We start from the raw sequence: 57,671 nt of genomic DNA on the forward strand, positions 1-57,671 counted from the left end.
CCGTCGCTTCCCGGATACGAAGCCGTCGTATCGCAGCGAGTTCCAGCGCGACCGCGACCGGATCGTGCATTCGACGGCTTTTCGGCGTCTCGAATACAAGACGCAGGTCTTCGTCAATCACGAAGGCGATCTCTTCCGTACCCGCCTGACGCACAGTCTTGAAGTGGCCCAGATCGCGCGTGCCATTGCGCGTGCGCTAGAGCTCAACGAGGATCTCGCCGAAGCCATTTCGCTGGCCCACGACCTTGGCCATACGCCCTTTGGTCACGCCGGGCAGGAGGCGCTCAACGAGTGCATGCACAAACATGGCGGCTTCGAGCACAATCTGCAAAGCCTGCGCATCGTCGATCTGCTCGAGGAGCGCTACGCGGCCTTTGCCGGGCTCAATCTCTGTTTCGAGACGCGCGAGGGTATCGTCAAACACTGTTCGCCGGAAAAAGCTCGCCAGTTGGGTGAGCTCGGCGAGCGCTTCCTGAGTCGCACGCAACCGTCGCTGGAAGCCCAGATCTGCAATCTGGCCGATGAAATCGCCTACAACAACCACGATGTCGATGACGGCTTGCGTTCAGGGCTGATCACGCTCGATCAGCTCGAAGAGCTGAGCCTGTTTGCGAGCCACGTCGCCGATGTTCGGCGACTTCATCCGGTCGTCGGTGGGCGGCGCTTGATCCACGAGACGATCCGGCAGATGATCAACGCTCAGGTTTGCGATCTGATCGAAACAACCGCCGCCAACATCCGCCAATTTCAGCCCCGGGATCTCGCCGCAGCCAAGTCCGGTTCGGCCCTGGTGGCATTCTCTGCGGAGTCTTTTCAGGCGCAGCGGCAAATGAAGCGCTTTCTGCGCACGCAGCTCTATCAGCACTATCGGGTTTTGCGAATGGCCAGCAAGGCGCAGCGGATCGTCGGCGACCTCTTTGCTGCCTTCACCAGTGAGCCGCGCCTCTTGCCGCCGCAGTATCAACTGCCAGGCGATGGCGATCAGGCGCGTCGGGTGGCCGACTATATTGCCGGGATGACCGACCGCTATGCGATCAAGGAGCACCGGCGTTTGTTCGCCGTCGGCGAGAGCTGAAGCGCGGCGAGCTGTCCCGTCCCTGCGCAGCGCTGAACAGATCCCTAGCCCTGTTTCTTTTCCGGAAATCGCCGCAGGTGCTTCACCGCGCCCGAACGATCACGGTGATGGCCAATCCTTGATGTAGGCCTTGAGGAGCTTGTTTTCCATGTTGCGCTCTTCAAGCACGGCCTTGGCAACGTCGTGAAACGAGACGATGCCGATGATGGTGTCGCCTTCCATGACCGGTACGTAGCGGGTGTGCGTATCGACCATCATGCGACGTAACTCGTCGACGTCCATTTCCAGAGCCGTGGTGGGCGGATTGGCTTCCATCGCTTCGATAACCAGGATCTCTGCGATCGGCGGCGTTGGGCCAACGCGGCGCTCGGTCTGGCGCTTGGCGAGGATCAGCATCACCTCGCGGAAGGTCAGCATCCCTGCCAGCTTGCCTCCCTCCATGACGATTACCGAGCCGATGTCATTTTCGGCCATCATGATCACCGCCTCCGAGAGAGGCGAGTCCGGATGGACAGCGAACAGCGCGGAATCTTTGACCTGCAGAACTTCTTTGACCTCCATGTTTCCCCCTGGAATAGGCTAGCTAGCTGAAGCGTTTCTCGACTGTTGGCGCTGATTCTATCAGATGTCGATCGACATCCGAAAATGCGCTCGCAGCTTGCGCCCGAGGATCACCACGAGAAAGCACAACGCCCGCGAAGGCGGGCGTTGTGCGGTCGTAGCGGGCGAGAACGCAGGCCCGTTTTAAGCCTTCAGAGCAATCAACACTTCATCCAGCATTTTCTTCGCATCACCGAAGAGCATGCGATTGTTCTCCTTGTAGAAGAGTGGATTGTCTACCCCGGCGTAGCCGGAGGCCATGCTGCGCTTCATCACGATCGACGTTGCCGCCTTCCACGCCTCAAGCACCGGCATGCCGGCGATCGGGCTGTTCGGGTCGTCCTGGGCGCCGGGGTTGACGATATCGTTGGCGCCGATGACCATCGCCACGTCGGTCTTCGGAAAGTCCTCGTTGAGTTCGTCCATTTCAAGCACGATATCGTAAGGAACCTTGGCTTCGGCGAGCAGCACGTTCATGTGACCCGGCATGCGGCCGGCGACCGGGTGAATGCCGAAACGCACATTGACGCCCTTCTCACGCAGAAAGCGGGTGATTTCGTACACCGTGTGTTGTGCCTGCGCGACGGCCATCCCGTACCCCGGGATGATGATCACGTTCTTTGCGTCGCGCAGAAGTTCGGCAGTCTCGAGCGCCAGGATCGGCGTCACCTCACCTGCCGGCTGCGCTCCGTCAGCCGCCACAGGGGTGCCTCCGGTAGTTCCAAAGCCGCCCGCGATGACGCTGATGAAGTGGCGATTCATCGCCGCGCACATGATGTACGAGAGAATGGCGCCACTCGATCCGACCAGTGCGCCGGTAACGATCAAAAGGTCGTTGGAGAGCATGAAGCCGGTTGCCGCGGCCGCCCAACCCGAGTAGCTGTTGAGCATCGAAACCACCACCGGCATATCGGCGCCGCCAATGGCCATCACCATGTGCACGCCGAACGCCAGGGCGATGATGGTCATCACGATCAGGTAGGCCATGCCGGTGCCGATCGAGTCGGCTTGCACAAACTTCCATCCGAACAGGATGACCACCAGCAGTCCGACGAGATTCATCCAGTGCCGCCCGGGGAGTAGCAGCGGATTGCCGGAGATCTTGCCGGACAGCTTGCCGAAGGCGATCACCGAGCCCGAGAAGGTCACTGCACCAATCAGGATGCCGACGTAAATCTCGATTTCGTGGATGGTCTTCGCGGCGCCGCTGAGGTGTGAAGCGGCGATCGGATCAACGTAGTTCGCGAAACCAACCAGCATTGCTGCCAGGCCGACCATGCTGTGCATCAGCGCGACCAGTTCCGGCATCTGCGTCATTTGCACTTTGCGGGCGGCGTAAAGGCCGATGCTGGCGCCAATGAGCATCGCAAAAATGATCCACGCCATGCCGCCGAAGCCGGCCACATAGGGGCCAAAAATCGTTGCCACCACGGCGATGGCCATACCGATCATGCCGTAGAGATTGCCGCGTCTGGCTGTCTCCTGATTGCTGAGTCCTCCGAGGCAGAGAATGAAGAGGATTGTCGCTCCAATGTAGGAGACGGTTGCCAAGCTGTAAGACATATTCATCGACTCCTATTTGCGGAACATTGTCAGCATGCGCTGAGTGACAGCGAAGCCACCAAACATGTTGATCGTCGCCAGCACGATGGCCAGGATCGCCAGCAGGCGAATCCAGCCGTCGGGCCGGTCGAGGGCGACTCCATCCATGGGTGGTGCGATCTGCACCAGGGCGCCAATGGCGATGATGCTGCTGATCGCATTGGTGACGCTCATCAGCGGCGTATGCAGTGCCGGCTTGACATTCCAGACCACCATGTAGCCGACAAAACAGGCCAGTATGAAGACCGTGAAGTGGGCGAGGAACTCTTTCGGCGCACCGGCGCCGATGAGCAGGAAAAATAGGGCCGCAACGCCAAACATCACGCCCGCACGCTTCGCCGACGAGGGTGCACCGGGTTTGCCGTGACCCGAGGATTTCGCGGCCGCGGCAACGGGTTTGGCAGCGGCTGGCTGGGGTGCTGGGGCGGACAGTTTCGGTGCCGGTGGCGGCCAGGTGATCGCACCATCCTTGACCACGGTCGTGCCGCGAAGCACTTCGTCGTCCATATTGACGTCGATCGAGCCGTCCTTGTTTTTGCACAGCTCCTCACTCAAGCGGAAGAGATTGGTTGCGTACAGCGTGCTTGATTGTTTCGATAGCCGGCTCGGTAGATCTGCGTAGCCGATGATCGTTACGCCGTGCTTGACGGTCACCGTTCCCGGCTCGGTCAGCTCGCAGTTGCCGCCCTGCTCGGCGGCCATGTCCACGATCACGCTGCCGGGCTTCATCGACTGCACCATTTCGGCGGTGATCAGCCTGGGTGCCGGCTTGCCGGGGATCAGCGCCGTAGTGATGATGATGTCGACGTCTTTCGCCTGCTTGGCGAAAACGTCGCGCTGCGCCTTCTGGAAGCCCTCGCTCATCACCTTGGCGTAGCCGCCCACGCCGGAACCTTCTTCGACGTAGTCGACGGGGATAAACTCACCACCCATCGACGTCACCTGATCGCCGACTTCCGGGCGGGTGTCGTTGGCGCGGACGATGGCGCCCAGACTCGACGCCGTGCCGATCGCGGCCAGACCGGCAACGCCGGCGCCGATCACGAATACCTTGGCCGGGGGCACTTTGCCGGCAGCCGTGATCTGGCCGGTAAAGAAGCGACCGAAGGCATGCGCGGCCTCGATCACCGCCCGGTAGCCAGCAATATTGGCCATCGAACTCAACGCGTCCAGCTTCTGCGCCCGCGAAATGCGCGGCACGCTGTCCATGGCCAGAACGGTCACCTTGCGAGCGGCGAGCTGTTCCAGCAGTTCGGGATTCTGCGCTGGCCAGATGAAGCTTACCAGCGTCGTGCCCTCGCTCAGCAAGCCGACCTCTTCGGTCGACGGGCCACGCACCTTGAAGATGATGTCCGACGACGACCACAAGGTGGCCGTGTCTTCGACAATTTGTGCGCCAGCGGCGCGATAAGCGTCGTCGGAAACCGTCGCGGCATCGCCTGCGCCGGCTTCGACCTGAACAGCGAAACCCAGCTTGATCAGTTTCTCGACCACCTCTGGTACTGTTGCAACGCGTTTTTCCCCTGCTGCAATCTCTTTCGGAACTCCGATTGTTAGCGGCATTCAGCCCTCCATCTCTTGTCTCGTTAGTGCCAGTGTTCAAAGAAAACGGCCCGCAAGCAGCGGTGCTCGCCTACCCCACGAACGCGAATCGCCAGTGTCAATCTTGAAAACGGTCGAAGAATTCCCCGTTCCGCGGTGCGCAGAACGACCTCCCCCTGGCCTCGGCCATGCCGACCGGCACAGGCACCCCCGTCAAGCGCCTAGCGTGCGCAGCTTACCACAAGCACAAAAAGGAATTCAGCACGCGGAACACGCTGTCCGGGTACCGTTTCTATCGGCCACCGGGCGTCACCAAGAAAGTCCCTGGCTGCACCCGCGTGGGTGGGTGCGCGGCGACCGGCGATTGGGGTGGCCCGAATATTGCTCAAAGAACAAATTGTGCGCTGCGTAGTGTCTACAGGCGAGGTGGCTGTCTTCGGTGCCGCTTCCTGGTGCCTGAGCCGCGAGGTGGCGCCCTCTCTTGGTGCGGCCAGCGCTGAAGCATGACGACGCCGGCCCAGTAGTGGCAAGGCGTTGCGGTGGGCAGGCAAAAAAAACCTTCGCACAAGAGGGCTAGACAGCCGGGCGGACTTCTGGCAGGATAGGTGGAGCGTAATCAATCTGCGCTTCAGTCGGAGGTTTTGCGATGCTTGCAACGAGTGCGGGGGAATGGGTGCACTGTGGTCGCGTGTTCAGCGCGACGGAGATTGCCGAGCTCTGCGCGACGGTCGCGTGGCTGCCGGGATTGGCACGCAAGGAGTTGGCGGCGACGGTCTGCGAGCACCTGGGCTGGACCACCCTGACGGGGACGGCGAAGATCAGCGCCTGCCTGGACTTCCTGGAGCGTTTGCAGGCGGCCGGATTGCTGGTACTGCCTGCGTTGAGGCCCTCGCCGCCGCGCCGTTGCGCGCCGCCCTCGGCATCCGTCGCCCCCGTTGCCGAGCCGGCGGTGCACTGCGCCCTGTCGGCGCTCGCGCCGGTGTCCCTGGAAGTGGTTCGCGACGCGACCCGGGTGGCGCAGTGGGATGCGCTGGTGGCGCGTTGGCACCCGCTGGGTTTCCAGGGGGCCTTCGGCTACCGGCTGCGCTACTTTATCACGGCGGGCGACCGGCGGCTGGGCTGCGTCCTGCTGTCCGGTGCTGCCCGCGCGGTGGCCGTGCGCGATCAGTGGATCGGCTGGACGGCCCAGGCCCGCCGCGAGAACCTGGCGCGGGTGGTGAACAACAGCCGCTTCCTGATCTTTCCGCACGTCCGGGTGCCGCATCTGGCCAGTCATGTGCTCGGGCAACTCGCGCGCCGCACACGCGCGGACTGGCTCGAACACTGGGGCTTCGAGCCCCTGCTGCTGGAGACCTTCGTCGATCCGCGTCACTATGCCGGCACCTGCTACCGTGCCGCCGGTTGGCAGTTGCTTGGGGCAAGCAGCGGGCGCGGGCTGGCCCGCCCTGGCCAGTCCTATCACAGCACGCCCCGCCAGGTGTGGGTCAAAGCGCTGACCTCGGATGCTTGCGCCTCGTTGTGTGCCGCGCCGGGGAGCCCGCGGTCATGAGCAAACCTTGCCGTCGCCCGACACGCGTGGCCATCAAGAAGCTGCGCTCAGAGAAGAAACGGCAGGAGAAGGTACTGAACGCGAAGCTGCGCGCAACGGGACAAGTCCCCCACTCAGCCGCTCCATTGCCCAACAGAAGCTCGGCCTTCGCGACCGTCGACGAGGAACAAAAGGCCCGCGAGGACGCCGTGAGCAAACAGATGCGCCTCCTGCGCAAAGAGCTGCCCGCCTTGCTCGCTCAACTGGAACAAATTCCCGACCCGAGAGATCCCAAAAAGCGCCGGCACAAGCTGACCGTGCTTCTGCTCTACGGCTTGCTGATGTTCGTCTTTCAGTTCTCCTCCCGGCGCGAGACCAACCGCGAAATATCCCGTCCCCAGTTCATGGCCAACCTCCACCTGCTGTTCCCGGAGATCGATACCCTGCCACACGCCGACACCCTGTTTCGGCTGTTGCGCGACATTGACCTTGAACAGCTCGAACAGGCCCACGTCGATCTGGTGAGGCGGCTGATTCGCGGCAAGAACTTTCGCCGCTATCTGATCGACCACTGCTATCCGATCGCCATCGACGGCTCACAGAAGCTCGCTGGCGACACCCTCTGGACGGAGGAACTCCTGCAACGTACCGTCGGCAAGGACGAAACCCGTCACACCCAGTACTTCGTCTACGTCCTCGAGGCCAGCTTTGCCTTCCACAACGGCCTGGTCATCCCACTGCTCAGCGAGTTCCTCGAACACGCGCTGGGCGAACCCGAAGCGCAAAAGCAGGACTGCGAGCTGCGCGGCTTTGTGCGCTTGAGCGACCGGCTCAAGACGCTGTTCCCCCGCCTGCCGATCCTGCTCCTGCTCGACGGCCTCTACGCCAACGGGCCGGTGATGCGGCGCTGCTTGCGCGCCCACTGGCAGTTCATGATCGTGCTCAAGGACAAGGATTTGTCCACGGTCTGGCAGGAGTTCCGCGCGCTCCACGCCCTGAAGCCACAAGTTGTGCAGCGCGGTTGGGGAAGACGCCGACAACACTTCAGCTGGGTCAACGACATCGACTACGCCTTCGCTGCCAACGGGCGTCAGCGTCTCAAGCTGAATCTGGTGGTCTGTGAGGAAAGCTGGGAGAAGATCGATGAACAGGCCAGGACCGTCACCGAAACATCGCGCCACGCCTGGCTCTCCAGCCAACCGCTCAGCCAAGACAATGTCCATGAGCGCTGCAACCTCGGGGCCCGCCACCGCTGGGGCATCGAAGCGGGCTTCCTCGTCGAAAAACATCAGGGCTACCACTACGAGCATGCCTTTGCCCTCGACTGGAATGCCATGAAAGGCTATCACCTCCTCATGCGCCTGGCGCATGTGTTCAATACCCTGGCACGCTTCACCCGACAGCTACGCGATCTCTATCAGCAACTCGGCGTGCGCGGTGCCATCGCCTTCATTCGAAGCTCCTGCGCCGCCCCCTGGCTCGACCCAGCACGAATCCGCGCGCTCCTCGCCGCTCCATTCCTGCTTCAACTTGAGTGACCTCACACAGGCGTACCCGAAACATCCTCTCGAGCGCGGCGTACGCCGCGTTCGGAAAGGCTCGCCTGGCGATCGTACCGCCGTCCAAAAAATTCTTTCGGCATCCTCCTGGCTGACTCCACCACCCGTCCTTTGCCGCTAGCCAACCGCAATTTGACCGCCTCGACCGCAAAAGCGGGCGTTACCGGCAAATGAGCCTGATTCGGCTGGGTCATGCGTCAGGGCTGTGGTGCGGCCAGCGCTGAAGCATGACGACGCCGGCCCAGTAGTGGCAAGGCGTTGCGGTGGGCAGGCAAAAAAAACCTTCGCACAAGAGGGCTAGACAGCCGGGCGGACTTCTGGCAGGATAGGTGGAGCGTAATCAATCTGCGCTTCAGTCGGAGGTTTTGCGATGCTTGCAACGAGTGCGGGGGAATGGGTGCACTGTGGTCGCGTGTTCAGCGCGACGGAGATTGCCGAGCTCTGCGCGACGGTCGCGTGGCTGCCGGGATTGGCACGCAAGGAGTTGGCGGCGACGGTCTGCGAGCACCTGGGGTGGACCACCCTGACGGGGACGGCGAAGATCAGCGCCTGCCTGGAGCTCCTGGAACGTTTGCAGGCGGCCGGATTGCTGGTCCTACCTGCGTTGAGGCCCTCGCCGCCGCGCCGTTGCGCGCCGCCCTCGGCATCCGCCACCCCCGTTGCCGAGCCGGCGGTGCACTGCGCCCTGTCGGCGCTCGCGCCGGTGTCCCTGGCAGTGGTTCGCGACGCGACCCGGGTGGCGCAGTGGGATGCGCTGGTGGCGCGTTGGCACCCGCTGGGTTTCCAGGGGGCCTTCGGTTACCGGCTGCGCTACTTCATCAAGGCGGGCGACCGGCGGCTGGGCTGCGTCCTGCTGTCCGGTGCTGCCCGCGCGGTGGCCGTGCGTGATCAGTGGATCGGCTGGACGCCCCAGGCCCGCCGCGAGAACCTGGCGCGGGTGGTGAACAACAGCCGCTTCCTGATCTTTCCGCACGTCCGGGTGCCGCATCTGGCCAGTCATGTGCTCGGACAACTCGCGCGCCGCGCACGCGCGGACTGGCTCGAACACTGGGGCTTCGAGCCCCTGCTGCTGGAGACCTTCGTCGATCCGCGTCACTATGCCGGCACCTGCTACCGTGCCGCCGGTTGGCAGTTGCTTGGGGCAAGCAGCGGGCGCGGGCTGGCCCGCCCTGGCCAGTCCTATCACAGCACGCCCCGCCAGGTGTGGGTCAAAGCGCTGACCTCGGATGCTTGCGCCTCGCTGTGCGCCGCGCCGGGGAGCCCGCGGTCATGAGCAAACCTTGCCGTCGCCCGACACGCGTTGCCATCAAGAAACTGCGCTCGGAAAAGAAACGGCAGGAGAAGGTACTGAACGCGAAGCTGCGCGCAACGGGACAAGTCCCCCACTCAGCCGCTCCATTGCCCAACAGAAGCTCGGCCTTCGCGACCGTCGACGAGGAACAAAAGGCCCGCGAGGACGCCGTGAGCAAACAGATGCGCCTCCTGCGCAAAGAGCTGCCCGCCTTGCTCGCTCAACTGGAACAAATTCCCGACCCGAGAGATCCCAAAAAGCGCCGGCACAAGCTGACCGTGCTTCTGCTCTACGGCTTGCTGATGTTCGTCTTTCAGTTCTCCTCCCGGCGCGAGACCAACCGCGAAATATCCCGTCCCCAGTTCATGGCCAACCTCCACCTGCTGTTCCCGGAGATCGATACCCTGCCACACGCCGACACCCTGTTTCGGCTGCTGCGCGACATCGACCTTGACCACCTTGAGCAGGCCCACGTCGATCTGGTGAAGCGGCTGATCCGCGGCAAGAGCTTCCGCCGCTATCTGATCAACCACTGCTACCCCATCGCCATAGACGGCTCGCAGAAGGTCGCCGGCGACACCCTCTGGGCGGAGGAACTCCTGCAGCGCACCGTCGGCAAGGAGGAAACCCGCCACACCCAGTACTTCGTCTACGTCCTCGAGGCCAGCTTTGCCTTCCACAACGGCCTGGTCATCCCACTGCTCAGCGAGTTCCTCGAACACGCGCTGGGCGATACCGAAGCGCAAAAGCAGGACTGCGAGCTGCGCGGCTTTGTGCGCTTGAGCGACCGGCTCAAGACGCTGTTCCCCCGCCTGCCGATCCTGCTCCTGCTCGACGGCCTCTACGCCAACGGGCCGGTGATGCGGCGCTGCTTGCGCGCCCACTGGCAGTTCATGATCGTGCTCAAGGACAAGGATTTGTCCACGGTCTGGCAGGAGTTCCGCGCGCTCCACGCCCTGAAGCCACAAGTTGTGCAGCGCGGTTGGGGAAGACGCCGACAACACTTCAGCTGGGTCAACGGCATCGACTACGCCTTCGCGGCCAACGGGCGTCAGCGTCTCAAGCTGAACCTGGTGGTCTGTGAGGAAAGCTGGGAGAAGATCGATGAACAGGCCAGGACCGTCACCGAAACATCGCGCCACGCCTGGCTCTCCAGCCAACCGCTCAGCCAAGACAATGTCCATGAGCGCTGCAACCTCGGGGCCCGCCACCGCTGGGGCATCGAAGCGGGCTTCCTCGTCGAAAAACATCAGGGCTACCACTACGAGCATGCCTTTGCCCTCGACTGGAATGCCATGAAAGGCTATCACCTCCTCATGCGCCTGGCGCATGTGTTCAATACCCTGGCACGCTTCACCCGACAGCTACGCGATCTCTATCAGCAACTCGGCGTGCGCGGTGCCATCGCCTTCATCCGAAGCTCCTGCGCCGCCCCCTGGCTCGACCCAGCACGAATCCGCGCGCTCCTCGCCGCTCCATTCCTGCTTCAACTTGAGTGACCTCACACAGGCGTACCCGAAACATCCTCTCGAGCGCGGCGTACGCCGCGTTCGGAAAGGCTCGCCTGGCGATCGTACCGCCGTCCAAAAAATTCTTTCGGCATCCTCCTGGCTGACTCCACCACCCGTCCTTTGCCGCTAGCCAACCGCAATTTGACCGCCTCGACCGCAAAAGCGGGCGTTACCGGCAAATGAGCCTGATTCGGCTGGGTCATGCGTCAGGGCTGTGGTGCGGCGCAGCATGTTGAAGGCCGGCAGCATTAGGGGTATAGTCGTGGGCCGCCCGGACTGGCCAGCTGGCTAGCTTCGCGCCCCTTTTAGTGAGCTTGCCGCTGCAGCTCGCGTGGGTACCATGCATCTTTGTTTTGTGAGGATTCGAGCGTGATCGATTCGACCATACCTGAAAGGCAAGGGCTTTACGACCCAGCCAACGAGCACGATGCCTGTGGCGTCGGTTTTGTAGCGCACATCCGCGGCCAGAAAAGTCACTCGATCATCGAGCAGGGGCTGTTGATCCTGAACAACCTGGATCACCGCGGCGCCGTCGGTGCCGACCCGCTGATGGGCGACGGCGCCGGGGTTCTGATTCAGCTTCCCGACGCCCTTTTTCGCGAGGAAATGGGCCGCAAAGGCGTGCGCTTGCCGCCCGTCGGTGATTATGGTGTCGGCATGGTCTTTCTGCCGAAAGAGTCGGCGTCCCGGCTTGCCTGCCAGGAAGAAATCGAGCGTGCGGTACGCACCGAGGGTCAGGTCGTCCTCGGTTGGCGCGACGTGCCGGTGGATCGCGAACTGCCGATGTCGCCCGTCGTGCGCGCCCGCGAGCCGGTGATTCGCCAGATCTTCATCGGCCGCGGCCCGGACATCATGGTGACCGACGCGCTCGAGCGCAAGCTCTACGCCATTCGCCGTAGCGCCGCCAACGCCATTCTGGCGCTGGGGCTGAAGCACAGCAAGGAGTTCTACCAGCCGTCGATGTCGGCGCGGACCATCGTCTACAAAGGCTTGCTGCTGGCGACTCAGGTGGGTCAGTACTACACCGACCTCCTGGATCCGCGCTGTGTCTCGGCGCTGGCTCTGGTTCACCAGCGTTTCTCGACCAACACTTTCCCGACCTGGCAGCTTGCCCACCCGTACCGCATGATCGCGCACAACGGCGAGATCAACACCGTACGCGGCAATTACAACTGGATGCGCGCCCGCGAGAAGGGCACCTGGTCGCCGATGCTTGGTGCCGATCTGGAAAAGATCTGGCCGCTGATCTATCCGGGGCAGTCGGATTCTGCAGCTTTCGACAACTCCCTCGAGCTGCTGGTCATGGGCGGCTATTCGCTCGCGCACGCGATGATGATGATGATTCCCGAAGCCTGGGAGTCGCATACGCTGATGGATCCGAAACGCAGCGCTTTCTACAAGTATCACGCAGCGATGATGGAGCCGTGGGACGGTCCGGCCGCCGTCGCCTTCACGGATGGGCGTCAGATCGGTGCCACTCTGGACCGCAACGGCCTGCGCCCGGCGCGCTACCTGGTCACCGACGACGATCTGGTGGTCATGGCGTCCGAGTCCGGGGTGCTGCCGATTGCCGAGGAGCGTATCGTCAAGAAATGGCGCCTGCAGCCGGGCAAGATGTTTCTGATCGACCTCGATCAGGGACGGATCATCGAGGATCGCGAGTTGAAGGACACGCTGTCGCGCCTCAAGCCCTATCAGGACTGGCTCAGCCGCATCAATATCAAGCTTGACGATCTGCCGGCACCGGCCAGCGTCTCGGCGCGCACCTACTCGGCGTCCTTGCTCGATCGCCAGCAGGCCTTCGGTTACAGCCAGGAAGACGTCAAGTTCATTCTCGAACCGATGGCCAACTCCGGCGAGGAGGCCACCGGCTCAATGGGCAACGATTCGCCTCTGGCCGTTCTCTCGAACCGCAGCAAGCCGCTGTTCAACTACTTCCGGCAGCTCTTCGCGCAGGTCACCAATCCACCCATCGACCCGATCCGAGAGCAATTGGTGATGTCGCTGGTGTCGTTCATCGGCCCCAAGCCGAACCTGCTCGGGATCAATGAAATCAACCCGCCGTATCGCCTGGAAGTTGCCCAGCCGGTCCTCGATTTCGACAACATGGCGAAGTTGCGCCGGATTGCGGCCTATACCGGCAACAAGTTCCACTCCGCCGAACTCGACATCTGCTATCCACTGGCCTGGGGTAATGAAGGCGTCGAAGCACGGCTGGCCTCGCTGTGCCACGAAGCCGAGGATCATGTCCATCGCGGTTCCAGCATTCTGATCGTCTCGGACCGCAAGTTCGACGCCGAGCACGTGGCCATCCCGGCCTTGCTGGCCACCTCGGCGGTGCATCAACATCTGGTCACCAAGGGGCTGCGTACGCGGGTCGGACTGGTTGTCGAAACCGGCGCTGCACGTGAGACGCATCACTTTGCGGTACTCGCCGGTTACGGTGCCGAAGCGGTGCACCCCTACCTGGCGCTGGAAACGTTGCAGCACCTGGTCGGAGGCGACGCCGCGAAGGGCGAGAAGGCGATCAAGCATTTCATCAAAGGGGTTGGCAAGGGCCTCCTCAAGGTGATGTCCAAGATGGGCATTTCAACCTATATGTCCTACACCGGGGCGCAGATTTTCGAAGTGGTCGGTCTGCAGAAGGTCGTCGTTGACAAGTATTTCACCGGTACCTCGACGCAAGTCGAGGGGATTAGCGTCTTCGAGATCATGGAAGAGGCGATTTGCCTGCATCGTCAGGCTTTCGGTGACGACGCCGTACTGGCGACGATGCTCGACGCCGGCGGCGAATACGCCTATCGCGTGCGCGGCGAAGAGCACATGTGGACGCCTGATGTGATCGCCAAGCTGCAGCACGCGACGCGTACCGGCAAGACCGAGACCTACCAGGAATACGCGACGCTGATCAACGACCAGACGCAGCGCCACATGACCCTGCGTGGTCTGTTCGAGATCAAGCCGGCAGGACCCGCCATCGCCCTCGACGAGGTCGAGCCGGCGAAAGAGATCGTCAAGCGTTTCGCCACCGGCGCCATGTCGCTGGGGTCGATTTCGACCGAGGCGCACAGCACCCTGTCGATTGCCATGAATCGTATCGGCGGCAAGTCGAATACCGGCGAAGGCGGTGAGGACCCGGCACGTTTCAAGGTCCTCGAGGGTGGCGAGACCCTCGCCAGTGTCATCGGCGAGTCGCGGGTCGAGCGTGATTATCGGCTGCAAGCCGGTGACAGCCTGCGCTCGGCGATCAAGCAGGTGGCCTCGGGGCGTTTTGGGGTGACTGCCGAATACCTGGTCAATGCCGACCAGCTCCAGATCAAGATGGCGCAGGGTGCCAAGCCCGGCGAAGGCGGTCAGCTGCCCGGCCACAAGGTTTCCGAATACATTGGTTTCCTGCGTCACTCGGTGCCGGGTGTCGGCCTGATCTCGCCACCACCGCACCACGACATCTATTCGATCGAGGATCTGGCGCAACTGATTCATGACCTCAAGAACACCAACCCCAAGGCCTCGATCAGTGTCAAGCTGGTTTCCGAAGTCGGCGTCGGTACGGTTGCGGCTGGAGTCACCAAGGCCAAAGCCGATCACCTGGTGATCGCCGGTCACGACGGGGGGACCGGTGCCAGCCCGCAGTCGTCGATCAAACACGCCGGCTCGCCGTGGGAACTCGGTCTTGCCGAAACGCAGCAGACGCTGGTTCTCAACCGACTGCGTGGCCGCGTTCGGGTGCAGGTCGATGGGCAGATGAAAACCGGCCGCGACGTACTCATTGGCGCCATGCTGGGCGCCGACGAGTTCGGTTTCGCCACCGCGCCGCTGGTTGTCGAAGGCTGCATCATGATGCGCAAGTGCCACCTCAACACCTGCCCGGTGGGTGTGGCGACGCAGGACCCGCTGCTGCGTCGCAAGTTCTCTGGCCAGCCCGAACACGTCGTGAATTACTTCTTCTTCGTCGCCGAAGAACTGCGCCAACTGATGGCGCAAATGGGGGTGCGCAGCGTCAACGAACTGATTGGCCGTAGCGACCTGCTCGACATGCAGAAGGGGATCACCCACTGGAAGGCTCGCGGGCTCGATTACAGCCGCATCTTCAATCGTCCGGCAGCCGCCGACGAAACGCCGGTTTTCCACCAGCAAGAGCAGGATCACGGGCTCGCCAAAGCGCTCGACAACGAGCTCATTGCGCTCGCCAGGCCGGCTCTCGAACGCGGCGAAAAAGTCGGCATCGACCTGCCGGTGCGCAACCTCAACCGTACCGTCGGAGCAATGCTCTCAGGTCGGCTGGCCGAACGCTATGGCCACGCCGGCTTGCCGGATGGAACGATCGAAATTCGTCTCAAGGGCACGGCAGGGCAGAGTTTTGGCGCCTTCCTGGCGCGCGGCGTGACCCTCGACCTGGTTGGCGAAGGCAATGACTACGTCGGCAAGGGGCTGTCTGGTGGGCGCATCATCGTTCGTCCGCATGCCGGTTTCCGCGGCGAAGCCCTGCACAACATCATTGTTGGCAATACCGTTCTCTACGGTGCGACCGAAGGCGAAGCCTACTTTGCCGGCGTCGCCGGTGAGCGTTTCGCGGTCCGCAACTCGGGTGCGACAGCGGTCGTCGAAGGGGTCGGCGATCATGGTTGCGAGTACATGACCGGTGGCACCGTGGTCGTGCTCGGGCTTACCGGCCGCAACTTTGCTGCCGGCATGTCCGGTGGAGTGGCTTACGTCTTCGACGAGGAGGGTACTTTCGCGTCGCGCTGCAACATGGCGCAGGTGTCGCTCGAACCGGTCGAGGAAGAGTTTGCCGCCCGTCAGGGCAGCGACGCGGGTGACGAGCTGGAAGGTCATGGCAAGGTGGATGTGCGTCACCTCGGGGTTGTCGACGAAGTACTGCTCAAGGGCCTGGTCGAAAAGCATCATCGCCACACGGGCAGCCTGCAGGCGCGGAGGCTGCTCGACGATTGGGGCAAGTATCGCGCCAAGTTCGTCAAGATCATGCCGCACGAGTACCGTCGGGTACTCACCGAGATCGCGGCGCAAAAGCAACTGGAGGCAGCATAAGCATGGGTAAGCCGACTGGATTCATCGAGTATCAGCGTCTGGCGGAAGTCAGTGAGCCGGCCAAGTCACGTCTCAAGCATTACCGCGAGTTCATCCTTACTCTCAACGACGAGCAGGCCAGTCTGCAGGGTGCTCGCTGCATGGACTGCGGCATTCCGTTCTGCAATACGGGTTGCCCGGTCAATAACATCATTCCCGACTGGAACGACCTGGTGTATCGGGGCCACTGGGAGCAGGCGCTGGCCATTCTGCATTCGACCAACAACTTTCCCGATTTTACCGGCCGCATCTGTCCGGCACCCTGTGAAGCCGCGTGCACGCTGAACATCAATACCGACCCCGTCGGCATCAAGTCGATCGAGCATGCGATCGTCGACAAGGGCTGGGAAAAAGGCTGGATCCTGCCGCAGCCGCCGAAGGTCAAGACCGGCAAGACCGTCGCTGTCGTCGGCTCCGGGCCGGCCGGTCTGGCGGCGGCGCAGCAGTTGGCGCGCGTCGGGCATCGCGTCGTCGTTTTCGAGAAAAGCGACCGCCTGGGTGGTCTGTTGCGCTATGGCATCCCCGACTTCAAGCTGGAAAAATCACATATCGACCGGCGCATCGCGCAGATGGAAGCCGAGGGCGTCGAGTTTCGCGTCAACCAGGAAATTGGCGGCGATTCCGAGCAGTCGATTCCCGCCGAGCGCTTGCTGGCCGAGTTCGATGCGCTGATTCTTGCCGGTGGCGCGGAATCGCCGCGCGACCTGCCCGTGCCCGGCCGTGACCTCGATGGCGTGCATTTCGCCATGGACTTCCTGCCGCAGCAGAACAAGGTCAACGCCGGCGATCAGGTGCCGGCACAGATCAAGGCCACCGGCAAGCGCGTGGTGGTGATCGGCGGGGGCGATACCGGTTCCGACTGTGTGGGCACCAGCAATCGTCATGGCGCGCTGTCAGTGACGCAATTCGAATTGATGCCGCAACCACCGGAGAGCGAGAACAAGAGCCTGACCTGGCCTTACTGGCCATTGAAGATGCGCTCCTCGTCTTCGCACGAAGAGGGTTGCCTGCGCGACTTCGCCGTTTCCACCAAGGAACTGATCGGCGAAAACGGCAAGGTCAAGGCTTTGAAGCTGGTCCGTGTCGAGTGGCAAAACGGCCGCATGAGCGAAGTTGCGGGCAGCGAAGCCAATATTCCGGCGGATCTCGTGCTGCTGGCGATGGGCTTCGTCGCGCCGATCAAGAACGGCTTGCTGGAACAACTGGCCCTTGAACTCGACGCCCGTGGCAACGTCAAGGCGACCACCGATGGCCATGGCTGCTATGCCAGCAGCGTTGCCAAGGTCTTTGCCGCCGGTGACATGCGGCGTGGTCAGTCGCTGGTCGTCTGGGCAATCCGTGAAGGCCGCCAGTGCGCACGCGAAGTCGATGCCTTTCTGATGGGTCGTTCCGATCTGCCACGCTGAGTTTTCAGTCTGCGGTCGCGGCACTTCTTTTCCGCACCACGACGAGGTGCCGCGCGGCATTGCAAACCCTGCCTTGTGACATAATTCCGCGCCGCGCGCGGTCCTTCCTGAAAGAATACCGTTGGCGGCAGGGGAGGTTCCAGATTTGCTTTGCAGCTGCGCTTCGTGCCGGCTGGCGAGCGCCGTACGCCAGCCACAGAGGGCCGCAGGACCACGACAAGACCGTCGCCTCGAACGGGGTGTTAGGGGTTTAGCCAATGAATATCGTCATTCTCGCTGCTGGCCAGGGCAAGCGCATGCATTCGAACCTGCCCAAGGTTCTTCATCCGGTCGCCGGCAAGGCCCTTGTCGAGCACGTCATCGCTGCCGCTCGCAGTCTTTCTCCCGAGACGGTCTGTCTGGTCTATGGCCACGGGGGTGACGCCGTGCGCACGACCATCGCTGCACCGGATCTGCGCTGGGTCCTGCAGGAGCCGCAACTGGGTACCGGCCACGCGGTCATGCAGGCCATTCCGCAACTCAGCGCTGCCGAGACGACGCTGGTGCTCTACGGCGATGTGCCGCTGATTCAGGCCGAAACCCTGAAGAAGCTGGTGCACGCAGCGCGCGGCGCACTGGCCATTCTTAGCGTCGAACTGGCCAACCCCACTGGTTACGGTCGTATCGTGCATAACGCCGCAGGTGAGGTGGTGCGCATCGTCGAGCAGAAGGACGCCACGCCCGAAGAGCGCAGCATTCGCGAAGTCAATACCGGCATCATCGCCCTGCCGACGGCGCGCCTCGCCGAATGGCTGGGCCGTCTGTCAAACGACAACGCCCAGCAGGAGTACTACCTGACCGACATTGTCGGCATGGCGGTCGCCGACGGTGTGCCGATACGGACCACGCAGCCGCAGGGTGAATGGGAAGTGCTCGGCGTGAACAGCAAGGTGCAGCTGGCCGAACTCGAACGCGTCGCCCAGCGGCAGACCGCCGAGCGCCTGATGGAGCAGGGGGTGCGCCTGGCCGACCCGGCGCGCATCGACGTGCGAGGCGAGCTGCGCTGCGGACGCGATGTGTTCATCGACGTGAATTGCGTTTTCGAAGGGCAGGTGCTGCTCGAAGAAGCGGTCGAAATCGGTCCTTGCTGCGTGCTCAAGAACGCCAGCATCGGTGCCGGCTCGCGCCTCGCCGCATTTAGCCACATCGAAGACGCGATCGTCGGACCGGATGGCGTCATCGGACCTTTCGCGCGCCTGCGACCGGGAACCGAACTCGCCGCTGGCGTGCATGTCGGCAACTTCGTCGAACTCAAGAACACCAAAGTTGCCGCGCAGTCGAAAGCCAATCATCTGGCCTATATCGGCGACGCGATCATCGGCAGTCGGGTAAATATCGGCGCCGGTACGATCACCTGCAATTACGACGGTGCCAACAAGTTCAAGACCATCATCGAGGACGATGCCTTCATCGGCTCCGATACGCAATTGGTGGCCCCGGTCACCGTCGGTCGCGGCGCTACGCTGGGTGCCGGTACAACGCTGACCAAGGACGCGCCACCCGACACGCTGACCATTTCGCGCGCCAGGCAGGTTTCGATTAGCGGCTGGAAACGGCCACAAAAAGTGAATAAGTGAGCTGATCATGTGTGGCATCGTTGCCGCGGTCGCCGACCGCAACATCATCCCCGTCCTGCTCGAAGGATTGCGCAAGCTCGAATACCGTGGCTACGATTCGGCCGGCCTGGCGCTGATCAACGCTGCCGGCCTGCAACGCCTGCGCTCGGTTGGCCGCGTCGCCGAGCTCACTGCGCAGGCAGACAGCGCGCAGATTTCCGGTCACACCGGCATCGCCCATACCCGCTGGGCGACGCATGGCGTCCCCAGTGAGCGCAACGCCCATCCGCACATCTCGGAGGGGCTGGCCGTCGTGCACAACGGCATCATCGAGAATCACGAGGCGCTACGCGCGCGCCTCAAGGCCGTCGGTTACGAGTTCACCTCCGATACCGATACCGAAGTGGTCGGCCACCTGATCGCCTACGAGCTGAAGACCACCCCTGATTTCCTGGCTGCCGTCTGCAAGGCCATCAAGCAGTTGCAGGGCGCCTACGCCATTGCCGTGCTGCGCGAAGCCGATCCCAGCCGCGTCGTCGTGGCCCGGGAAGGATCGCCGCTGCTGCTCGGCCTCACCCACGATGGCTGCTACGCCGCTTCGGACGCCTCGGCGCTCTTGCAGGTCACGCGGCGCATGGTCTATCTCGAAAACGGCGATTGTGCCGAACTGATGCGCGACAGCTACCGCATCACGACCATCGACGGCACCCCAGTCGAACGTGCCGAGAGCGAATCGCACCTCTCTGCAGACGCCGTCGAACTTGGCCAGTACCGGCACTACATGCAGAAGGAGATCTTCGAGCAACCGGTGGCGCTGGCCAACACGCTCGAAATGCTCGGTACCGCGAACAGCATCCAGCCAGGCCTGTTTGGTGCGGCCAGCGAAGAGGTTCTCAAGGATGTCCGGCAAGTGCTGATCATCGCCTGCGGCACCAGCTACCACGCAGGCCTGGTGGCGCGCTACTGGCTGGAGTCGATCGCCGGCATTCCGTGCTCGGTCGAAGTCGCCAGCGAATACCGCTACCGCGACTCGGTCCCCGACCCGACGACCCTGCTGGTGACCATCTCGCAATCGGGTGAGACCGCCGATACCCTCGCCGCCCTGCAGCACGCCAAGTCGCTCGGCATGTTGCGCACGCTGTGCATCTGCAACGTTCCGGAGTCGTCGCTGGTGCGCGAGAACAGCCTGCGTTTCATTACCCGCGCCGGTCCGGAAATCGGCGTCGCCTCGACGAAGGCCTTTACCACCCAGCTCGCCGCCCTCTATCTGCTGACCCTGGTGCTCGCCAAGCTGCGTGGTCGCCTCGGCGAGCGGGCCGAAGTCGCCGAACTGAACGCCTTGCGGCACCTGCCGCTCGCGGTGACCAAGATCCTCGAACTCGAGCCCGAGATTCGCAACTGGTCCGAGCAGTTCTCGATGAAGCAGCACGCCCTGTTCCTCGGCCGCGGTCGCCATTACCCGATCGCCATGGAAGGTGCGCTGAAACTCAAGGAAATCTCGTATATCCACGCCGAGGCTTACCCGGCCGGCGAACTCAAGCACGGCCCCCTGGCGCTGGTCGACCGCGACATGCCGGTGATTGCCGTCGCTCCCAACGACGCGCTGATCGAAAAGCTCAAATCCAATCTTCAGGAAGTGCGCGCGCGTGGCGGAGAACTCTACGTCTTTGCCGACGCCGACAGCGAGATGCAGGAGTCGGACGGCATCCACGTCCTGCACCTGCCCGAGCACTACGGTGCCCTGTCGGCCTTGCTGCACGTCGTGCCGCTGCAATTGCTCGCCTACCACGTGGCGCTGGTACGCGGCACCGACGTCGACAAGCCACGCAATCTGGCCAAATCGGTGACTGTCGAGTAAGGCCGCAGCGCCGCCTGCGCGTACCGGTCTGTTGACCGGTACGCGCTTTTGTCACGCGTCAGTCGTGCGTCAGTACTTCACCCGCGCAAAATAAGTTTTCTGCGAAGCTTCCAGCGCCTGCCTCAAGGTGCTGATTCCCATCTGTTCGAGCAGCGGCAGCATCTTCAGGAAGACCTCGCTGGTGGCGACAGCGTCGCCGAGGGCGTTGTGTCGGCCTTCGATGCTGATCCCCAGACGTTCGGCGATTTTCTCCAGCTGGTGTGAGTCCTGGTTGGCGTGCAGTACGGCCGAGAGCAGTAGCGTATCGAGCACTGGCTGGCTGAAAATAATTCCCGTACGTTCCTCCTTGAGTTGCAGGAAACGCATGTCGAAGGCGGCGTTATGCGCGACCAGGACGGTATCGCTGCAGAAGTCGTGGAAGGCCGGCAGCACCGCGTCGATGCTTGGTTGGCCGCGCACCATGTCGTCGGTGATGCCGTGGATGCGGATTCCTTCGGGGCGCAGCAGGCGCTCGGGGTCCACCAGTTCGTTGAAGTTCTCCTGGCGCAGCATGCGGTTGTTGACGATGCGTACCGCGCCGATCTGGATGATCTCGTCGCCGGCCGCCGGTTCGAGGCCGGTGGTCTCGGTATCGAAGACCGTATAGCTGAGATCCGCCAGCGGTCGGTCGAGGTCGATGCTCTGATCGCGAAAGTGGAAGAGGTCGAAATCGTAGTACTCGGGGCGCATCTGGCTCGTCGTCGATGGCCTCGCTTTCAGCCTGCGTTTCGGGAATCGCCACCGGTAGGACCAGTCGGAAGAAGGCGCAGTGCGCGGCCTTGTCGCGCTGGTACCAGACTTCGCCGCCGTGCCGGTTGATGACGTCGCGCAGCGACAGCGGCGAGTTCTCCGTGCCGACCTGCATCGGTTCCGTTTCCCAGGTGTAAAAAGTCTCCGACGACATCGCCTGTCCGCTCCAGATGACGTCCAGGTAGGCCAGTTTGCCGAAAGGTTGCAGCCGGAAACGCAACTCCTTGATCTGGTAATGCTCGAGCAGGCGGAAAGCCAGGCAACAGATCGAAAAGACCAGCGAAAAACTCTCCGCGCGCAGCCACAGTGCATCGTCGATTTCCTCGGTCTTGCTCGGTAGCCCGAGTTGCTCCTCGATGCGGCGCTGGGCGGCGGCGATGATGTCGATGCCGAGGACGTCTTCCAGCGGCCAGCGTGTCTTCAACGAATCGGCGAACTCGTTCATCGTCTGGTCGAGGCGCTGGCTCATGCGCACGACTTCGTCGCTGACGATACCGACGAAGCGCTCGCGTACCGCCGCTTCCATGTCCGGGTAGTCCATCAGGTTGCCGACCGCGACGCGGATGTTGGCCAGGCTGCCGCGGCTGCCGTCGGTCAGCGATTGCAGGACCTGATCGCGGCGCGACTCCTGTTCCAGGCTGCGCGTGATGTTCTCGACGGTGAGCACGTAGCCGCTGATGTCGTTCTCCGGCGAGTCGTCGGCGATCGACAGCACCGGCACCATTTGCACGCGCAGCAGTTGGCCGCCGCGAGCGGTGGTGATGAAGTTGGCGATCGCCGCCCCGGCGCCTTTTTGCAGGCGTTGGTGCACCACTTCGAGCGCGTGATCGATCTGATTACGCTCAAGGATCGAGAAAATCGAACGGCCGAGGCCGATCAGCGCGCCCCCGGCGCCCGTCGTGCTGCCTTGCGCCAGGGTCCTGAACTGCAGCCGGGCGCGGCTGTTGTAGAGAAGAATGCGGCCGTCGAGATTGCAGACCACCACCGCTTGCGCCAGCTCGGACATCAGTGCCGCCAGGCGGTTTTTCTCTTCCTCAACCGAGGCCTTGGCGGCCGCGATCTGGATGTCTACGTCGTCCATCAGCCCATCACGTTGCTGCGCCAGATCGTTGGTCGCCTCGGCCAGCTGCCGGACTTCGGGCGGGCCTTCGGGAACGACGCGAAAGTCGCGGTTGGCGGTGAGCATCAGGCGCAGGCATTCGGCCATCTTGAGCAGCCCTTGCACGTATTGGCGGAACAGGTAGCGGATCACCAGCAGGCCGAGGACGAAGCCGAAAGTGGTCATCATCGCGCCGAGCGAAAGATGCGGCGCGATCAGCTGCACGAGCATTGCCCGCTCGGGCACTTTTGCGCCGGCCCAGATCAGCAGCGCGGTAATGACAAAGGGGCCGGTCATCAGCAGACCGAGGATGATCACCGAGATGGCGAAGCGGATACGTGCGTTCATTCACTGGACCTGTGTTCAACGATGGCGGGTGATCTGGCACTCATCACCCCCTCCCAAAGTGGCGTGCATTGGTCCAGAAATCGCGTCGCCAAGGCGACGAGGCATAAGCTTAGCCGACTGGCCGCGGAAATGAGCAGGCGAGAGCGGACAAAGTGGCAAACTCACGACCGGGAAAGGGGGCCAGGTGCGCCGTTTTTTTGCCGCGAGCACCGCCAACGGCGGCGCCCGCTTCCTCAGTCGCGCATTATATTCATGCGATTGCCCCAGCGCTGAAGCATGACGACGCCGGCCCAGTAGTGGCAAGGCGTTGCGGTGGGCAGGCAAAAAAAACCTTCGCACAAGAGGGCTAGACGGCCGGGCGGACTTCTGGCAGGATAGGTGGAGCGTAATCAATCTGCGCTTCAGTCGGAGGTTTTGCGATGCTTGCAACGAGTGCGGGGGAATGGGTGCACTGTGGTCGCGTGTTCAGCGCGACGGAGATTGCCGAGCTCTGCGCGACGGTCGCGTGGCTGCCGGGATTGGCACGCAAGGAGTTGGCGGCGACGGTGTGCGAGCACCTGGGCTGGACGACCCTGACGGGGACGGCGAAGATCAGCGCCTGCCTGGATTTCCTGGAGCGTTTGCAGGCGGCCGGATTGCTGGTACTGCCTGCGTTGAGGCCCTCGCCGCCGCGCCGTTGCGCGCCGCCATCGGCATCCGCCGCCCCAGTCGCCCCCGTTGCCGAGCCGGCGGTGCACTGCGCCCTGTCGGCGCTCGCGCCGGTGTCCCTGGCAGTGGTTCGCGACGCGACCCGGGTGGCGCAGTGGGATGCGCTGGTGGCGCGCTGGCACCCGCTGGGTTTCCAGGGGGCCTTCGGTTACCGGCTGCGCTACTTCATCAAGGCGGGCGAGCGGCGGCTGGGCTGCGTCCTGCTGTCCGGTGCTGCCCGCGCGGTGGCCGTGCGCGATCAGTGGATCGGCTGGACGGCCCAGGCCCGCCGCGAGAACGTGGCGCGGGTGGTGAACAACAGCCGCTTCCTGATCTTTCCGCACGTCCGCGTACCCCATCTGGCCAGCCATGTGCTCGGGCAACTCGCGCGCCGCGCACGCGCGGACTGGCTCGAGCACTGGGGCTTCGAGCCCCTGCTGCTGGAGACCTTCGTCGATCCGCGTCACTATGCCGGCACCTGCTACCGTGCCGCCGGTTGGCAGTTGCTTGGGGCAAGCAGCGGGCGCGGGCTGGCCCGCCCTGGCCAGTCCTATCACAGCACGCCCCGCCAGGTGTGGGTCAAAGCGCTGACCTCGGATGCTTGCGCCGCGCTGTGCGCCGCGCCGGGGAGCCCGCGGTCATGAGCAAACCTTGCCGTCGCCCGACACGCGTGGCCATCAAGAAACTGCGCTCGGAGAAGAAACGGCAGGAGAAGGTACTGAACGCGAAGCTGCGCGCAACGGGACAAGTCCCCCACTCAGCCGCTCCATTGCCCAACAGAAGCTCGGCCTTCGCGACCGTCGACGAGGAACAAAAGGCCCGCGAGGACGCCGTGAGCAAACAGATGCGCCTCCTGCGCAAAGAGCTGCCCGCCTTGCTCGCTCAACTGGAACAAATTCCCGACCCGAGAGATCCCAAAAAGCGCCGGCACAAGCTGACCGTGCTTCTGCTCTACGGCTTGCTGATGTTCGTCTTTCAGTTCTCTTCCCGGCGCGAGACCAACCGCGAAATATCCCGTCCCCAGTTCATGACCAACCTGCAGCTGCTGTTCCCGGAGATCGACACCCTGCCACACGCCGACACCCTGTTTCGGCTGTTGCGCGACATTGACCTTGAACAGCTCGAGCAGGCCCACGTCGATCTGGTGAAGCGGCTGATTCGCGGCAAGAACTTTCGTCGCTATCTGATCGACCACTGCTATCCGATCGCCATCGACGGCTCACAGAAGCTCGCTGGCGACACCCTCTGGACGGAGGAACTCCTGCAACGTACCGTCGGCAAGGACGAAACCCGTCACACTCAGTACTTCGTCTACGTCCTCGAGGCCAGCTTTGCCTTCCACAACGGCCTGGTCATCCCACTGCTCAGCGAGTTCCTCGAACACGCGCTGGGCGATACCGAAGCGCAAAAGCAGGACTGCGAGCTGCGCGGCTTTGTGCGCTTGAGCGACCGGCTCAAGACGCTGTTCCCCCGCCTGCCGATCCTGCTCCTGCTCGACGGCCTCTACGCCAACGGGCCGGTGATGCGGCGCTGCTTGCGCGCCCACTGGCAGTTCATGATCGTGCTCAAGGACAAGGATTTGTCCACGGTCTGGCAGGAGTTCCGCGCGCTCCACGCCCTGAAGCCACAAGCCGTGCAGCGCGGTTGGGGAAGACGCCGACAACACTTCAGCTGGGTCAACGACATCGACTACGCCTTCGCTGCCAACGGGCGTCAGCGTCTCAAGCTGAATCTGGTGGTCTGTGAGGAAAGCTGGGAGAAGATCGATGAACAGGCCAGGACCGTCACCGAAACATCGCGCCACGCCTGGCTCTCCAGCCAACCGCTCAGCCAAGACAATGTCCATGAGCGCTGCAACCTCGGCGCCCGCCACCGCTGGGGCATCGAAGCGGGCTTCCTCGTCGAAAAACATCAGGGCTACCACTACGAGCATGCCTTTGCCCTCGACTGGAATGCCATGAAAGGCTATCACCTCCTCATGCGCCTGGCGCATGTGTTCAATACCCTGGCACGCTTCACCCGACAGCTACGCGATCTCTATCAGCAACTCGGCGTGCGCGGTGCCATCGCCTTTATCCGAAGCTCCTGCGCCGCCCCCTGGCTCGACCCAGCACGAATCCGCGCGCTCCTCGCCGCTCCATTCCTGCTTCAACTTGAGTGACCTCACACAGGCGTACCCGAAACATCCTCTCGAGCGCGGCGTACGCCGCGTTCGGAAAGGCTCGCCTGGCGATCGTACCGCCGTCCAAAAAATTCTTTCGGCATCCTCCTGGCTGACTCCACCACCCGTTCTTTGCCGCTAGCCAACCGCAATCTGACCGCCTCGACCGCAAAAGCGGGCGTTACCGGCAAATGAGCCTGATTCGGCTGGGTCATGCGTCAGGGCTGCGATTGCCCTGTTGGCTTTGACGACAGAGAATCGATTCGATATACTGCCGCACTCGATGGCCAAGTAGCTCAGTTGGTAGAGCAGCGGACTGAAAATCCGCGTGTCCGTGGTTCGATTCCGCGCTTGGCCACCAAAGAAAACAAGCAGTTAGCCCGACTCAAAAGGTTGGGCTTTTTGCTTTCTGCCTTACGTGTAAGAACTTTGTAACCGGAATCTGTCAACCTGAGACGGGTACCGGTCACGGTCGGCGCTCTCGTTACCCTGTAGTCGGGCCCGATTGTTTCCAGGCGCTTGATTGGCTAGGCTGTGAAGAAGCCCCGAGGGGCCGGTCAGAAGTCGGGACCATTGGGCTCGGTCAGTATCTAGCCATTCTGGCGCGGGGCTCGCCTCTCCCGCATCAATCGCAGGCGCCAGACCGACATCCAGCGCCACAGCCAACCACGGCAGGCAGGGTGGTACGGGGACCCCAGCGAAGCCAACGCCCTCGCTGTGCCTCGGGCCAGAGCGTCCGCCTATGCCTCGCCCTTGCGCCAGGCCACCGGCCCAAACACGTTGCCCATGGCGCCCTTGATGGCACCTTCCAGGAGGCTCCTGCCGCCGCGCTCAGAGGGGAGCATCGACGCTTCGATAAGTTGCGCCTCGAATTCCGTGCCGCAGTAAGTCGCGCCTTTCTCGATTCGGGGTCTGTCTGCCGGGTGCATCGCCGCCACCACGATTACGAAATCGCCGCGAGCTACCGCCTCGTTGACCTGTTGGCGGTACTCAGCCCATTTTTCGGCTGTCTCATCGTTCGTGGGCTCGCTCAAGCGGCAGACAGTTTGCCGGGGCTTCGGCTGCAACGCTTCTTCGAGTTTGTGCAGACGACGTTCCAGTGTGTTGGTCATTGCTGCTTTTCCTCGGGCAGTAGGATCAATCTGCGCGCCCGCGGTGTGGTGCGCGCCCGCGCTTCCGCTTTTACTCGTCCGACGAAGGCATCTTCGGTTTCGTCCGCATTACGCTTGAGAATCCGGTCGTCGATCTGGGCTCGGACGATTTCATTGTCGCCATCGGGCGATATGATTCGGCGGCAAATAAGGTCGATGCAGCTCTCTCCTGGTTGTGCCGCTTGCTTCAACTTCATGAGCCGGCGTTCGATGGCTGTGCTCATTTCGTGCTTTCCAGTATGGCGATGCGTTGTTCAAGCTCTTGTGTCTCCAATGCCTTGCGTTGCCCTTCCACAATGCCGGCCAGGGTCGCGGCTTCACCGGGTAGAAGGTCGCCAGCAGCCACGGCCTGCAGGATGGTGGCCTGAGCTTGGGTGATACCCGCGGCGGTGTTGGTGTCTGGCAAGCGCAGGAATACCGGGCGCTCCTTCGCCGGTGGCACCAGCCGTTCGAGTACCAACCTAGCGGCGCTCATGTCTCCCTGCTTGGCCATTTCTACGATCTTCTTTGCGATGGCGTCGGCGCCTTCCTCCATGACAGCCAATGCCACGAGGGTCATGCGGTTCCTGCTGCCCGGCGGCCTGCCCTGGGGATTGCCGGATTGGCCGGGTTTCCAGCCAGGGCGCAGGTTGTCTACTTTCGTTTTGTCGCTCATTCGTTGTACCTCGACGGTGTTTATTCAATGCGCAGCTTATTTTGCGTGACACTCACGAAACCATATCGCCGCCCAAACTCGGCCCACGCTCGCTGTGCAGAAAGGCGTGCTGGTTCCGACTTTTCGACACGTGCCAGGATCGCCAGCAGCGCCCTTAGCGAAGCATTCTGCTCGTCGCCTATGGCGCTTCTATGGCAGCCCGCCTGTCGCGCGCCCGCTGAGCGTGTTTACGCTCGCTGTCAGTCATCGGTCGTTCACCCTTGGGTGGCCTGCCACGTTTCGTGACTGTCACATCCGCGATGCGTTGGACATAAGTGAGTGTGGTCACCCGATTTGATGGCGCGATGTTCACGTTCTTTGATGGTTGTTGGTGGCGTTCTTGCCACTCACCCTTCGGCATCGCGCCAAGGCTACCCTCCACTCCGGCAGCATCAAGGCCAGGCCCTTCGGGTGCGGGCTTCGCCCGCAGCCTTGACCCTGCCTGCGTTCCGGGTGTTTTGTCGCCATGCCGAATGGCTCGTTGTGTGCCGCACGCGCACCATGCAACAAGCACAACTCGTGCCTGGCAACGTATCGTATCTCACTGATTTCACGCACAAAAGTTTGGTCAAGTTTGATGATGGCAAATCACCCCTTCACATCAACGTACGTGATCAAAAACAGGCCGTTTGCCATCGAGAATGCTGACCCTGCTCTGAGAAGCCAGTTTCTTCCGTCCGCGCGGAACGGAAGAAGACCAATATCGATGCCGGCCAAAAAGTCCAGTATCGAATTCCACATGAAGCCAGATGCAAAGCCCGAATGTTCGATCCATGTAGTGCAGCAGACGCAATTCGCGCTGTCCGCGCTTAGCCGCGAGGGGCGGCAACTTGGGCGGGCGCGCTTGCTTCTCGTAGCGGACCGTTGGCAGATACTGGTGAAAGACCATCGAGGCAGGCATTGTGCTGTGTCAGTTCTGGGCCGAGCGCAAACGCCGCTTGCTGGTGATCTGCCCGGCATCACTGCGCAAGCAGTGGGCGACCGAGCTTCAAGAGAAGTTCAATCTGCCTGCACAGGTGCTCGACGCCAAGGCGTATGGCGAGAGGCAGCGAAACGGTTGCGAGCCGCTGGCAGAGAAGGCCGTGCTCATCATGTCCTTGAACTACGCGAATGCACTGCGTGAGGAAATAAAGACCTTCGCCTGGGACCTGGTCGTCATTGACGAAGCACACAAACTGCGCAACGCCTATCGGCCGAGCAACAAGGTCGGCCAAGGGATTCGCTGGGCGACCGAGGATTCCCGCAAGCTATTGCTGACCGCCACGCCGCTGCAAAACTCGCTGCTCGAACTGTACGGCCTGTCGACGCTCATTGACGAGCACCTGTTCGGCGATCTCAACTCGTTTCAATCTCAATTTGCCAGCGCTGGCAGCGACATCGGAGCATTGCGTCAGCGTCTTGCGGGCTTCTGCAAACGTACCCTGCGCAGCCAGGTGACGGAGTACATCCGCTATACGGAACGGAGACCGATCACGCGACCGTTCACGCCGAGTGACGACGAGCACGCGCTGTACGAGGCCGTCTCCGGATTCTTGCAGCGTGATGATAGCTATGCACTCCCCGCACGCCAGCGACACCTGACCGCACTCATCCTGCGCAAACTCCTGGCGTCCTCTTCGCTGGCCATCGCTGCCACGCTCGACACGCTGCGTACGCGCCTCGAAACGCTGCGCGACGAAAAGAGGCAGGACGATGCGGCGTTCGCCGCGGGGCTTATCGAGGCCGAAGAGATAGAGGACGATCTGCTCGACGAGATTCTCGCGGAACCTGACGATGCCGAAGACGAAAGCGAGTCACCCACGATCGACCGTCAGAAGTTGCGCGAGGAGATCGAGATTCTGCAGCGGCTCGCGGCCTGGGCGCGCAGCATCGGTATCGACAGCAAGACGAAGGCCTTGCTTACCGCGCTCGATGTCGGTTTCGAAAGGATGGCTGCGACCGGTGCGGCGCGCAAAGCACTGGTTTTCACCGAGTCGCGGCGCACCCAGGAATATCTGAAGAGTTTTCTGGAAGCCCACGGCTATCGCGGACAAGTGGTGGTCTTCAATGGCAGCAACGGCGGGGCGGAAGCCAGCGCGGTCTACGAGCGCTGGGCTGTGAAAAACTGCGACACCGGGCGTTCATCTGCTTCACGCGCTGTGGATGTGCGCACCGCCCTGATCGAACACTTCCGCGACGCAAGCGCCATCATGCTTGCCACCGAAGCAGCGGCAGAAGGCATCAACCTGCAGTTTTGCTCGCTGGTCATCAACTACCACCTGCCCTGGAACCCGCAACGTATCGAGCAGCGCATTGGCCGATGCCACCGCTACGGGCAAAGGCACGACGTTGTCGTGATCAACTTCCTGAACGAGCGCAACGCCACTGACCGCCGCGTTCTCGAATTGCTGGGCGAGAAGTTCAGTCTCTTTAACGGCGTCTTCGGCGCCTCGGACGAAGTGCTTGGGACAATCGAGTCGGGGGTGGATTTCGAGAAGCGCATCCTCGCCATCTACCAGCAGTGCCGGACGTCAGAGGAAATTGACGTGGCGTTCAGCACCCTGCAGGCGGAAATGGACGAGCAGATTCGCACACGCATTGACGATACACGGCGGACCTTGTTCGAGCACTTTGACGAGGATGTGCATCATCGCCTGCGCTTGCAACTTGACGACGCACGCGCGCAGCTCGACCGCTTCGGCCAGCGCTTCTGGTCCCTGACCCGGTTCATGCTCGACGATCGCGCCCGCTTCGATGACGACGCGCTGGCTTTCGATCTTCGACGCCCGCCTCGAACCGACATCGCGCGAGGCCACTACCACCTGATCTCGAAGTCGCGGCCCAGGGCGGCGCAGGTTGCCAACGGGGAAAGTGGCGAGGAGTACAGCCCGTTTTCTCTACCGCGTTTCGCACCCGCTGGGTGAGCATGTCATCAAGAGCGCGAAGACTGTCGAGACGCCCTCGGCGCGAATCGCCTTCGATGTGTCGCATCATCCGGCGCGCATCCATGCCGTCAAAGCGCTTCGTGGCCGGGTCGGTTTTCTCTCGCTCACCCGCCTCGTCGTCGAGTCCTACGAACGCGAGGACTACCTGCTGTTCTCCGGCTTCGAAGACACCGGCGCTTCACTTGACCAGGAGACCATGGAGAAACTGTTCAGTTGCTCGGGGTGCGTGCAGGGTCATGAAGATGTCTCGGCTACCGTGCAGCAACGTCTGAACGCCGAGGCGGCGCGGCACGCCAAGGCGACCATCAGCCGTTCGCTCGAACAGAACAGTGGCCACTTCAACCGGGCGCGCGACAAGCTGGAACAGTGGGCTGACGACAGGGTGCTGTCAGCGGAGAAAGAACTTGCCGCGACCAAAGAGCAGATCAAGTCCCTGCGACGGCTGGCACGCCAGGCCGTCACACTGGAAGAGCAGCACGAGATTCAACAGCGGCTGCAGAAGCTGGAAAAGCAGCAGTGCCGCCAGCGGCAGGACATCTTCAAGGCCGAGGACGAGATCATGGAGAAGCGCGACACCCTGATCGACTCCCTGGAACGACGCCTCGCGCAGCATACGGAGAGCGAAGCGCTTTTCACCATCCGCTGGCCCGTCCAGTAGACTGCCGCCAACCCGGAATGATCGATAGAGGACAAACGACGCGATGACCCAGAAATACCAAAAGCTGAAGAGCCTGTTGCAGGAGTTGTTCCAGCTCGACCAGCCTGACCTGGACTTCGGCCTCTACCGCGTCATGCACGCCAAGAGCGCGGAAGTGTCGCAGTTCCTCGACAAGGACTTGCTACCGCAGGTGAGGGCGGCATTCGGCCAATATAAGACCGCTGACAAGGCTGAGATCGAGAAGGAGCTGGCCAAGGTCATCGGCGGCGTCGAGGCCGCTGGCATGGATCCTGCGCAGTCACCCAAGGTTGCCGACCTGCGCGCTCGGCTTTCGAGCGAAGCAGTGGACATCGGCGCGCTGGAGAGCGAAGTGTACGATCACCTGTTCAGCTTCTTCCGTCGCTACTACTCCGAGGGTGATTTTCTCGCCAAACGCGTCTACAAGCCGGGTGTGTACGCCATTCCCTACGAGGGCGAAGAGGTTACGCTGCACTGGGCCAACAAGGACCAGTATTACATCAAGACCAGCGAGTACCTGCGCGACTACGCCTTTCGCCTGCGCCCGGACGACGATCGCAAGCCCATGCGCGTGCACTTCCGTCTGGCGGATGCCGCCGAGGGCGAACACGGCAACGTCAAGGCCGTCGAGCGCAAGGACCGGGTGTTTATCCTGGCGGCCGCTGGCGATTCCGGGCACGACTTCATCGCCCGGGAAGACGGCGAGCAGGGCAAGGAACTCGTCATTCGCTTCGAGTACCGCCCGGCGACGCTCGGCGACGCTCGGCGACGCTCGGCGACGCTCGGCGACGCTCGGCGACTGGCCCGACTATGTTCGGGAGGAAAAAAACAAACCTCCAGTGCAGAAAGACTTGCTCGCGCTCGCCGCCAGGCGCGTATTGGCAGCGACGGACGCCTCCCTGGCCGGCTGGATCGCAGAGCTGGGCAGACCGCACGTCACGACGCTGCTCAACGTGCAAGCTTTTGCGGATCCCACGGCCTACAAGCTCAAGGTCAAACGGCCCGGGTCGGACGAAAGCCGCGAGCTTAACGTCGATCTGCTGGAAACCTTCAACTGGCTGATCGGCCTGAGCGTCCGGCACATCGCTGCGCGACAGATTTTCAATGCGGCGTTCGAACGCGATAGCGAGAAGCGCCTGCAACTCGATGGGCGCCTGAAGCAGGATGCCAGCGGCCCGTACTGGTTCCGTACCGTCAGCGGTAGCACGCCGGACGGTCGCAAGACCTTGGTCATCTGGCGCAAACTGACCGGCGAACCCGAGCAGGACAACCTGGTGCTCGACGAATGGTTTGCCAAGCAGAGCTGTTCGGCAAGGGACAGCGAATTCGATCTCATCTACGTGAACGGCGGCAACAATCTCGAAAACCTCAAGACCCCGGACGCCCTCTGGAAGGTGAGGCTGATCGAAGAGGACTTCCACCGGCTGATGTTCGAGGCGGATGGCGTATGAGTGTGCGCAAGCCGACCCGTTCGGCCCTGTCTTTCGAACATCTGGTAACGAGCATCGGGCGGGCGCACGCGAGCTTGGCGGCGCACGCGTCACGGGCGGTCAACAGCAGCCTCACCCTGCGCAACTGGCTGATCGGCTTGTACATCGCCGAGTACGAGCAACAGGGGTCGGACCGTGCCCAGTATGGCGATACCCTCATCGAGCGCCTGTCCTATCGACTGATCGTTGCCGGCATCAGCCGGGCCGAGCCCAGGGAATTGCGGCGCTATCGCCAGTTCTATCTGACCTATCCGCAGATTCGGGAGTCACTGCCTCCCGAATTCGCCACGACGCTGCTGGCGCAAACGGGTTTCACTGGAAATCGGGAGTCGGCGACTCCCGAATTGGGAATCACGGCCGGCGATGTCCTGTCCAGGCTCTCGTTCAGTCATATCGCCGAACTGCTGTCATGTGACGACGCAACCAAACGCGCCTTCTACGAACTGGAGTGTATCCGTGGCAACTGGTCCGTGCGCGAGCTGAAACGGCAGATTGCCAGCCTCTACTACGAGCAATCCGGACTTTCGATGGACAAGAGCAAGCTGGCCGCCCTGGCACAGGAGCGCGCGGAGCGAGCGGAACCGACCCTGGCCATTCGCGACCCCTACGTCTTCGAGTTTCTCGGCTTGAGGCCCGAGGAGGTGATGAGCGAATCGCATCTTGAGGATCAACTCCTGGCGAAGCTGCACGACTTTCTGCTCGAACTCGGCCACGGCTTTTGTTTCGAAGCGCGGCAGAAGCGCGTGCTGATCGGCAACACCCACAACTTCGTGGACCTCGTTTTCTATCACCGTATTCTCAAATGCCATGTCCTTGTCGAGCTCAAAGTCGCCGCCTTCAGCCACGAGAACATCGGCCAACTGAACACCTACGTGAGCTGGTACCGCAAGAACATGATGACCGCAGGCGACAACCCGCCGGTCGGCATCCTGCTGTGCACGCAAAAAGACCATGCCCTGGTGGAGTACGCGCTGGCCGGTATCGACAACGGGCTGTTCGTATCGAAGTACCTGCTGGAACTGCCGAAAAAAGAGGAGATGCAGCGGTTCATCGAGACGCAACTGGCGGCAGGAACGCTCGATGAAGAGAGCGTGCTCCCGAGTGCACCTGGCAAGTCCGGTTCCAGCAAGGGAGATCAGTGATGCCGCGCGGCCGTGCCACCAGGCAGCCACAGCTACCGTTTGCGAAGAAGCTGGTTTTGAACCAGTGGTTGCTGTCGCTGTTCAACGTCAAGCACTTCGAGGAGCTGGCAGAGCACCTGCGCCACGAGAGCCTCGAAGGTCTCGACGAAAACAACATCCACCACTTTTACCATGCACTGACGGCGCAGCTCTTCAATCTGACACAACTGCCGACGGACCTGCTGCTCGAATACGACCAGAACATCGTCAGGCACACACAGCGGCTGAACGAGCGACGCATCACGCGCGGCGAGCGGCCGATCGTCTGGAAGTATTTCCAGTACCTCACTCTGCTATTCACCGAAGTCTATCTCGACCGCTACTTCCGTGATCCCCAGGCGCTGCTGGCGGCACTGAACGCGCAGGTGGCCAACTACAACGCGGGCAAGCCAGAAGCCGACCGGATTACGGCCTTCGACGCGACCACCGCGGCCTGGTCGCAGCTCAACAAACTGGCTTACTGGAGCGCTACCGGTAGCGGCAAGGCGCTCTTGATGCACGCCAACATCCTCCAGTACCAGCAGGCGCTGAAAACACACGGCAGACGGCGGGAACTGAACCGCATCCTGTTGCTGACGCCCAACGAAGGCCTGTCCCAGCAACACCTGCGCGAGTTTGAGGCGGCGGGTATCGAAGCCGAGTTGTTCAACAAGGACGGACGCGGGCTGTTCACCGGGCAGGCGGTCGAAATCCTCGAAGTCACCCGGCTGCGCGACGAGATGGGCGACAAGACCATCGCCATCGACGCCTTCGAAGGCAACAACCTGGTGCTGGTGGACGAGGGCCACCGCGGCACAAGCAGCGGGGAAGAGGGGGCGTGGATGCGCGCACGCAATGCCCTGTGCGAGCAAGGCTTTTCGTTCGAGTACTCGACCACCTTCGGACAGGCGGTCAAGGGCAGGCCAAAACTCATCGATCTGTACGCCAAGAGCACGCTGTTCGATTACTCCTACCGCTACTTCTACGGCGATGGCTTCGGCAAGGACTACCAGATCCTCAACCTCGACGAAGGAACACAGCGCAAGCATCTGGAGTTGTATCTGGTGGCTTGCCTGCTGTCGTTCTTCCAGCAACAGCGTCTCTACGGCGAGCAGGGCGCGACATTTCGGCCGTTCAACATCGAGAAGCCCTTGTGGATCTTCGTGGGTGGCAGTGTGACGGCGACGCTTGCCGCGCGCGACGCGTCGGATATCGTGGAGATTCTGCAGTTTTTCAGCCGCTATGTGGCAGATCGGGCGGCCAGTATCCAGCATATAGAACGTATCCTGCATCACGGCCTCGTCACTACGGCGGGCAGGAATCTCTTCGCCGGGCGCTTCGTCTATCTCAACACCTGCGGGCTTTCCCCGGCGCAGGTTTTCGACGCGACGCTGGAAACCCTTTTCCATGCACCGGGCGGTGGGCAGCTCTACATTGAGAACCTGAAGGGAGCGACCGGCGAAGTCGCGCTGCGGATCGGCGCCGACAACGAGCCATTCGGGGTCATCAACGTCGGTGACGATGTCAAGCTCGTGAAACTGTGCGAGCAGCATCGTCTTGCTACCGGCGAGCGCGAATTCTCGGGCTCGCTGTTTCAGGAGATCAACACGCCGCAGTCGACGGTGAATCTTCTGATGGGGTCAAAGAAGTTCACCGAGGGCTGGAGCAGTTGGCGCGTCTCTACCATGGGCCTGATGAATGTTGGCAAGGGAGAAGGCGCCCAGATCATCCAGCTTTTCGGACGCGGCGTACGACTCAAGGGCTACGACCTGAGCCTCAAGCGCAGCAGCAAGGCGCGGCTCCCCGAGGGTGTCGATCGGCCCGAGCACGTTGCCGTCCTGGAGACACTTGGCATCTTCGGCATACACGCCGACTACATGGCGCAGTTCCGCGACTTCCTCGAAGAAGAAGGCCTGCCCACCAACGACGATCGCAGCGAGTTCCGCTTGCCGGTGATCAGGAACCTCGGTACGCAAACGCTCAAGACTGTCCGCCTCAGGAAGACGATCAACGGCGTCAGCACCGAATTCGGCGATGCGTTTCCTAAACTCGGACCAGTGCCGACACTGGCCAGGCCGGATTCGGCCAGCGATCCAGGCACGGCTTCCCTGCAGAAAAACCAGATTGTCCTCAACTGGTACCCGAAGATTCAGGCGATGAAATCTGGCGGTCTGATTGGCGGCGACGCGGATGCCGCGCCAAACGAGACGCACCTCGGTGCTCGGCATGTCGCTTTCCTCGACCTCGACCGGCTCACCTTTGAACTGGAGCGCTTCAAGGCCGAGCGCGGCTGGTACCACCTCAACCTGACCCGGCAAGGGATCGAGCGTTTGCTCGCCGATCAGAGTTGGTACCGGCTTCAGATTCCTGCTGAAGAGCTGGCCTTCGATTCTTTCGAGAAGCTGCGCCTGTGGGATGAGATCGCCGCTTCATTGCTCAAGAAGTACACCGAGCGCTACTACACCTTCCGCAAGCGCGATTGGGAGTTACCGCACCTGGAGTATCGCGATCTGGAGGGCGGCGATCCCAACTTTCTGGGCGTCACGGAGTCGCCCGACGAGGGCTACTACCGCGTCTTGGTCGACAAATCGGAGAAGGAGATCGTCGCCAAGCTTGGAGAGCTGAAGGCCGTCATCAACAAGGGAGAGCTGAAGACGTGGGCGTTCGCGGGCCTGAAGGCGGTCTGCTTCGGTCAGCACCTCTATCAGCCCCTGTTGTATCTCGACACCAAGATCGTCGAGATCAGCCCTACGCCGCTGAACAAGGGCGAACTCCGCTTTGTCGAGGATCTCAAGGCCTTCCATGACAGCAACGCCGCCTTCTTCAAGACCAGAGAACTCTACCTCTTGCGCAACCTCAGCAAGGGCTGCGGCGTGGGCTTCTTCGAGGCCGGCAACTTCCACCCCGACTTCATCCTGTGGTTGCTCGCCGACGGCAAGCAACACGTCATCTTCGTCGATCCCAAAGGCGTCCGGAACCTCGGGCCGAGCGACCCGAAAATTCAGTTTCACCAGAGCATCAAGGAAATCGAGCAACGGCTCGCTGACGAAAGCGTGCACTTGCACTCCTTCATCGTCTCCAACACGCCGTCGGCCACGATGAGCATGCTCTGGAACATGGAGAGGGGCGAGATGCAGAAGCGGCACGTCCTGTTCCAGGAAGAGGATCAGGACAGCTACACCAAGAGCATGATCGACATCACCTATGCCGCTGGCGCGGTGTGATGACTGCCTCGAACGGTTCCACCGCCAACACCTCTGGATATAGCGCCAGCACTTCATCACGAGTTGTGGGCGGTGAGCAGCGCACCTCCCGTAGATCATGGTCGGCGAGGTCGATCAGCCAGCAGCGTGACGCGTTTGTCGCTTCACCCGAGTCGCATCGCCGTGCTTCCAGGATGCCGCTTTGTTCTGCCGAAGCTGCGTGTGCCAGCGGCTCTGTGCCGCCTCGCTCCCCGACATCTTCACGCCCCGGCTGACGACAACCGGAGCGTCACGCCGGCCGTTGCCGCCGCTGCAATGAGCGCTTCCAGGCTCACAACGCCTCCTCGACGATGAAATCCTGTTCAGCTTCGACCAGCGGAAACCCACTTAAAGCCACCAAGCCCACCTGTTCAGCCGACTGTGCTTGCTTCCTCTTGCCGCAATTGGTGGCTTTGGTGGGAATAGGTGGCTTTGTTCTGGTCGGTCCCGGCGCTTTTTTCGGTCCACAGTACCCAGCGTGCACTCTGTATGCAATCAGGCTCCATTCAGGCGGCTGAACTCGAACAGAACAGGCATGCGGAAGTAACTGGTAAGCGAAGACTTGGCGAAACGTTCCACTTTCGTCGGCATGCCCCAGCAGCCTGACAATAGCATCGGGAGACATGTGGTCCGGCGCTACGAACGGAAGCGCACGAACTGGAATAGCCTCGCGGCCATTGATAAAGACCACTACGTTCATACATGGCACCCCTTCTCGGCGCTCCTTCGTTGAGGTGCCGCGCCAGCAGGGGAAGGTGCCCTGTTTTCGATTGGCCGATAGAGGCGCGGAAAACCTTTTCCACGCGGTGGTGATGGCTCGAAGTCCGGGCCGTGCATCCTCCGCTGGCTGCAAGGTACCGGCTTCGCTGAGAATCCAGGCTTCAATCTTCGTGTGCCACATCCGCAGCAGGTCTAGGGAACGAACCTTGTAATGCCGCTCAGCGGTGGCACTTGGTTTGTGTCCCATGATTTGCGCCACCACGCCTGTAGGCACCTCAGTCCACTCGCTCAGCGTGGCAAAGGACCGACGCAGGCCATGAAGCGTCATGTCCTCAATGCCGGCGATTGTGCAAGCCCGGTGGTGCTGTACACACGGAGCACTGAGCCGGCCAGACGAGGCTGCGGGGCTGCTGAATACCCACTCGTTGCGACGCGGCAGGCAAGCCAGCAGCGAAGCGACGTAAGGCGTCAGCGGGATAGTGCGCTCGCCCTCTACCTTGTCGTGAATAGTGATTGACCGCCACCGGAAGTCGACATCTTCCCATTTCAAGCCGGCCAGTTCCTCGCGGCGTGAACCAATCAACATCAACACCTGCAGGTAGGCGCAAATCACCGAGTTCGTAGTTTGGCGCACGGCAGCGAACCATGCTGTTAGCGGTGTCGCTTTTCCGTAGAAATCTGGCGTCGACAGCCTGACGGGGTGAGAAGGCCAGATTTCTACGGAAAAGCGACACCGCTAACACGGGAGAAGGGTCAGGGGTGAGGCGGGGAATTCAGGGAGCATGCTCCCTGCCCGGCGAACGATTCCGGCGTGCAAGCCGGAATGCGCACTGCAAGTGAGAGGGGGACGGTCATGGCTTTGATCATCAGGGGTGTCTCGACAGGTCATGACCGTTAGCACGGCGCACGCTAAGTCTCGGCTAATTCTCGGGCCGGATGATGGCGTCCGGCGCTCGGCTCACCTCCGGGTGCCGAAGGCTTACTCCATTACTACCGGTCAGGAGACGGCAGGAACTGATGCTACCGATGGCCTGCTGCGCGGCGGGTTCCACAGTTCACAAGCAACACTGACCGCGTCCGTCCCGAGCCTCCGACTCCGAGGAAACTTATGAACGCCCACAAAGAACTGCCCATCCACCTGTCTTTTTCTGACAAGTACACGGACGACCATTCGTGGCAATACTTCCACAAACACCGCCGCAAGAAGCTCTCCGACCGCATGGAGCACCGTATGGCGCGACGCGCCCTGGCCCTTGCCGGCAATCCCGTGTCGGTACTCGACCTGCCCTGTGGCGCAGGCCGTTTCTGGTCGATGCTGGCACGCGACCCGAAGCGCGAGCTGCTGGCTGCAGATTTCAGTGGGGCGATGCTCGAAGTCGCGGCGAAGGTACGCGAGCCGGCTGTGGTCAGTCGTTTCCGTCTGTTGCAGTGCTCGGCGTTCGACATCAGCCTGCCCGACAACAGTGTCGACTGCATCTTCTCGATTCGCCTGATGCATCACATTGGCGAGTCGGCCAACCGTATCGCGATGCTCAGGGAATTCCACCGCGTCAGCCGCGACACGGTGGTCGTATCCTTGTGGGTCGATGGCAACCACAAGGCCTGGCGACGCCGCAAGGAGGAAGAAAAGCGTCGCCAGGACGGCGAGCCGAGCGACAACCGCTTCATCGTGCCGAGGGAAAACTTCGAAAGCGAATGCTTTACTGCCGGCTTCGACATCGTCGGTCATGTCGACTTTCTGCCACGCCTGTTCATGTGGCGTACTTACGTTTTACGCAAGAAAGCCGCCAAGACCGTTGTTGACCCGCACGACTGGACTTAAGCGGTGAGCGCTAACGATCTGTTTATCAATCAGGAAAATGGTGGGTAGCCGATAGCACACTACCCAGTCAAACTCGCCATCGGCAAACGGCGGCGCAAGGGAATCGCCGTGCTGACTGATCCGTTCCGGGTGTCCTTGGCCGAAGAGTCAATCGGGAGGGATCGAAAGCGATAACTTTACCGGTAGCAAGTAGCGCCAGCGTGCTTCCGACTCGCCAGAGAAGCGGTAGCGTTTTACTGTGGTGGTGGCTGTTGCAGATAGTAAACGCTGTAATTGCCGTCGCGGAATAACCCTTGATAGACCGGCTGCGGCCATTCAATCCCTTGTCCTCTCCGGCCCGCGCTGGTCAGCAACTTGCTCTCCTTGTCACTGATCAGCAAATAAAGTGGGTAGCGCAGGCTCGTGAGTTGCTCGACTTGATTGATGAATAGCGGCCTGAATTCGTCGGCCACATTGACGTGGTAGACGATCGCCAGGCTGTCCTTACCGACGCCATACATCGCCAACGGGCCCGGTTGCTGCCGGCGCAGCTCTTCAACCGCCTGGACAAACGGCCGCGCAGAATGGATCTGCAGTTCGGCAGGCTCGCGCAGGTAAACGTTGGTGAGCCAGAAAGCGCTCGCGGCGACGGCGACGACCAGCTTGTCGCGCTTGTCCTGTGGCCACGTTCTTCGTAGCGCGAACAAGGCCAGCAGTTGGCAGCCGACCAGCAAGCTCAAGAGCAACGACGTCTGGATTTCAAGGTTGAGATGACCTTGTCTGGCGTAGTGTTCGGCATAGAACAGCAGCCCAACCAACAGCATCGGAAATATTAGCAACAGCTTCTGCAGCGTGCGATAGATGACGCGGAGGAATCCATTGCTCTGGTTGATGAAGACGTAGGCTGCCAGCGCCGCCATTGCCGGCACGGCGGGTAGCAGGTAGCGCGCCTTCTTCGTTTCCGGAATCGACAGGCCGATCAAGACCAGCAACAGCCAGCCGGCCATCAGCACTGCCATGCGCATGGCCGGGTCCCACGATACGGTGTCGGCTTTGCGCCAGAAAGGAAGCTGTAGCCGCGGCAAGGCGCTGCGTAGCAGCGACGCCGTCACCAACAGTGCTAGCGGAAAACTGAGCGCAAAGTTGGAGAGGCTGTTGACCAGGTAGTAGTAGCGGGGCAGCGCGTCGTCATGACCACCCAGTCGCCCGGTCACCTGCATTCGGATGACGTCTTCGACGAAGGTCTCGCCGCCTTCGATCCGGGCCAGGAACAGCAGAGCGAACCAGCAGGCGATCAGCAGCGCCAGGGACGGCAAACCAATCCTGAATACGGCGCGCCATTGATGGGTCAGCGCGTAGTAGCTGCACAGCACGCCGACCGGGATGACGATGCCCATCGGGCCGCGAATCGAGAAGCCCAGGACGAGCAGGACGAAGATCCAGAGTAACCAGCGTTCAGACGATGCGATGCCGGCGTCCCGGCGGTAGGCAAGAATGAAGCACGCGAGGGTGATCGTTGCCAGCATCTGGTCGAGCGAAATGGCGCGCGCCTCGACCAGAAAGGTGGCAGTCAGTAACTCGAAGCACACGGCGACGAACGCCCATTGCCGCGATACGTAACTCAGCAGGCGATAGGTCAGCGCCAGATTGAGCGCGCTGGCGAGAGCGGTAGGGAGGATCGCCGTGAACTTGTTGACCTCGCCAAGAGGCAAGGAGCCCAGCCAGATCAGCAGGGTCGAAGTGGCCGGGTAATCGGGATAAGGCTCGCCGTAGGTTCTGGGAAAAATCGACACGCCCGCTCGCAGCATTTCCTTCGCAAAGACGGCGAAGCGTGTTTCAAAGCCGACGAATTCCTGGCCCCACAGACCAAGAGTGAATAGCAGCAAACCAACGACGGCAACGGCCATGGTTTCCCGTCGCACTTGCCGAGCTGTAGGTGCGGGCATACTCGCAAGCGGTGCAGATGGTGTTGCGTTCATTTGGAATGTCGGCAAGTTTGTCGGCTCACGCTGGCTCTCTGTCCAGGGTCGTCAGGAGGGCCGCCGGTGCCGATCACACTGCCACCACCAGTGGCGTTGTGGTCCGTTCGTCGGGCGGCGAGCCCCGGATTCTAAACGCCTTCGACCGACAATGGTGCAGTTTGTCGGCCGCTGCTGGCCGCCGTGTCTACCGGCGGCCAGCTTTCACGGCAATTTTCCGCGCCCGACAAAACGGCTTGCCGTTGGGCTGAATTGCCTCTGCGAGGAGAGCAAGCGACATCGATCGTCGCGTCCTTTTCCATCACTCGCTTGCTGAGAGACGCTCTGATAAAGAGCACCTAATTCTTGACTACGTGTCGACCGCTGTTCTCGGGACTTTTCGAAAGCGAAGGCGATTTGAATCCGCGCTGGGAAGCAGCCCATGCCGCCTACTATTGCCGCGATCATTATCGGCCCCCTGACAGCGGTTGGGTATTTGCTGTTTTCCGCCCCCAATCGCGTACAGCTCACCGCAATCCACACCTTGCAGTGAAACTGGAAGTTCGAGAGTGTGTACTCAGGCTGGATGCTGGCGACCATTCCCTTCTATGCGCTGCTCGGCAATCATGATGTGCCCGCCGATGCGCAAGTGGAAATCCGCTATTCCCAAGGTCACGCGAATTCCGGCAGGTGGCAGATGCCAGGGCACTACTCCAGCCGGCACTTCGGCATCGCCAATGGCCACCCCCTGTTGCGCGTCGTGTTCATTGATTCCAATCAACTGGAGCCAGGGGATCTCGATAAGCAAATTCGTTTCGCTGAAGACGCTTTTTTCTTCTGACCCGGGAAGGCAGCGGCTATCGATTGCCGTAGCGCAGCAGTGGCGTCAATGACCGCGCTCGTAGGGAGCACTGGAAGCACCGGCCCTAATTCTCGGCTAAGACTTGAGCGCTAGTCTTGAAACTCGACCACTGTCCATGGAAATTGAAAGCGTGACCGCAAAGAATCGAAAGCCGTGTATCGCGGACCTCCTCTGGCAGGGCACGTTCGCTCCGCGCCGCGTCTCTTCGTCATTTCCTTGGTCGGCAACGGCGACCGACGGGGAAAAATTTACAGGCGGCCCGGCTACGTCAGTTGCGCCAGATCGGCCTGCACCTGCTGGGTTTTCGCCGTTGCGCGCCCTGGCGTCGGCAGAAGAAGGTCTGAATGGTCGTTCCTAGGAAAATCATCCTTCGTCTGGCGTTATTTGTCGGCCTTACTGTCGTCGTCACCCTGGCGGTTCTCGCCTATTGCCAGTTGTCAACGCCGCAACCCGTGGCGCTTGCCGTCCCATCGGCGACTGCCGCACGGATTTCGTTTTTTGCCCTTGGTGACCAAGGCACAGCCCAGTTTGATCAATGGAGAGTTGCGCGCAGCATGGAAAATGTCGCAGAAAAAACGGGTGACCTCGATTTCGTTATTTTGTTGGGCGACAATTTCTATCGCGATGGTATTCAGTCAACGGAGGACAGGCAGTGGAACTGGAAATTTGAAAACATGTATTCCGGAACGAAGCTGGCGACCATCCCATTCTATTCGGTGCTGGGCAATAATGATGTGCGGGGAAATGGCGAAGCGCAAATCCAGTATTCCAGGGATCAAGCCGGCTCGGGTCGATGGCAGATGCCGGGACACTACTACAGCAAGGATTTTGGCCTGGACAATGGTCATCCGCTGTTGCGTGTCGTCTTTGTCGATAGCAATAACCTGACGCCGGAAAATATGGCCAAGCAGGTGCGTTTCATTGCAGAAGCCTTCGCACCATCGGCCACGCAGGCGACATGGCGGATCGTGGTGGCACACCACCCCATTCGCAATGCGGGCCACCATGGCGAGACCGAGGCGTTGGTATCGACCTTGTTGCCGGTGTTGCAAAAATACCATGTCGATCTCTACCTGGCGGGCCACGATCACGATCAGCAACTCATCGTCCGCGATGGCGAACCCTACTATGTCATTTCCGGAGGTGGCGGCCAGAGCCTCCATATGGTTTCAAAGGGACAGGAAGGCTTGCTGTTTGGGAAGTCGAAACACGGTTTCGCGAGAACTGTCGTCGACTCGTCCAGGATGGCCATCGATTTCTACGATGACGATGGCCAAATGGCAGTCCGGTATGCTGTTCGCAGAAGCTGTACGGAGCCCGCTTCCGCCTGCTTGAAACAAACAATGGCACCCACGACAGACAAGGAATGATGACACCATGCAGGACTCTTCCGAACAGGTGTGGAGAAAAGCGCCTGAAGAGACCTTGCTCTTCTGGGTCGTCAAGATTGCCGCCACGACCCTGGGCGAGACCGGCGGTGACGCGGTATCGATGTCGATGCAGCTCGGATACCTGGAAGGCACCGCGATCTTCGCCGCGATCTTTCTTGTTGCCGTTTTCGCTCAGATCAAGATCAAGAGCCGAGATCTTCTACTGGACGAGCATTTCTCGGACCGTCTTTTTCTGGACAGCATTTGTCCTGACTCGGCCCCTGGGTGCAGTTGTTGGAGATTTCCTCGACAAGCCATTGACTTCCGGTGGTTTGGCGATGAACCGCTACTCGGCATCTGCGATTTTTGTGGCATTCATTGTCTTCTGCCTACTGGTATTCAAACATCGGCCTGCAAGGCAAGGCCATTGATCACATCGAGGACAAGCGATCGCGTTCGGCAGCCCTTTCTTGCGAACTTGCGCGGCGCGATATCCCCGCCCGACTGGGCCAAAACCCTATCCCTCTCTGACCATTATGAAAAAAATTCTCATCCTCGGCGTCAACGGCTTCATCGGCCACCACCTCTCGCAACGCATCCTGGCCACCACCGACTGGGAGGTCTACGGAATGGACCTCAACAGCGAACGCGTAAGTGACCTGATGCCGAATCCGCGCTTTCATTTCTTCGAAGGTGACCTGATGATCAGCAAGGAGTGGATCGAGTATCACGTGCGCAAATGCGACCTGATCCTGCCGCTGGTCGCCATCGCCACCCCGGCGACCTACGTCACCGAGCCCCTGCGCGTCTTTGAACTCGACTTCGAGGCCAATCTGCCAATCATCCGGCAGGCGGTGAAGTACAAGAAACGGGTGGTCTTTCCGTCAACCTCCGAGGTTTACGGCATGAGCCAGGACCCGGAATTCGATCCCGAAAGCTCGCCGCTGATCTACGGTCCGATCAACAAGCCGCGCTGGATCTACGCCTGCGCCAAGCAAATGATGGATCGGGTGATCCACGCCTACGGCCAGCAGGAGGGACTGCAATACACACTGTTCCGCCCGTTCAACTGGATTGGCCCCGGCCTGGACTCGATCCACACGCCGAAAGAGGGTTCGTCGCGCGTAATCACCCAGTTCCTCGGCCACATCGTTCGTGGCGAACCAATCAAGCTGGTCGATGGCGGCGCGCAGAAGCGTTCCTTCACCTACGTCAGCGACGGCATCGACGCGTTGATGAAGATCATCGCGAACAAGGATGGCGTTGCCGACGGCAAGATCTACAACATCGGCAATCCCAAGAACAACTACTCGATCCGCGAACTGGCCACCCTGATGCTGGATCTGGCCGCCCACTACCCGGAATACGCCGAATCCGCGGCCAGGGTCAAAGTGCTGGAGACCACCTCAGCCGAGTACTACGGCAAGGGCTACCAAGACACGCAGCACCGCGTACCGAAAATAGCCAACACCATGGCCGACCTCGAGTGGGCGCCGAAGGTCACTTTCGAGGATGCTCTGCGCGATATCTTTGCAGCCTACCGCAGCGACGTTGCTGCGGCACGCGGGCTGATGGACTGAAAGCGGGTGACGAACAAGACGCAGGCAACTGGTACTTCCAGGTTCACCAGTATTTCGGTCTGGCTGCATTCTGTTTCGTCTTCGCTTTCTGGGTTGTTCTTGCCACCCGCTCGAAAGGCACAGCGCCGGGTGCGCTGTTCCCCTGGTTCTCGGGCACGCGTCTGCGTGCTTTGCGCACGGACGCCATGACTCATTTCGCCGCCTTGCTCTCGCGGCGGCTGTCAGCACACGATCCGCACGCGGCGCTGCCGTCTGCGGTGCATGGTGTTGGGTTGCTGCTGATGTCGGCCATGGCGATCAGCGGAACGATCTGCTACTTCATCAACAGCGGCGACCCGGACGCCGGTGGCGCCGTTGGCGCTGTCATGTTCGTGCACCGAACTCTTGCCAACCTCGTGTGGGCCTACCTGATCGGCCATGCCGGGCTGGGCCTTGTCCATCACTACGCGCACGACATCCACCTCGGAGAAATGTGGTTCCTCGACCGCGACGCGACCGGGCCAGGAAACGCGTCATCGGCGCCGACGGAGCACTCGGCACCATCAGCGCCAGCCCGGTTGCGCTGAGCGCGCTCAGCGGAGCGCCACATGCTCACGCTGCAGGCCTCGTCGTGCCGGGCTGCCAGGCCAGTCCGATTAATGCGACGAGGCAGAAAGCCGCTCCGGCATGGAAGGTGAACGACGCTCCGAGCCGATCCCACAGCAGTCCGGCCAGGACGCTGGCCAGGAGCATTGCCAGTCCGCTCACCAGGCTGAAGAAGCCGTACGCCGTGCCGCGCAGGTCGGCCGGTGCGCTATCGGCGACCATCGTCGTCAGCAGGCCCTGCGTCATGCCCATGTGGATGCCCCAGAGGGCAACACCGGCCAGGAGCACGCCCCAGTGGTCGCTGCTCGCCAGAACGACGTCCGCGGCGATGAGCATGAGGAGACCGCCGGCCAGCAGTTTCCGGTGGCTGACGCGGTCGGAGAGCCTGCCGAACGGATACGCCGAGAGGGCATAGACGACATTCATCGCCACCATCACCAGCGGCACCAGGGCCAGGGGTATGCCGGCCTGTTGCGCGCGCAGGACAAGGAAAGCCTCGCTGAAGCGGGCAAGGGTGAACACCGCGCCGATCACCACCACTGACCAGTACGGGCGCCCGAGGCGTTGCAGGTTTTGCCGCTGGATCGGACTGCTGCGTCGTGCCGTTGCCGGGCGCGCCGGTTCGCGCAGGCCAAAGGACAGTAGCGCAACCGCCATCAACCCCGGAATGGCCGCCAGCCAGAATACCGCCCGGAAGTCGTTGGACCACAGCAGCATCAAACCGACCGCCAGCAGAGGACCAAGAAAGGCGCCCACCGTGTCCAGGGACTGGCGCAGGCCGAACGCTGCGCCGCGCAGAGACGGTGGCGCTATGTCGGCGACCAGGGCATCGCGCGGTGCGCCGCGAATGCCTTTGCCGACGCGATCGAGAAGCCGCGCGGTGAGCACGCTGCCCGTCGTCGAGGCCACGGCAAACAGTGGTTTGGTAAGCGCCCCGAGCGCGTAGCCGCATACGGCAAGGCCCTTGCGCTTGCCGAAATAATCACTGAGCGCACCCGAAAAAACCTTGACGATCAGGGCTGTGGATTCGGCCAGTCCTTCCACCATACCAACCGACAGGGCGCTGGCTCCAAGCGTCGTGACCATGAACAGCGGCAGCAGGCTATGGATCATCTCCGAAGAGATGTCCATCAGCATGCTGACCAGACCCAGGACCCATACGCCTGCCGGCATCTTCGGCAGGCTGCTTTTTTCCGCTGTGGTCGTGGTCGATTTCACGTTCCAGCCTCTTGCCTGGTTCTGCCCGCCATCGCTGCCCGCAGGTCCATCCTCAGCCACGACCCGGCGTTCCTCTGCAAACATCGAGCTGTTGGCGCTGCTCGGCGTCGAGTCGCCAGACCACTTTCTTGCGCTCTGAAAAAGCAATGGCGCTATCCGGAAGGAAGCGATAACGGTCGGCCTGCGCGGTCTTCCCCCAGATCCACAGCACACCGCTACCAGTCCAGGAGCACAGACGCGAAGCAAGGTCTCCGGGAAGCAGCAGTACTTCCTGCTGCTTCACCGGGTCAAACCGTGCCGCGTCGTACAGTTCCTTGCGCCAGTTGTCCTCTTTCGGGACCTCCGGGTCCTGCCAGTTGGTGACCACCCAGGAGTCCTTCGCCGCCCGCAGGTAGAACGGTAGGTCGTACTCGTACTCGTCGATCATGACGATCTGGTCGTCGGGGCGAAACAGTGGCGCGACCTGCTTGCTCAGGCTCCGCGTTGCGGTGTGGTCGAACAGCGCGACCACCACGATGAAGGCGACGCAGAGGCTGCCGGCGACGACCAGGCTGCCGCCCAGCCAGACCGGGGCATCTGGTTTCCCGGTTTCCTGTCGTTGCTTTAGCCAGGCGAGCATGGCGTCGGCCATTAAACAGGCCAGCGGCGGCAGTGCCGGGAAAATATAGCCGACCAGTTTCGAATTCGGCAAGGAGAAGAAGACCAGAATGCCCAGCATCCAGAGGAGCATCAAGCTGCGAATATCGAGTTTCTCCGGGGCGACCAGGAACTTCCACGAACAGACGCGCGCAATCCACAGCGACCACGGCAGTGTGCCGAGAAGGACTACCGGGAGATAGAACCAGAACGGCCGCGCGTTGCTGAAGCCGGTCTCGGCGAAGCGCTTGAAATGATGGTAGACAAAGAAGTAGTCCCAAAAGCCGCTGTACGACTTCTGCATCCACAGGAACCAGGGCACTGCCACGGCGAGGAACAGGAGAATCATGGGGATTGGCAGCAAGGCAGGGATCAGCCGGTAGCGCTTGCGCACCAGGATCCACGCCAGCAGGATCGCGCCAGGCAGCACGAAGCCGATCAATCCCTTGGCGAGGGCGCCAAGCGCGGCAAAAAGGTAGGTCAAAGCCAGCGCCGTCCGGTAGGGCAAGCCAGCGTCCAGGCGCAGCACGGCGCTTGCACCGCAGACGATGCAGGCCGTAATCATTCCGGCGACCAGCATGTCGAGATTGGCATACTGGGCGCCGGCAAAGAACATCGGCTGGGTCACCAACACGACGACAGACAAGGTCGCCAGGCGCTTGTCCGCATAGTGTTTCACGAACAGGTACAGGGCGCCTGCGGCGATCAGGGCGCCGAGGATCGATGCCACGCGAGCAGCCCAGTCGTTGGCGCCGAACATCTGCAGCGCCAAGCCCGTCAGCCAGTAAAATAGCGGTGGCTTGTGAAAAAATGGCAGGCCATCAAGCGTTGGCAGCAACCAGTTGCCGCTGTTGAGCATTTGCCAGGCGACGCCGACGTACCGTCCTTCGTCGGGCAGCATCAGCGACCTGACGCCAGCCAGGGCGCTGAGCCATACGGTGCCGAGCACAAGCATCAGGCTACTGGTAGGGGTAGTGAGGAGATGCTCGGAAATCGCGGAAAAAGGACGTTTCATTTCTTGCTCGTTGCTGGCTAATGTGAAAAAGCTCGTCAAAGGCTGGTTCAATTCAGCCTAAATCCTTGCGTCGGGCGTACCGTGAGTTTGGCGGTAGCGAAAGATGAGGCCACTGCCTTCCGGCCCTGCATGGAGACTGACGGTACCGCCCTGGCGAGTCGCTGCTTCGCGGGCGATGGTCAACCCGAGGCCGCTGCCCTCGCCGCGCGCGTCCGGCATGCGGTAGAACGAATCGAAGACGCGCGCCTGTTCATCAATCGGAATCCCCGGGCCGTCATCGACGATTTCGATGATTGAATCGTGCTCGTCGGCGCGCAGTCGAAGCGTCACTTCACCGCCTTCCGACGTATATTTCAGAGCATTTTCGAGAGCGTTCTTGACGATCAGTCGCAGCGCCTCAGGCGAACCACAAACGGTCAGCGGTACCATCTCCTCCAAGCCCAGGTCGAGCTTTCGCGCCTCGGCGACGGGCAGGTACGCGGCGATCAGTTCGCGGGCCAGCAGCGAGATGTTGACCTCCGTCCGGCCGCTGGTCTCGGCCTGGGTTCTGGCGAGGTTGAGCAACTGCTCGGTCAACTGGCGCGCGCGTTCGATGCCTTCCTGTAGTGGCAGTAAGCGCTCGTGCACGACAGCAATTGATTCAGCGTGCCGGAGATTCTGTGCCTGTACCGAAAGCGCGGTGAGCGGGCTGCGAAGTTCGTGAGCGGCATCGGCGATGAAACGCCGTTGCTGCCCGATCAGGTGATTAACCCGTTCCAGCAGCCGATTAATGGCCTGTACGAAAGGGGAGATTTCTTCCGGGAGGCCGTCATCGGCGAGGGCTTGCGGCCGATCCGCGCTTTGCTCGTCGAGGCTCCTGGAAAGCTGAGCGATCGGTGCCAATTCGTGACGGACGATGCGCATGATGAGGATCGTCAACAATGGCAGTAGCAGCAACAAGGGAATCAAGGTGTGCAGTGCACTGTTGGCCGCTATTTCGTCACGCGCGTCGGTCGGCTGCGTCACGACCGTGCGTCTCTCTGCGGGCATGTCGCGGATGAACACGCGCTGTTGCTCGGCGCCGGCGTATAGGGTGTGAAAGCCACTGCGCAGATCGGCGGCGAGCCAATCAGGCCGCGGTTCGCCGGGCAAGTGGATGATCGTGATTCGCGACTCGGGGTCCTTGAGCGTGATTTTTCGCGAGCTTTGTGGTGTCTTTTGCGCAAACCCGTCGTCGGAGTTCAACTCGGCGATCTGCTGCAGCATGTCGTCCTGGAATTCCTTCGCCTCGGAATAAGCGAGCGCGAAGGAGGCGATGGCAGCAACCAGACAGGTGAGAAGGATCGTGCCTCCCAACATCAGCGACAAATGCCGCTGCAACGATCGCTTCATACCGGTTTGTCCACCATCCAGCCGGCACCACGGACATTCTTGATGATCGTCGGTCCGAGCTTTCGGCGAAGGCCGTGAATCAGGACGTCGATGACGTTGCTTTCGACTTCCTCGTTCCAGCCGTAGATCCGTTCCTCCAACTCGTTACGCGTGAGAATCGCCCCAGGACGCAACAACAGGGCGTGCAGCAGGGCAAACTCACGCGCACTCAACAGTTCCACCGTCTCTCCGCAGCGAGCCTCGTGACTTGCCGGGTCGAGACTAACTTTGCCGTTGCTCAGCAGGGGTGCGGCGTGTCCGCCCTGACGGCGAACGATTGCCCGTAGCCTAGCCAGCAGTTCATTGACGTCGAACGGTTTCACGAGGTAGTCATCTGCCCCGATATCGAGACCCTTGATGCGATCATCGATCCCGTCGCGAGCCGTGATGACGAGAACCGGTATCGTGTTGCCCGCCTGTCGCAGGCGCTGCAACACCTCCAGGCCGTCACGTTTGGGCAGTCCGAGATCGAGTAACACCGCCTGGTGGTCGTCGTCCTGGAGTACTTTGTTGGCAGTGGCACCATCTCTGACCCAGTCCACGGCATAGGCGCGATCCTTGAGCGCGAGGGATATCGCTTCGCCGATCATTGCGTCGTCTTCGACAAGCAGGATGCGCATTAGAAGTTCTCCGTGTCTGCAGGCGTCATGGTCTTAGCCGGCCCATTCGGATCAAGCAATGTATCGTTCCAATGTTCAATGACGGTCCCGATCAAGGCTTTCTGCCGACTGCGTTTGCCGTTTGCGCCTGGATGTCGCGTCGCGAGATGCTCATGGTCAGATAGAGGACCAGGCCGGCGATACTCGACAGGAAGAGCACGCTGGTGAGCACGGTGCCCAGACCAAGGCCGCCATCGGCAGTTGCTTGCGACAGGTAGTCGCCAAACGATGCGCCGAGCGGCCGCGTCAGCACGTAGGCGATCCAGAACGCCAGCACGGCATTGGTCTTGAAGACGTAATAAGCGATGGTCACGAGAGCGATCATGACGCCGAACATCAGCGTCGAGGTGGCGTAGCCGAGCTGCAGGCCTTCTGCGGCAAGGTCACCCGCGGCCGTGCCCAAGGCAAATGTGAACAGGATGGCTGCCCAGTAGAACAGTTCGCGCGGCGTGGTGATGATCGAGTGGATCGACAGCGTCTTCTCGCTGGCGTACCAAATGGCGAAAGTCGCCAGCAAGGCCAGGCCAAAGGCGATGGTCGTCGTTTCCAGCGGCACGCCAAAGTTGTCCACCAGGCCGTCGGTGATCAGGGTGCCGACGATGCTGATCAGCACCACCACCAGCCAGTACAGCGCCGGCACGTACTTGCGCGCACGCAACTGCAGCAGCAGGAAAACTGCCAACAGCGCGCTCATCAGCAGCGCCGTGCCGTTCAGGCCGAAATGCAGGTCGAAGTTGAGAAAATCGGCGGCGGTCTCGCCAACGGTCGTCGCCATGATCTTGATGATCCAGAAGTAGAGGGTGACTTCCGGAACCTTGTTCAGCATCTGCAGCGTGTCTTCGCGCGTGACTGTTTTCATGTGACTTCTCTCCTGTGCTACCGGTGTGGTGTGTGGCTTGCCCCGGCTTAAGGGAAAAGCCGGGGCAGAGGTGCTGCACCGGCTTGGAAGTGGTTGGCGTGGTCAATCGTCCCGGTCATGGTCATCGTCGCGGTCGTGTTTGTCCTCGACGGCGGCGATGACCGTGCCACTGGTCGAGTTAACTGTGACGTCCATGACCTGTCGGCCCTTGACCACTTCGACGTCGAAAACCCACTGGCCTTTGTGGTGCTCGTATTCAGCGCGCGATGCTTTGCCACCGACGTGCTGTTCGGCCGCGCTCACCGCCTGTGCCAGGCTGATCTTGGCGTCGGCGATCGCCATGGCGTCATTGTCGGCAGATTTGGCGGCGTAGACACTGCCGACGGCGGTCGCCGAAAGTACGGCAACGGCTGCCAAATAGATGTTGCTTTTCATGGTTAGCTGTTTCATGGAGCTCTCTCCTTCAGGTCACGCGGAAATTCGCGTAAGGGTGAAGATAAGCATCGAGAATTAGCGGAGAGTTAATGTGAAAGTCGCATACGCGACTTTCACATTAAATGCGTTATGGGTGTCGTAAGCGCCGGGAGTGGCCTGCAGGCCAGTGGGCTGCACGCAAATTCCCCAATCATCGAGCTCCAAGCATCGGCTGGCCAGGCTTCTCTGCTGCGCTCTATGTCGCCGGTCCACTCGTGCCGATTGGCGATAGCGGCGATTAGCGGCGTTGGCGGACCGCGTCGAGCTCCGCTCTCAGACACTGCTCGAAAGCGCGCACGACACTGACGTCGCCATCGACCGACGGTGCGGCGGCGATGATCGCGGCGCGCCGGGCTTTGCTGTGCTCGGCATCGCCGCTTTCCCTGGCGAGGCGCGCGGCAATGGCCACGTAATCGTCGGGCGATGCGGCGATGCTGTCCGGCAAGCCCGCCTTGCGGAGCAGGCCGGATGCCAGGCGCTGGCGCATATAGGCACCTTCCAGCGTAACGATCGGCAGGCCGCGATGCAGCGCCTGCCAGGCGGTGGTGTAGCCGGAGAAAGCCGGGCAGTCGAGATAGACGTCGCAGCAATCGAGCAAGGCCAGGAACTGTGCCGGTGCGAGCCAGGGAATGCCGAGCAGATGTCGGCGCGGATCGAGACCCTGGTCGCGGAACGCCGCCTCGAGGCGCGCCATGACCTGTTCGGTGGCCCAGGGAGAAATCGGATCGCGCAGCAGGATGAAGACACTCTCGCCGGTGGCCGCCGCGATCCGGGCGTAAAGCGCGTCATCGGCCGGGTCGAACTTGATCGCCCGCTGGGCAATCAGCAAGCGCGGGCCATCCATGCCGCGCAAGCGGCTTTCGACTTCCGCGATGGGCTCGGCGAGGAGTGGCAAGGGGGCCGTACAACAACCGCTACCGGGCAGGCGGATCAAGCGCTCCCGATAGTGCTTGCCGGCGTCCGCGGCCTCGAGCAAATCGCCGGAAAGAAAGAGGTCGATGGTCGCCAGGCCGGTGCTGATCGGGTGTCCCCAGCTGGCCACCTGCAAAGGCGCCAGCCGATGTGCGGCCAGGAAATAGCACAGCGAAGACATACCGATTTCGGGGTAGAAAATCACGTCGGGGGCGTCTTCGGCAACAGCAGCCAGCCAGCCGGCAGGGTCGGCAATGGTCTGCCGATCCCGCCAGCCGTCGACCTGCCCGCGCGCAAAGCGGGTTTCCTCGTCCTCGACGTTGCCGAGGTGATAAACAAGGACCTCGAAGCGCGTGCGATCGAGATCCAGCAACAGACCGCGCAGCACGATATCCCATACGGAATGCCGGCGGATATGATGCGAGACGATCAACAGTCGCGGTCGCTCGCGTGGCGGGCATGGCGCTGCCACTTGCGAAACCTGAGCACCCGGATGCAGGCATTCGCCGATCAGATCGCCATAGCGCGCCAGCAGATCGACGTGATTGCCGTCGCGGTACGCCAGCGAGAAGGGTTGCTGCGCGGCGGCCAGACTGGCAAGGTCCACCGGCCGAGCGCGATCCGCGTGCAGCCAGTCCGCCAGTTCGTCGAGCGCTCTCGCAAAAGCGTGCCGAACCGCCGCACTTTCTTCGCTATTTTGCGCGATCACCGGCAGCACGGCTGTCGCCAGTGCCAGCCGGGTGCTCGTCCGTTCGGGCTCGACGGCGAGGGCTTCGAGGTAGCATGTCCGTGCCGCGTCGGCATGGCCAAGTTCGAGCAAGACGCCGCCCAGCCGCTCAAGAATCTCCGCATTTTTCGGCTGTGTTCTGAGCAAGTCGCGATAGGCGGTTTCGGCATCGACGAAGCGATTCTGCTCGACGAAAAGCCGACCGAGGTTGGCGCCGGCCGTGGCATAGGCCGGGTTCAACTTCAGCGCTCGCCGGTAGCAATCCTCGGCCTGGACGAAATCGCCCAACTCCTGCAGCACATTTCCCAGGTTGCCGAGCGCCGGCAGGGTGTTCGGCGCGACCTGCAAGGTCGCCAGGAAGCAATCTCTGGCTGCGCGGAGTCGGCCCGAATTGCGCAGGATATTACCCAGACAGAAATGCGTCGCCGCGTATTCGGGTGCCAGGGCGACTGCCCGCCGGCAGACGGCTTCGGCTTCCGCCATCGCCCCGCGCTCTGCCAGGGTATCGGCCAGCGAGACGAGTGCTTCAAGAAAGTCCGGGGCGCTGCGCACAACTCCGCGCAGGAGCTTTTCGGCCTCGTCAAAGCGCTCGAGCAGGCGCAGCGTGTCACCAAGATTGAACTGCGCCGCCAGATTCTCCGGCTGTACCGCCAGCGCTCGGCGGAAGGCGTCGCTGGCCTCGGCAAAACGCGCGCGCTCGATAAGCGCTCTTGCCAGGACGGTCTGGATATCGAAATCCTGCGGCGATAGCGTCGTCGCGCGCTGCAAGGCCGGCAGGCCGTCCTTGCTTTGCGCCTCCAGGGTCGCACCGAGCAGTCCCCAGAGAAACCCGGAAGCAGACTGCGACGACGGTCCGAGCAGTGCGCGCAGGCGCGCTTCCAGCTCGGCATAGCGGCCGCCGTTGAACATCGCCAACAAATCGCTCGGAGCGCCGGAATTCACTGGGCTCGGAGAATTCATGGAATTCCGGGAACGCGAAGAAGCCGGCGCGGCGCCGGCAGCATGATCAGGCGCTGGTCCGGCCGTTTCCCTGCCCAGGCAGCAGCTTTTGTACTTCCTGCCACTGCCGCAGGGGCACTGGTCATTTCTCCCCGGCTTCATCGGCAAGCGCTCCGCTTGCCTGTTTCCGTACCGCTTGTTCGCATCGGTCTCCACCTGCTGGTTGCAAAAGCCGAATGATAGGCACTACCGGATGGCTACTGAGCGTTTTTGTCAGCGCCTGCCGCGCAGCGTTCATGCGGAAGGATCTGGCGGCGTCGGCGGCCGCTCTGCCGGTTTGGCTCGATACTCGCGCATGTATCTGTCGACACTGGTCGTCGTGCCGCAGACGAAGAGGATGTCATCTGCGCGCAGCTTGAAAGCCTCGTCGAACTCCACCAGCACCTCGGTGCCACGTTCCACCGCCACCACCGCGGTGGCCGTTTTTTCCCGGATACCTGCCTGCCATGGGTGTCCGTCGACCAGTGTGCCTGGCGCGACGCGGGCAAGCTTCAGCCGTTGTTCCACCGTTACCGCGTCCTCGCCCAGGAGGTAGTGGGCGAGAATCTGGCCGGCCACCTGGCCCACCGAGAGGGCGACATCCGCCCCTGCCTGGTACAGGCGGGCGACGTTCGGCGCCAGATTCACGCGCGCGATCAGGCGTACCTCCGGAGCGTAATCGCGGACCACCGCGGTCGCAAAAACCCCGGCGCTGTCGTTACTCAGCGCCAGGACAAGCGCACGCGCCTTGCGCACCTCGGCGGCTTCGAGCGTGCCTTGCTCCAATATGTTGCCGACCACATCGACCGCCGCGTCCGGCCGCTCGTCGATGACGATGATCGACTCCCCTGCGTCGCGCAACATCTCCACCACCTTGCGCCCTACCGCGCCGTAACCCGCGACCACGATCGGGCCGTAACGGCGCAGTGGCGTGGCCATGCGTTCGACCCTCGCCAGATTGGCGTGCGCCCCGGCCGCAACCAGGATCGCGCCAGCTTGAATACGCGTCTCCGGGCCCTGGGCAGGGGCGAAACGGCCACCGTTCCACTGCCCGATCACTGTTACCCCGTAGCGTGCGCGCATGCGCAGCGTGCCGAGACGCTGCCCCGCCAGTGGGCTGCTGGCCTGGACGCGAAAATCGGCGATGCCGACCCGCTCACCGAGCAGCTGCAGTCCTTCCACCTTGGGGCTGATACGCGAGCTGGCGCGGGCCGCCAGCGCTGCACCCAGCACGTGTGAAGGAGTGAACACCGCGGTGGCTCCGATCTTCTCCATCGGCGGACGATGCAGGGGCTCTTCGGCGAGTGCCAGGATCGTTCCCGTGTAGCCGCGTTCTCGCGCCATCATGATGAAAGTCGCGTCGGCGTGGTCGTCGGCATTGGTGATCAGCGCCTGCGCCCTTTCCACACCGGCCAGCATCCCGGGTTGCTCGTCGAGGGCACCGAAGACCACGTCGTAGCCACGATCGCGAAGACGACGGGCCTGGCGTTCATCCTGCTCCAGGACGACGACGGCCGTACCGACACGACGCAGTTCCTCGATCAGCGAGTCAACCGCCGGCCCGTAGCGATGGATGAGCACGCGTCCGGCCATTTCCGGCAGGATTCCCGGCAGGCGCGCTTCGAAGCGCTCCTCGAAGTAGGGCAAAAAGAACACCGGGAAGATCAGCACATAGAATGACATGCCGACCAACTCGAAAAAAATGACGAACAGGATCATCGCCGGATGTGTCCAGCGCGAGTCGCTGCCGTAGCCGGTGGTGGTCAGTGTTTCGGCGGCCCACTCAATGCTGGCCCAGAAATCGCGCGGGTTGTTCTCCAGGTAGTCCATGCCGGACATGTACAGCAGCCCGCCTGCGAGGATCACCAGCGGAATGCTGAGAAGCAGGGCGAACAGGCGTCGCGTCGAACGCTTGAAATGACCAATCACGTCGCATCTCCGTTGCTGCCGAGGGGGCACGAGAACCCGGCCCTGTACGCGGCGATCGGGCCGGCGCGGGGATGGGAGGGGGTTCCCGTCTTTTTGCTGCGGCGGCGAACAAGAAGCCACCGTCAGGGCAGGGAGTATCGGTGCCTGCACAGGAGCCGTCAATACGCAATTACGCGCATCGAGTCGGGCTCGGCGGTCGTCTCGGCGAGGCCCCGTACGGACAGAACTTTCCCGCGGAAAGGGTGACCCGGTGACCGGGTTCGTTCGTCTATTGCTGAGCGGGCAGTCGGGTGTGCAGGTCGATCAAGCCTTTTGGTGATGCCGGGTCGCCGACCAGCAATGGGCGTTCCTTGAATGCCGAGTTGACCAGGCTCTTGCTCGGGTCGAAACCCGCGAAGCGCAAACCGATCAGATCGGCCCAGGTATGGATGAAATGCGAAGTCTGGTAGGGGCGGTCAACGAACGCGCTGAGGTCGCGCGGGTGCGCTTCTTTCCAGTCTTCAGATTCCCAGATCAGGAAGGGTACGGCGTACATTGGTTCGGTCGGCCGGCCCTCATTGCGGCCCAGGACCTTGTGCCCGGGCGAGTCGAAAACATCCTCGCCGTGGTCGGAGAAATACACCAGGAGGCCGTGTGCTTCTGTCGCTGCAAAGATGTCGATCAGCCTGGCCACCACCTGGTCGTTGAAGAGCACCGCGTTGTCGTAGTTGTTGATCACCGGCACCTGCTCTTCCGTCACCCATTCGGCGAGGCCACTACGATCGTTGAAGTGGGCGAATTCTGGCGGAAAGCGGTACTCGTATTTCATGTGCGTGCCGAGCAGATGGACGACGATGAACTTCTTCTCGGCGGGGTCGGCGAGGACCTGCTGGAAAGGTTCGAGAACGTTGTCGTCGTACGCG

At 61.9% G+C, this 57,671-nt stretch carries 40 protein-coding genes, 1 tRNA gene and 3 pseudogenes (2 of these 44 running past the window's edge); 25 read left to right on the forward strand and 19 right to left on the reverse strand.

The annotated features are described in order from the left end of the window. On the forward strand, positions 1-1,075 hold the 3' portion of the coding sequence (locus V5B40_RS03040) for a deoxyguanosinetriphosphate triphosphohydrolase (RefSeq protein ID WP_332353144.1). It extends 47 nt beyond the left edge of the window; 1,075 of the gene's 1,122 nt are visible here — the last part of the coding sequence; the start codon falls outside the window, past its left edge; the stop codon is at positions 1,073-1,075. A 99-nt stretch (positions 1,076-1,174) separates the two neighbouring features. Here the strand turns inward: V5B40_RS03040 and V5B40_RS03045 are convergent, their stop codons facing one another. The 3 genes from V5B40_RS03045 to V5B40_RS03055 all read right to left on the reverse strand — a co-directional run bounded on the left by V5B40_RS03045 (position 1,175) and on the right by V5B40_RS03055 (position 4,840). Continuing rightward, positions 1,175-1,636 carry a CBS domain-containing protein gene (locus V5B40_RS03045; protein ID WP_169067866.1) on the reverse strand — a complete coding sequence of 154 codons (462 nt, stop codon included), beginning with the start codon at positions 1,634-1,636 and terminating at the stop codon, positions 1,175-1,177. 183 nt (positions 1,637-1,819) lie between these two features. Next, the gene (pntB, locus tag V5B40_RS03050; RefSeq protein WP_332353145.1) at positions 1,820-3,238 is read right to left on the reverse strand and encodes a Re/Si-specific NAD(P)(+) transhydrogenase subunit beta; all 1,419 of its coding nucleotides are present in this window, start codon (positions 3,236-3,238) and stop codon (positions 1,820-1,822) included. Positions 3,239-3,250: 12 nt separating this feature from the next. Then, positions 3,251-4,840: a Re/Si-specific NAD(P)(+) transhydrogenase subunit alpha gene (locus V5B40_RS03055; RefSeq protein ID WP_332353146.1), complete on the reverse strand. Its 1,590-nt coding sequence runs from the start codon at positions 4,838-4,840 to the stop codon at positions 3,251-3,253. A gap of 625 nt (positions 4,841-5,465) precedes the next feature. Here V5B40_RS03055 and V5B40_RS03060 point away from each other — a divergent pair. The 8 genes from V5B40_RS03060 to glmS all read left to right on the forward strand — a co-directional run bounded on the left by V5B40_RS03060 (position 5,466) and on the right by glmS (position 20,655). After that, a complete protein-coding gene (locus tag V5B40_RS03060) occupies positions 5,466-6,368 on the forward strand; it encodes a DUF4338 domain-containing protein (RefSeq protein WP_332352692.1) in 903 nt (300 codons plus the stop codon). Further along, the gene (locus V5B40_RS03065) at positions 6,365-7,885 is read left to right on the forward strand and encodes a transposase family protein (RefSeq protein ID WP_332352691.1); all 1,521 of its coding nucleotides are present in this window, start codon (positions 6,365-6,367) and stop codon (positions 7,883-7,885) included. The genes V5B40_RS03060 and V5B40_RS03065 overlap by 4 nt, the downstream gene beginning before the upstream one ends. 391 nt (positions 7,886-8,276) lie before the next feature. Continuing rightward, a complete protein-coding gene (locus V5B40_RS03070; protein WP_332353147.1) occupies positions 8,277-9,179 on the forward strand; it encodes a DUF4338 domain-containing protein in 903 nt (300 codons plus the stop codon). Beyond that, the gene (locus tag V5B40_RS03075; protein ID WP_332353148.1) at positions 9,176-10,696 is read left to right on the forward strand and encodes a transposase family protein; all 1,521 of its coding nucleotides are present in this window, start codon (positions 9,176-9,178) and stop codon (positions 10,694-10,696) included. The genes V5B40_RS03070 and V5B40_RS03075 overlap by 4 nt, the downstream gene beginning before the upstream one ends. A 381-nt stretch (positions 10,697-11,077) precedes the next feature. Then, positions 11,078-15,757 (forward strand): glutamate synthase large subunit, encoded by a 4,680-nt coding sequence (gltB, locus tag V5B40_RS03080; protein ID WP_332353149.1) that lies wholly within the window; start codon positions 11,078-11,080, stop codon positions 15,755-15,757. 2 nt (positions 15,758-15,759) lie between these two features. Further along, entirely contained in the window at positions 15,760-17,202 is a 1,443-nt protein-coding gene (locus V5B40_RS03085) for a glutamate synthase subunit beta (protein WP_332353150.1), read from the forward strand. Positions 17,203-17,459: 257 nt separating this feature from the next. Further along, positions 17,460-18,818: a bifunctional UDP-N-acetylglucosamine diphosphorylase/glucosamine-1-phosphate N-acetyltransferase GlmU gene (glmU, locus tag V5B40_RS03090; protein ID WP_332353151.1), complete on the forward strand. Its 1,359-nt coding sequence runs from the start codon at positions 17,460-17,462 to the stop codon at positions 18,816-18,818. 7 nt (positions 18,819-18,825) lie between these two features. Then, on the forward strand, positions 18,826-20,655 hold the full coding sequence (glmS, locus tag V5B40_RS03095) for a glutamine--fructose-6-phosphate transaminase (isomerizing) (RefSeq protein WP_332353152.1): 1,830 nt from the start codon (positions 18,826-18,828) through the stop codon (positions 20,653-20,655). A 69-nt stretch (positions 20,656-20,724) separates the two neighbouring features. Here glmS and V5B40_RS03100 read toward each other — a convergent pair whose 3' ends face one another. Next, positions 20,725-21,756: a 3'-5' exonuclease gene (locus V5B40_RS03100; protein WP_332353153.1), complete on the reverse strand. Its 1,032-nt coding sequence runs from the start codon at positions 21,754-21,756 to the stop codon at positions 20,725-20,727. A 289-nt stretch (positions 21,757-22,045) separates the two neighbouring features. On the opposite strand from V5B40_RS03100, the gene V5B40_RS03105 reads away from it, so the two are divergent. The 4 genes from V5B40_RS03105 (at position 22,046) to V5B40_RS03120 (ending at position 26,100) form a co-directional block, all read left to right on the forward strand. Further along, positions 22,046-23,164, forward strand: a complete 1,119-nt coding sequence (locus tag V5B40_RS03105; RefSeq protein ID WP_332353154.1) for a hypothetical protein — start codon at positions 22,046-22,048, stop codon at positions 23,162-23,164. Between the two features lie 146 nt (positions 23,165-23,310). Next, positions 23,311-24,222, forward strand: a complete 912-nt coding sequence (locus V5B40_RS03110; RefSeq protein WP_332353155.1) for a DUF4338 domain-containing protein — start codon at positions 23,311-23,313, stop codon at positions 24,220-24,222. Beyond that, the gene (locus V5B40_RS03115; RefSeq protein WP_332353156.1) at positions 24,219-25,739 is read left to right on the forward strand and encodes a transposase family protein; all 1,521 of its coding nucleotides are present in this window, start codon (positions 24,219-24,221) and stop codon (positions 25,737-25,739) included. Before V5B40_RS03110 ends, V5B40_RS03115 begins: the two co-directional genes overlap by 4 nt. Positions 25,740-26,024: 285 nt before the next feature. Beyond that, positions 26,025-26,100, forward strand: a tRNA-Phe gene (locus tag V5B40_RS03120). A 379-nt stretch (positions 26,101-26,479) separates the two neighbouring features. On the opposite strand, the gene V5B40_RS03125 is transcribed toward V5B40_RS03120, so the two are convergent. Genes V5B40_RS03125 through V5B40_RS03135 form a run of 3 tightly spaced genes read right to left on the reverse strand, consistent with a single transcriptional unit; the run spans position 26,480 to position 27,545 of the window. Next, the gene (locus V5B40_RS03125; RefSeq protein ID WP_332353157.1) at positions 26,480-26,851 is read right to left on the reverse strand and encodes a hypothetical protein; all 372 of its coding nucleotides are present in this window, start codon (positions 26,849-26,851) and stop codon (positions 26,480-26,482) included. After that, positions 26,848-27,114 carry a hypothetical protein gene (locus tag V5B40_RS03130; RefSeq protein ID WP_332353158.1) on the reverse strand — a complete coding sequence of 89 codons (267 nt, stop codon included), beginning with the start codon at positions 27,112-27,114 and terminating at the stop codon, positions 26,848-26,850. Before V5B40_RS03130 ends, V5B40_RS03125 begins: the two co-directional genes overlap by 4 nt. Beyond that, positions 27,111-27,545, reverse strand: coding sequence for a DUF5681 domain-containing protein (locus V5B40_RS03135; protein WP_332353159.1), 435 nt, complete (start codon positions 27,543-27,545; stop codon positions 27,111-27,113). Before V5B40_RS03135 ends, V5B40_RS03130 begins: the two co-directional genes overlap by 4 nt. Positions 27,546-28,486: 941 nt before the next feature. On the opposite strand from V5B40_RS03135, the gene V5B40_RS03140 reads away from it, so the two are divergent. Genes V5B40_RS03140 through V5B40_RS03165 form a run of 6 tightly spaced genes read left to right on the forward strand, consistent with a single transcriptional unit; the run spans position 28,487 to position 37,058 of the window. Next, positions 28,487-30,487, forward strand: a complete 2,001-nt coding sequence (locus V5B40_RS03140) for an SNF2-related protein (protein ID WP_332353160.1) — start codon at positions 28,487-28,489, stop codon at positions 30,485-30,487. Beyond that, positions 30,435-31,166 (forward strand): OmpH family outer membrane protein, encoded by a 732-nt coding sequence (locus tag V5B40_RS03145; protein WP_332353161.1) that lies wholly within the window; start codon positions 30,435-30,437, stop codon positions 31,164-31,166. The genes V5B40_RS03140 and V5B40_RS03145 overlap by 53 nt, the downstream gene beginning before the upstream one ends. Before the next feature lie 43 nt (positions 31,167-31,209). After that, the gene (locus tag V5B40_RS03150; RefSeq protein WP_332353162.1) at positions 31,210-32,214 is read left to right on the forward strand and encodes a hypothetical protein; all 1,005 of its coding nucleotides are present in this window, start codon (positions 31,210-31,212) and stop codon (positions 32,212-32,214) included. Further along, the gene (locus tag V5B40_RS03155; RefSeq protein ID WP_332353163.1) at positions 32,138-32,635 is read left to right on the forward strand and encodes a hypothetical protein; all 498 of its coding nucleotides are present in this window, start codon (positions 32,138-32,140) and stop codon (positions 32,633-32,635) included. Before V5B40_RS03150 ends, V5B40_RS03155 begins: the two co-directional genes overlap by 77 nt. After that, the gene (locus V5B40_RS03160) at positions 32,632-33,816 is read left to right on the forward strand and encodes a PDDEXK nuclease domain-containing protein (RefSeq protein ID WP_332353164.1); all 1,185 of its coding nucleotides are present in this window, start codon (positions 32,632-32,634) and stop codon (positions 33,814-33,816) included. The genes V5B40_RS03155 and V5B40_RS03160 overlap by 4 nt, the downstream gene beginning before the upstream one ends. Then, positions 33,816-37,058 carry a DEAD/DEAH box helicase family protein gene (locus V5B40_RS03165; protein ID WP_332353165.1) on the forward strand — a complete coding sequence of 1,081 codons (3,243 nt, stop codon included), beginning with the start codon at positions 33,816-33,818 and terminating at the stop codon, positions 37,056-37,058. The genes V5B40_RS03160 and V5B40_RS03165 overlap by 1 nt, the downstream gene beginning before the upstream one ends. Positions 37,059-37,914: 856 nt before the next feature. Here the strand turns inward: V5B40_RS03165 and V5B40_RS03170 are convergent. Further along, positions 37,915-38,451 (reverse strand): annotated as a pseudogene (locus V5B40_RS03170) (tyrosine-type recombinase/integrase); the annotation flags it as partial. Positions 38,452-38,904: 453 nt separating this feature from the next. Here V5B40_RS03170 and V5B40_RS03175 point away from each other — a divergent pair. Continuing rightward, entirely contained in the window at positions 38,905-39,618 is a 714-nt protein-coding gene (locus tag V5B40_RS03175) for a class I SAM-dependent methyltransferase (protein WP_332353166.1), read from the forward strand. Between the two features lie 233 nt (positions 39,619-39,851). Here the strand turns inward: V5B40_RS03175 and V5B40_RS03180 are convergent, their stop codons facing one another. After that, on the reverse strand, positions 39,852-41,504 hold the full coding sequence (locus tag V5B40_RS03180) for an ArnT family glycosyltransferase (protein ID WP_332353167.1): 1,653 nt from the start codon (positions 41,502-41,504) through the stop codon (positions 39,852-39,854). A 637-nt stretch (positions 41,505-42,141) separates the two neighbouring features. On the opposite strand from V5B40_RS03180, the gene V5B40_RS03185 reads away from it, so the two are divergent. The 5 genes and pseudogenes from V5B40_RS03185 (at position 42,142) to V5B40_RS03205 (ending at position 45,933) form a co-directional block, all read left to right on the forward strand. Then, entirely contained in the window at positions 42,142-42,396 is a 255-nt protein-coding gene (locus V5B40_RS03185; RefSeq protein WP_332353168.1) for a hypothetical protein, read from the forward strand. Between the two features lie 365 nt (positions 42,397-42,761). Beyond that, positions 42,762-43,787: a metallophosphoesterase gene (locus V5B40_RS03190; protein WP_332353169.1), complete on the forward strand. Its 1,026-nt coding sequence runs from the start codon at positions 42,762-42,764 to the stop codon at positions 43,785-43,787. A gap of 7 nt (positions 43,788-43,794) precedes the next feature. Next, positions 43,795-44,218 (forward strand): annotated as a pseudogene (locus V5B40_RS03195) (hypothetical protein). Positions 44,219-44,323: 105 nt separating this feature from the next. Beyond that, positions 44,324-45,367, forward strand: coding sequence for a bifunctional UDP-4-keto-pentose/UDP-xylose synthase (locus V5B40_RS03200; RefSeq protein WP_332353170.1), 1,044 nt, complete (start codon positions 44,324-44,326; stop codon positions 45,365-45,367). Further along, the gene (locus tag V5B40_RS03205; RefSeq protein WP_332353171.1) at positions 45,274-45,933 is read left to right on the forward strand and encodes a cytochrome b/b6 domain-containing protein; all 660 of its coding nucleotides are present in this window, start codon (positions 45,274-45,276) and stop codon (positions 45,931-45,933) included. Before V5B40_RS03200 ends, V5B40_RS03205 begins: the two co-directional genes overlap by 94 nt. Positions 45,934-45,958: 25 nt before the next feature. Here V5B40_RS03205 and V5B40_RS03210 read toward each other — a convergent pair whose 3' ends face one another. The 10 genes and pseudogenes from V5B40_RS03210 to cptA form a co-directional block, all read right to left on the reverse strand. After that, positions 45,959-47,125 (reverse strand): MFS transporter, encoded by a 1,167-nt coding sequence (locus V5B40_RS03210; protein WP_332353250.1) that lies wholly within the window; start codon positions 47,123-47,125, stop codon positions 45,959-45,961. Positions 47,126-47,222: 97 nt separating this feature from the next. Beyond that, a complete protein-coding gene (locus V5B40_RS03215; RefSeq protein WP_332353172.1) occupies positions 47,223-48,821 on the reverse strand; it encodes an ArnT family glycosyltransferase in 1,599 nt (532 codons plus the stop codon). Between the two features lie 57 nt (positions 48,822-48,878). Then, complete coding sequence (locus V5B40_RS03220) at positions 48,879-50,192, reverse strand: ATP-binding protein (protein WP_332353173.1); 1,314 nt, start codon at positions 50,190-50,192, stop codon at positions 48,879-48,881. After that, positions 50,189-50,851, reverse strand: coding sequence for a response regulator transcription factor (locus V5B40_RS03225; protein WP_332353174.1), 663 nt, complete (start codon positions 50,849-50,851; stop codon positions 50,189-50,191). Before V5B40_RS03225 ends, V5B40_RS03220 begins: the two co-directional genes overlap by 4 nt. Before the next feature lie 91 nt (positions 50,852-50,942). Beyond that, entirely contained in the window at positions 50,943-51,749 is an 807-nt protein-coding gene (locus tag V5B40_RS03230; RefSeq protein ID WP_332353175.1) for a COG4705 family protein, read from the reverse strand. A 102-nt stretch (positions 51,750-51,851) separates the two neighbouring features. Then, complete coding sequence (locus V5B40_RS03235) at positions 51,852-52,184, reverse strand: PepSY domain-containing protein (protein ID WP_332353251.1); 333 nt, start codon at positions 52,182-52,184, stop codon at positions 51,852-51,854. Between the two features lie 277 nt (positions 52,185-52,461). Continuing rightward, positions 52,462-54,822, reverse strand: a complete 2,361-nt coding sequence (locus V5B40_RS03240) for a tetratricopeptide repeat protein (protein ID WP_332353176.1) — start codon at positions 54,820-54,822, stop codon at positions 52,462-52,464. Positions 54,823-54,897: 75 nt separating this feature from the next. Then, a pseudogene (locus V5B40_RS25110) lies at positions 54,898-54,963 on the reverse strand (SEC-C metal-binding domain-containing protein); the annotation flags it as partial. Positions 54,964-55,095: 132 nt separating this feature from the next. After that, positions 55,096-56,769 carry a potassium channel family protein gene (locus tag V5B40_RS03245; protein WP_332353177.1) on the reverse strand — a complete coding sequence of 558 codons (1,674 nt, stop codon included), beginning with the start codon at positions 56,767-56,769 and terminating at the stop codon, positions 55,096-55,098. Between the two features lie 268 nt (positions 56,770-57,037). Then, positions 57,038-57,671, reverse strand: partial view of a phosphoethanolamine transferase CptA gene (cptA, locus tag V5B40_RS03250; RefSeq protein ID WP_332353178.1) — the end only. Its footprint extends 1,079 nt past the window's final position; only the last 634 of its 1,713 coding nucleotides appear in the window; the start codon falls outside the window, past its right edge — the gene reads right to left on this strand; its stop codon occupies positions 57,038-57,040.

Origin of the sequence: Candidatus Accumulibacter meliphilus, assembly GCF_036625345.1 — a bacterium.
GTDB lineage: Bacteria > Pseudomonadota > Gammaproteobacteria > Burkholderiales > Rhodocyclaceae > Accumulibacter > Accumulibacter meliphilus.

What these genes read in the sequence shown, in the direction of transcription:
- V5B40_RS03045 (WP_169067866.1), bottom strand. Translation starts at nt 1,636, where the DNA reads ATGGAGGTCAAAGAAGTTCTGCAGGTCAAAGATTCCGCGCTGTTCGCT.
- pntB (WP_332353145.1), bottom strand. Translation starts at nt 3,238, where the DNA reads ATGTCTTACAGCTTGGCAACCGTCTCCTACATTGGAGCGACAATCCTC.
- V5B40_RS03055 (WP_332353146.1), bottom strand. Translation starts at nt 4,840, where the DNA reads ATGCCGCTAACAATCGGAGTTCCGAAAGAGATTGCAGCAGGGGAAAAA.
- V5B40_RS03060 (WP_332352692.1), top strand. Translation starts at nt 5,466, where the DNA reads ATGCTTGCAACGAGTGCGGGGGAATGGGTGCACTGTGGTCGCGTGTTC.
- V5B40_RS03065 (WP_332352691.1), top strand. Translation starts at nt 6,365, where the DNA reads ATGAGCAAACCTTGCCGTCGCCCGACACGCGTGGCCATCAAGAAGCTG.
- V5B40_RS03070 (WP_332353147.1), top strand. Translation starts at nt 8,277, where the DNA reads ATGCTTGCAACGAGTGCGGGGGAATGGGTGCACTGTGGTCGCGTGTTC.
- V5B40_RS03075 (WP_332353148.1), top strand. Translation starts at nt 9,176, where the DNA reads ATGAGCAAACCTTGCCGTCGCCCGACACGCGTTGCCATCAAGAAACTG.
- V5B40_RS03085 (WP_332353150.1), top strand. Translation starts at nt 15,760, where the DNA reads ATGGGTAAGCCGACTGGATTCATCGAGTATCAGCGTCTGGCGGAAGTC.
- glmU (WP_332353151.1), top strand. Translation starts at nt 17,460, where the DNA reads ATGAATATCGTCATTCTCGCTGCTGGCCAGGGCAAGCGCATGCATTCG.
- glmS (WP_332353152.1), top strand. Translation starts at nt 18,826, where the DNA reads ATGTGTGGCATCGTTGCCGCGGTCGCCGACCGCAACATCATCCCCGTC.
- V5B40_RS03100 (WP_332353153.1), bottom strand. Translation starts at nt 21,756, where the DNA reads ATGCACTGTGGCTGCGCGCGGAGAGTTTTTCGCTGGTCTTTTCGATCT.
- V5B40_RS03110 (WP_332353155.1), top strand. Translation starts at nt 23,311, where the DNA reads ATGCTTGCAACGAGTGCGGGGGAATGGGTGCACTGTGGTCGCGTGTTC.
- V5B40_RS03115 (WP_332353156.1), top strand. Translation starts at nt 24,219, where the DNA reads ATGAGCAAACCTTGCCGTCGCCCGACACGCGTGGCCATCAAGAAACTG.
- V5B40_RS03125 (WP_332353157.1), bottom strand. Translation starts at nt 26,851, where the DNA reads ATGACCAACACACTGGAACGTCGTCTGCACAAACTCGAAGAAGCGTTG.
- V5B40_RS03130 (WP_332353158.1), bottom strand. Translation starts at nt 27,114, where the DNA reads ATGAGCACAGCCATCGAACGCCGGCTCATGAAGTTGAAGCAAGCGGCA.
- V5B40_RS03135 (WP_332353159.1), bottom strand. Translation starts at nt 27,545, where the DNA reads ATGAGCGACAAAACGAAAGTAGACAACCTGCGCCCTGGCTGGAAACCC.
- V5B40_RS03150 (WP_332353162.1), top strand. Translation starts at nt 31,210, where the DNA reads ATGACCCAGAAATACCAAAAGCTGAAGAGCCTGTTGCAGGAGTTGTTC.
- V5B40_RS03160 (WP_332353164.1), top strand. Translation starts at nt 32,632, where the DNA reads ATGAGTGTGCGCAAGCCGACCCGTTCGGCCCTGTCTTTCGAACATCTG.
- V5B40_RS03165 (WP_332353165.1), top strand. Translation starts at nt 33,816, where the DNA reads ATGCCGCGCGGCCGTGCCACCAGGCAGCCACAGCTACCGTTTGCGAAG.
- V5B40_RS03175 (WP_332353166.1), top strand. Translation starts at nt 38,905, where the DNA reads ATGAACGCCCACAAAGAACTGCCCATCCACCTGTCTTTTTCTGACAAG.
- V5B40_RS03180 (WP_332353167.1), bottom strand. Translation starts at nt 41,504, where the DNA reads ATGGCCGTTGCCGTCGTTGGTTTGCTGCTATTCACTCTTGGTCTGTGG.
- V5B40_RS03185 (WP_332353168.1), top strand. Translation starts at nt 42,142, where the DNA reads ATGCTGGCGACCATTCCCTTCTATGCGCTGCTCGGCAATCATGATGTG.
- V5B40_RS03190 (WP_332353169.1), top strand. Translation starts at nt 42,762, where the DNA reads ATGGTCGTTCCTAGGAAAATCATCCTTCGTCTGGCGTTATTTGTCGGC.
- V5B40_RS03200 (WP_332353170.1), top strand. Translation starts at nt 44,324, where the DNA reads ATGAAAAAAATTCTCATCCTCGGCGTCAACGGCTTCATCGGCCACCAC.
- V5B40_RS03210 (WP_332353250.1), bottom strand. Translation starts at nt 47,125, where the DNA reads ATGCCGGCAGGCGTATGGGTCCTGGGTCTGGTCAGCATGCTGATGGAC.
- V5B40_RS03215 (WP_332353172.1), bottom strand. Translation starts at nt 48,821, where the DNA reads ATGAAACGTCCTTTTTCCGCGATTTCCGAGCATCTCCTCACTACCCCT.
- V5B40_RS03220 (WP_332353173.1), bottom strand. Translation starts at nt 50,192, where the DNA reads ATGAAGCGATCGTTGCAGCGGCATTTGTCGCTGATGTTGGGAGGCACG.
- V5B40_RS03225 (WP_332353174.1), bottom strand. Translation starts at nt 50,851, where the DNA reads ATGCGCATCCTGCTTGTCGAAGACGACGCAATGATCGGCGAAGCGATA.
- V5B40_RS03230 (WP_332353175.1), bottom strand. Translation starts at nt 51,749, where the DNA reads ATGAAAACAGTCACGCGCGAAGACACGCTGCAGATGCTGAACAAGGTT.
- V5B40_RS03235 (WP_332353251.1), bottom strand. Translation starts at nt 52,184, where the DNA reads ATGAAAAGCAACATCTATTTGGCAGCCGTTGCCGTACTTTCGGCGACC.
- V5B40_RS03240 (WP_332353176.1), bottom strand. Translation starts at nt 54,822, where the DNA reads ATGAATTCTCCGAGCCCAGTGAATTCCGGCGCTCCGAGCGATTTGTTG.